The sequence below is a fragment of the Streptomyces sp. NPDC091282 genome, assembly GCF_044757385.1.
GTDB lineage: Bacteria > Actinomycetota > Actinomycetes > Streptomycetales > Streptomycetaceae > Streptomyces > Streptomyces gramineus.
This window is the reverse complement of record NZ_JBIVUX010000007.1, coordinates 1-57,671: the sequence shown is the minus strand read 5'-3', so window position 1 is coordinate 57,671 and position 57,671 is coordinate 1. Positions and strand designations below refer to the sequence as shown.

At 73.2% G+C, this 57,671-nt stretch carries 46 protein-coding genes, 1 rRNA gene and 1 pseudogene (1 of these 48 running past the window's edge); 26 read left to right on the top strand and 22 right to left on the bottom strand.

The window, feature by feature from the left end; genetic code table 11:
* A protein-coding gene (locus ACIQOE_RS29775; protein WP_365558303.1) for an acyl-CoA dehydrogenase family protein crosses the window boundary here: on the top strand, window positions 1–231 show its 3' end. 942 nt of this gene lie to the left of the window's left edge; the window shows 231 of its 1,173 coding nt (coding positions 943–1,173); the start codon falls outside the window, past its left edge; the stop codon is at window positions 229–231.
* Here the strand turns inward: ACIQOE_RS29775 and ACIQOE_RS29770 are convergent.
* Window positions 194–436, bottom strand: coding sequence for a hypothetical protein (locus ACIQOE_RS29770; RefSeq protein WP_351319999.1), 243 nt, complete (start codon window positions 434–436; stop codon window positions 194–196). The genes ACIQOE_RS29775 and ACIQOE_RS29770 overlap by 38 nt on opposite strands.
* 146 nt (window positions 437–582) lie before the next feature.
* Here ACIQOE_RS29770 and ACIQOE_RS29765 point away from each other — a divergent pair, with 146 nt between their 5' ends.
* Both ACIQOE_RS29765 and ACIQOE_RS29760 read left to right on the top strand, forming a co-directional pair.
* Window positions 583–1,680 (top strand): hypothetical protein, encoded by a 1,098-nt coding sequence (locus tag ACIQOE_RS29765; RefSeq protein WP_401414784.1) that lies wholly within the window; start codon window positions 583–585, stop codon window positions 1,678–1,680.
* Window positions 1,681–1,694: 14 nt separating this feature from the next.
* On the top strand, window positions 1,695–2,798 hold the full coding sequence (locus ACIQOE_RS29760; protein ID WP_401414782.1) for a phosphotransferase family protein: 1,104 nt from the start codon (window positions 1,695–1,697) through the stop codon (window positions 2,796–2,798).
* A gap of 1 nt (window position 2,799) precedes the next feature.
* Here the strand turns inward: ACIQOE_RS29760 and ACIQOE_RS29755 are convergent, their stop codons facing one another.
* Window positions 2,800–3,258 (bottom strand): hypothetical protein, encoded by a 459-nt coding sequence (locus tag ACIQOE_RS29755; protein WP_351319993.1) that lies wholly within the window; start codon window positions 3,256–3,258, stop codon window positions 2,800–2,802.
* A 267-nt stretch (window positions 3,259–3,525) separates the two neighbouring features.
* Here ACIQOE_RS29755 and ACIQOE_RS29750 point away from each other — a divergent pair, with 267 nt between their 5' ends.
* From ACIQOE_RS29750 to fxsA, 4 genes are all read left to right on the top strand, one after another.
* Entirely contained in the window at window positions 3,526–3,966 is a 441-nt protein-coding gene (locus ACIQOE_RS29750; RefSeq protein ID WP_053759891.1) for an Lrp/AsnC family transcriptional regulator, read from the top strand.
* Between the two features lie 80 nt (window positions 3,967–4,046).
* Window positions 4,047–5,654 (top strand): amidohydrolase, encoded by a 1,608-nt coding sequence (locus ACIQOE_RS29745; protein WP_351319991.1) that lies wholly within the window; start codon window positions 4,047–4,049, stop codon window positions 5,652–5,654.
* 586 nt (window positions 5,655–6,240) lie between these two features.
* Window positions 6,241–7,053: a polyprenol monophosphomannose synthase gene (locus tag ACIQOE_RS29740; protein ID WP_351319989.1), complete on the top strand. Its 813-nt coding sequence runs from the start codon at window positions 6,241–6,243 to the stop codon at window positions 7,051–7,053.
* 46 nt (window positions 7,054–7,099) lie between these two features.
* Entirely contained in the window at window positions 7,100–7,669 is a 570-nt protein-coding gene (fxsA, locus tag ACIQOE_RS29735; protein WP_390633034.1) for an FxsA family membrane protein, read from the top strand.
* Between the two features lie 84 nt (window positions 7,670–7,753).
* On the opposite strand, the gene ACIQOE_RS29730 is transcribed toward fxsA, so the two are convergent.
* The 4 genes from ACIQOE_RS29730 to ACIQOE_RS29715 all read right to left on the bottom strand — a co-directional run bounded on the left by ACIQOE_RS29730 (window position 7,754) and on the right by ACIQOE_RS29715 (window position 11,220).
* Window positions 7,754–8,128 (bottom strand): RNA polymerase-binding protein RbpA, encoded by a 375-nt coding sequence (locus tag ACIQOE_RS29730; protein WP_010046329.1) that lies wholly within the window; start codon window positions 8,126–8,128, stop codon window positions 7,754–7,756.
* A 287-nt stretch (window positions 8,129–8,415) separates the two neighbouring features.
* Window positions 8,416–9,762: an MFS transporter gene (locus ACIQOE_RS29725; protein WP_365558312.1), complete on the bottom strand. Its 1,347-nt coding sequence runs from the start codon at window positions 9,760–9,762 to the stop codon at window positions 8,416–8,418.
* A 40-nt stretch (window positions 9,763–9,802) separates the two neighbouring features.
* Window positions 9,803–10,570 carry a glycerophosphodiester phosphodiesterase gene (locus ACIQOE_RS29720; RefSeq protein ID WP_351319982.1) on the bottom strand — a complete coding sequence of 256 codons (768 nt, stop codon included), beginning with the start codon at window positions 10,568–10,570 and terminating at the stop codon, window positions 9,803–9,805.
* Window positions 10,567–11,220: a hypothetical protein gene (locus tag ACIQOE_RS29715; protein ID WP_365573741.1), complete on the bottom strand. Its 654-nt coding sequence runs from the start codon at window positions 11,218–11,220 to the stop codon at window positions 10,567–10,569. Before ACIQOE_RS29715 ends, ACIQOE_RS29720 begins: the two co-directional genes overlap by 4 nt.
* 100 nt (window positions 11,221–11,320) lie before the next feature.
* Between ACIQOE_RS29715 and ACIQOE_RS29710 the strand changes: the two genes are divergently transcribed.
* Window positions 11,321–12,820: a PLP-dependent aminotransferase family protein gene (locus ACIQOE_RS29710; RefSeq protein WP_351319978.1), complete on the top strand. Its 1,500-nt coding sequence runs from the start codon at window positions 11,321–11,323 to the stop codon at window positions 12,818–12,820.
* A 329-nt stretch (window positions 12,821–13,149) separates the two neighbouring features.
* Here the strand turns inward: ACIQOE_RS29710 and ACIQOE_RS29705 are convergent, their stop codons facing one another.
* The gene (locus tag ACIQOE_RS29705) at window positions 13,150–14,706 is read right to left on the bottom strand and encodes an ATP-binding protein (RefSeq protein WP_399012874.1); all 1,557 of its coding nucleotides are present in this window, start codon (window positions 14,704–14,706) and stop codon (window positions 13,150–13,152) included.
* A gap of 37 nt (window positions 14,707–14,743) precedes the next feature.
* The gene (locus ACIQOE_RS29700; RefSeq protein WP_189268091.1) at window positions 14,744–14,938 is read right to left on the bottom strand and encodes a hypothetical protein; all 195 of its coding nucleotides are present in this window, start codon (window positions 14,936–14,938) and stop codon (window positions 14,744–14,746) included.
* Window positions 14,939–15,280: 342 nt separating this feature from the next.
* On the opposite strand from ACIQOE_RS29700, the gene ACIQOE_RS29695 reads away from it, so the two are divergent.
* The 5 genes from ACIQOE_RS29695 to ACIQOE_RS29675 all read left to right on the top strand — a co-directional run bounded on the left by ACIQOE_RS29695 (window position 15,281) and on the right by ACIQOE_RS29675 (window position 20,793).
* Window positions 15,281–15,673: an ankyrin repeat domain-containing protein gene (locus tag ACIQOE_RS29695; protein ID WP_351937927.1), complete on the top strand. Its 393-nt coding sequence runs from the start codon at window positions 15,281–15,283 to the stop codon at window positions 15,671–15,673.
* A 301-nt stretch (window positions 15,674–15,974) separates the two neighbouring features.
* The gene (locus ACIQOE_RS29690) at window positions 15,975–17,393 is read left to right on the top strand and encodes a HEAT repeat domain-containing protein (protein WP_351319971.1); all 1,419 of its coding nucleotides are present in this window, start codon (window positions 15,975–15,977) and stop codon (window positions 17,391–17,393) included.
* Between the two features lie 228 nt (window positions 17,394–17,621).
* The gene (locus tag ACIQOE_RS29685) at window positions 17,622–18,752 is read left to right on the top strand and encodes a glycosyltransferase family 1 protein (RefSeq protein WP_351319969.1); all 1,131 of its coding nucleotides are present in this window, start codon (window positions 17,622–17,624) and stop codon (window positions 18,750–18,752) included.
* Window positions 18,749–19,945, top strand: coding sequence for a glycosyltransferase (locus tag ACIQOE_RS29680; protein WP_399012873.1), 1,197 nt, complete (start codon window positions 18,749–18,751; stop codon window positions 19,943–19,945). Before ACIQOE_RS29685 ends, ACIQOE_RS29680 begins: the two co-directional genes overlap by 4 nt.
* Window positions 19,942–20,793 (top strand): SGNH/GDSL hydrolase family protein, encoded by an 852-nt coding sequence (locus ACIQOE_RS29675; protein WP_351319965.1) that lies wholly within the window; start codon window positions 19,942–19,944, stop codon window positions 20,791–20,793. The genes ACIQOE_RS29680 and ACIQOE_RS29675 overlap by 4 nt, the downstream gene beginning before the upstream one ends.
* Before the next feature lie 7 nt (window positions 20,794–20,800).
* Here the strand turns inward: ACIQOE_RS29675 and ACIQOE_RS29670 are convergent, their stop codons facing one another.
* The 5 genes from ACIQOE_RS29670 to ACIQOE_RS29650 are packed head-to-tail and all read right to left on the bottom strand — an operon-like array spanning window position 20,801 to window position 25,247.
* Entirely contained in the window at window positions 20,801–21,670 is an 870-nt protein-coding gene (locus ACIQOE_RS29670) for a biotin-dependent carboxyltransferase family protein (RefSeq protein ID WP_401414776.1), read from the bottom strand.
* Window positions 21,667–22,284 (bottom strand): allophanate hydrolase subunit 1, encoded by a 618-nt coding sequence (locus ACIQOE_RS29665; protein ID WP_401414774.1) that lies wholly within the window; start codon window positions 22,282–22,284, stop codon window positions 21,667–21,669. The genes ACIQOE_RS29670 and ACIQOE_RS29665 overlap by 4 nt, the downstream gene beginning before the upstream one ends.
* 26 nt (window positions 22,285–22,310) lie before the next feature.
* The gene (locus tag ACIQOE_RS29660) at window positions 22,311–23,069 is read right to left on the bottom strand and encodes a LamB/YcsF family protein (RefSeq protein ID WP_401414772.1); all 759 of its coding nucleotides are present in this window, start codon (window positions 23,067–23,069) and stop codon (window positions 22,311–22,313) included.
* A 19-nt stretch (window positions 23,070–23,088) separates the two neighbouring features.
* Window positions 23,089–23,910 carry a putative hydro-lyase gene (locus ACIQOE_RS29655; protein ID WP_401414770.1) on the bottom strand — a complete coding sequence of 274 codons (822 nt, stop codon included), beginning with the start codon at window positions 23,908–23,910 and terminating at the stop codon, window positions 23,089–23,091.
* Window positions 23,907–25,247: an MFS transporter gene (locus ACIQOE_RS29650; protein WP_401414768.1), complete on the bottom strand. Its 1,341-nt coding sequence runs from the start codon at window positions 25,245–25,247 to the stop codon at window positions 23,907–23,909. The genes ACIQOE_RS29655 and ACIQOE_RS29650 overlap by 4 nt, the downstream gene beginning before the upstream one ends.
* A gap of 152 nt (window positions 25,248–25,399) precedes the next feature.
* Here ACIQOE_RS29650 and ACIQOE_RS29645 point away from each other — a divergent pair, with 152 nt between their 5' ends.
* The 4 genes from ACIQOE_RS29645 (at window position 25,400) to ACIQOE_RS29630 (ending at window position 33,337) form a co-directional block, all read left to right on the top strand.
* Window positions 25,400–26,101, top strand: coding sequence for a GntR family transcriptional regulator (locus ACIQOE_RS29645; protein ID WP_365558334.1), 702 nt, complete (start codon window positions 25,400–25,402; stop codon window positions 26,099–26,101).
* Between the two features lie 67 nt (window positions 26,102–26,168).
* On the top strand, window positions 26,169–27,698 hold the full coding sequence (locus tag ACIQOE_RS29640; protein WP_351319953.1) for a hypothetical protein: 1,530 nt from the start codon (window positions 26,169–26,171) through the stop codon (window positions 27,696–27,698).
* A 133-nt stretch (window positions 27,699–27,831) separates the two neighbouring features.
* Entirely contained in the window at window positions 27,832–28,695 is an 864-nt protein-coding gene (locus tag ACIQOE_RS29635; protein WP_351319951.1) for a hypothetical protein, read from the top strand.
* Window positions 28,696–28,741: 46 nt separating this feature from the next.
* On the top strand, window positions 28,742–33,337 hold the full coding sequence (locus ACIQOE_RS29630) for a hypothetical protein (protein WP_401414765.1): 4,596 nt from the start codon (window positions 28,742–28,744) through the stop codon (window positions 33,335–33,337).
* 30 nt (window positions 33,338–33,367) lie between these two features.
* On the opposite strand, the gene ACIQOE_RS29625 is transcribed toward ACIQOE_RS29630, so the two are convergent.
* Window positions 33,368–33,784 (bottom strand): hypothetical protein, encoded by a 417-nt coding sequence (locus tag ACIQOE_RS29625; protein WP_351319947.1) that lies wholly within the window; start codon window positions 33,782–33,784, stop codon window positions 33,368–33,370.
* A 436-nt stretch (window positions 33,785–34,220) separates the two neighbouring features.
* Here ACIQOE_RS29625 and ACIQOE_RS29620 point away from each other — a divergent pair, with 436 nt between their 5' ends.
* The 5 genes and pseudogenes from ACIQOE_RS29620 (at window position 34,221) to ACIQOE_RS29600 (ending at window position 42,150) form a co-directional block, all read left to right on the top strand.
* A complete protein-coding gene (locus ACIQOE_RS29620) occupies window positions 34,221–37,055 on the top strand; it encodes a nitrate- and nitrite sensing domain-containing protein (protein ID WP_401414763.1) in 2,835 nt (944 codons plus the stop codon).
* Entirely contained in the window at window positions 37,052–37,486 is a 435-nt protein-coding gene (locus tag ACIQOE_RS29615; RefSeq protein WP_351319943.1) for a roadblock/LC7 domain-containing protein, read from the top strand. The genes ACIQOE_RS29620 and ACIQOE_RS29615 overlap by 4 nt, the downstream gene beginning before the upstream one ends.
* A gap of 9 nt (window positions 37,487–37,495) precedes the next feature.
* On the top strand, window positions 37,496–37,891 hold the full coding sequence (locus ACIQOE_RS29610) for a DUF742 domain-containing protein (protein WP_351319941.1): 396 nt from the start codon (window positions 37,496–37,498) through the stop codon (window positions 37,889–37,891).
* A gap of 24 nt (window positions 37,892–37,915) precedes the next feature.
* Window positions 37,916–41,564, top strand: a pseudogene (locus ACIQOE_RS29605) (hydantoinase B/oxoprolinase family protein).
* On the top strand, window positions 41,545–42,150 hold the full coding sequence (locus ACIQOE_RS29600) for a GTP-binding protein (protein WP_401414760.1): 606 nt from the start codon (window positions 41,545–41,547) through the stop codon (window positions 42,148–42,150). Before ACIQOE_RS29605 ends, ACIQOE_RS29600 begins: the two are co-directional and overlap by 20 nt.
* Window positions 42,151–42,212: 62 nt before the next feature.
* Here ACIQOE_RS29600 and glpK read toward each other — a convergent pair whose 3' ends face one another.
* From glpK to ACIQOE_RS29575, 5 genes are all read right to left on the bottom strand, one after another.
* On the bottom strand, window positions 42,213–43,730 hold the full coding sequence (gene glpK / locus ACIQOE_RS29595) for a glycerol kinase GlpK (protein WP_399012868.1): 1,518 nt from the start codon (window positions 43,728–43,730) through the stop codon (window positions 42,213–42,215).
* Between the two features lie 114 nt (window positions 43,731–43,844).
* On the bottom strand, window positions 43,845–44,582 hold the full coding sequence (locus ACIQOE_RS29590; protein ID WP_351319935.1) for an MIP/aquaporin family protein: 738 nt from the start codon (window positions 44,580–44,582) through the stop codon (window positions 43,845–43,847).
* 305 nt (window positions 44,583–44,887) lie between these two features.
* Complete coding sequence (locus ACIQOE_RS29585) at window positions 44,888–46,531, bottom strand: GGDEF domain-containing protein (RefSeq protein WP_365573766.1); 1,644 nt, start codon at window positions 46,529–46,531, stop codon at window positions 44,888–44,890.
* Window positions 46,532–46,643: 112 nt separating this feature from the next.
* Entirely contained in the window at window positions 46,644–47,834 is a 1,191-nt protein-coding gene (locus tag ACIQOE_RS29580; RefSeq protein ID WP_401414757.1) for a lipid-transfer protein, read from the bottom strand.
* Complete coding sequence (locus tag ACIQOE_RS29575; protein WP_362178593.1) at window positions 47,831–48,277, bottom strand: zinc ribbon domain-containing protein; 447 nt, start codon at window positions 48,275–48,277, stop codon at window positions 47,831–47,833. The genes ACIQOE_RS29580 and ACIQOE_RS29575 overlap by 4 nt, the downstream gene beginning before the upstream one ends.
* 171 nt (window positions 48,278–48,448) lie before the next feature.
* On the opposite strand from ACIQOE_RS29575, the gene ACIQOE_RS29570 reads away from it, so the two are divergent.
* A complete protein-coding gene (locus ACIQOE_RS29570) occupies window positions 48,449–48,982 on the top strand; it encodes an NUDIX domain-containing protein (RefSeq protein ID WP_401414755.1) in 534 nt (177 codons plus the stop codon).
* Between the two features lie 10 nt (window positions 48,983–48,992).
* On the opposite strand, the gene ACIQOE_RS29565 is transcribed toward ACIQOE_RS29570, so the two are convergent.
* Window positions 48,993–51,353, bottom strand: coding sequence for a glycoside hydrolase family 31 protein (locus ACIQOE_RS29565; protein WP_365558355.1), 2,361 nt, complete (start codon window positions 51,351–51,353; stop codon window positions 48,993–48,995).
* 212 nt (window positions 51,354–51,565) lie between these two features.
* Between ACIQOE_RS29565 and ACIQOE_RS29560 the strand changes: the two genes are divergently transcribed.
* Together ACIQOE_RS29560 and ACIQOE_RS29555 are read left to right on the top strand one after the other, a co-directional pair.
* On the top strand, window positions 51,566–53,533 hold the full coding sequence (locus ACIQOE_RS29560) for an acetoacetate--CoA ligase (protein ID WP_401414753.1): 1,968 nt from the start codon (window positions 51,566–51,568) through the stop codon (window positions 53,531–53,533).
* Window positions 53,534–53,629: 96 nt separating this feature from the next.
* The gene (locus ACIQOE_RS29555) at window positions 53,630–54,523 is read left to right on the top strand and encodes a hypothetical protein (protein WP_351319921.1); all 894 of its coding nucleotides are present in this window, start codon (window positions 53,630–53,632) and stop codon (window positions 54,521–54,523) included.
* 69 nt (window positions 54,524–54,592) lie between these two features.
* Here the strand turns inward: ACIQOE_RS29555 and ptsP are convergent, their stop codons facing one another.
* Both ptsP and ACIQOE_RS29545 read right to left on the bottom strand, forming a co-directional pair.
* Window positions 54,593–56,263 (bottom strand): phosphoenolpyruvate--protein phosphotransferase, encoded by a 1,671-nt coding sequence (gene ptsP, locus ACIQOE_RS29550; protein ID WP_365573781.1) that lies wholly within the window; start codon window positions 56,261–56,263, stop codon window positions 54,593–54,595.
* 96 nt (window positions 56,264–56,359) lie between these two features.
* Window positions 56,360–56,809: a PTS glucose transporter subunit IIA gene (locus ACIQOE_RS29545; protein WP_351319917.1), complete on the bottom strand. Its 450-nt coding sequence runs from the start codon at window positions 56,807–56,809 to the stop codon at window positions 56,360–56,362.
* A 572-nt stretch (window positions 56,810–57,381) separates the two neighbouring features.
* On the opposite strand from ACIQOE_RS29545, the gene ACIQOE_RS29540 reads away from it, so the two are divergent.
* Window positions 57,382–57,671, top strand: a 16S ribosomal RNA gene (locus ACIQOE_RS29540); the annotation flags it as partial.

Below are 57,671 nucleotides of genomic sequence, written 5' to 3'. Positions count from 1 at the left end.
GCGGGCCGGCCGTTCGCCAAGCAGGCCGCCATGGCCAAGCTGCACTGCACCGACACCGCGATGAAGGTGACCACCGACGCCGTCCAGATCCTCGGCGGCTACGGCTACACCGCCGACTTCCCGGCCGAGCGCTACATGCGCGAGGCCAAGGTCCTGCAGATCGTCGAGGGCACCAACCAGATCCAGCGGATGGTCATCGCCCGTCATGTGGCGGGGCCGGAAAGCCGCTGAACTGCCCGCGTGCGACCGTCGGGGCCGCCAGCCTGACCCACTCCGGGTCGTGGCGGCCCGGCAGGGCGCGGCCCCGCTCGGCCCAGGTGCGCAGCAGATCGCGGTAGATCGGCGGATCCTGCGGCGCGGGCGGCGGGGCCGGTGCCGCGGGCTGGGGCACGAAGATACGGCGCTGACGGCCGAGAGCGGTGTAGGTGGTCGTCATGCCCGGCCAACGCGGGTGCGGCCGCCCTGGTCACCGATCCGGCGAATCGTGCGTGAGTTCGTGGACGTCCGGTCCCGGATCTGGCGACCCCCGGTTTTCTGACGTACCGTCAGCCGGACCGTCTCCAGCCTCCGGGGAGGCCCGCCATGGCCGACGACCGTCCCGTACCGCTCGACGAGTACCCGGTGCACCAGGTCCCGCTCTCCATGAAGCACGTGGCCACCGGAGACCGGAACGCCTACGACCGCTGCATCTTCCACGTCTTCGACCACGACGGCCGCGCCCTGCTCGTCCTCGGCCTCGGCGTCTACCCGAACGTCGGAGTGATCGACGCCTACGCCACCCTGCGCACCGGCGACACCCTGCACGCGGTACGCGCCTCGGACGCGCTCGGCGACGACCGGATGCGGCTCGCGGTCGGCCCGCTGCGCATCGAGGTCCAGGAGCCGCTCCGGCGCTTCCGGCTGACCTGCGACGACGCGATCTCCTACGACCTGACCTGGACCGCCGGCTTCCCGGCCCTGTGGGAGCCGCACCACGCGCAGCGCCGCGGCGGACGGCTGACGCTGGAGGGGCGCAGGTTCGTGCAGGCCGGGGGAGTGTCCGGGGTGATCCGGGCCGGCGGCGAGGAGTTCCGCGTCGAACCGGGCGGCTGGACCGGCACCCGGGACCGCAGCTGGGGCGTCCGGCCCCTGCCGGGGGAGGAGGGCGGCCGGCTCGCCGAGGAGAACCCGGCCGAGGGCTTCCACTGGATCTGGTGCCCCGTCCGCTTCGAGGACCGCTTCCTGATGGTCATCACCCAGGAGGACGCCGACGGCTACCGCACCCTGAACGACGCCACCCTGGTCCGCCCCGGCGGCCCGGACCGCCAACTCGGCTGGCCGCGCACCGAGATCACCTACCGCTCCGGCACCCGCCACCCGGAGCGTGCCGTCGTCCACCTCGGCGACGCGCAAAAGCCCCATGAGCTGGAGGCGGAGATCCTCATCTCCTCGCCGCTCGCGATCGGCGCCGGCTACCCGCCCGCCGACGACTGGCAGCACGGCACCTGGCGGGGCCGCTCCTGGACGGACCGCCGCACCTACGACATGACCGTCCCGCACCCGCGCGCGGCCTACGGCGTCACCGACCACTCCGCCCGCTTCCGGCTGGACGGCCGCACCGGCCACGGCATCTTCGAGCACGGCTCGTTCGGCAGACACGACCCGAGCGGCTTCACCGGCTTCGACTCGGTGGCGCCCTGAAGGAGGAGGCCCGGATGACGGCAGCACCGCGCCCGCGCACCACGACGCGCGACCCGCAGCACCTCGCCCGCCGGCTGACCGCCTGGCTCGACGCCCGGCTCCCCGGCGCGCGGGCCGTCGGCGTCACGGTGCCCGCCTCCAACGGCATGTCCAGCGAGACCCTGCTGTTCGACATCGAGCACCCCCATCCGCCGTTGCGCGCCTGCGCGTTGAGACTGGCGGCGGACCCCTCGGCGTACACGGTGTTCCCCTCCTACGACCTGGCCCGCCAGTACCGCACCATGCGGCTGGTCGCGGACCGCACGGACCTGCCGGTGCCCCGCGTGCTGTGGTCGGAGGAGGACCCCGGACCGCTCGGCGCGCCCTTCTTCGTGATGGAACGGGCCGAGGGCCGCGTCCCGCCCGACGTCATGCCCTATACGTACGAGGGGAATTGGCTGCACGCGGCGACCGATGCCGAACGCGAGCGGCTCGAAGCCGCCTCGGTGGGCCTGCTGGCCCGGCTCCACGACCAAGTCCCGCTCGCTGAGACGGACTTCCTCACGCTGCCCGGCAGCGGTGACGCCCTGCACCGGCACGTCGAGTCCCAACGGGCCTACTACGCATGGGTGGTGGACGGGCTGGCCCGCTCACCCCTGATCGAGGACGCGTTCGCCCGGCTCGCCGAGCTGTGGCCGGCCGCACCGGGCACGCCGGTCCTCAACTGGGGCGACGCGCGCATCGGGAACGTCGTCTACGACGGCTTCGACCCGGTGGCCGTGCTCGACTGGGAGATGGCGGCCCCGGCCCCGCGCGAGGTGGACCTCGGCTGGACCGTCTACCTGCACCGCTTCTTCCAGGACCTCACGGCCGCCACCGGGCAGCCGGGACTGCCGGGCTTCCTGCGCCGCGACCGCGTCGAGGCCCGCTACGCCACGCTCACCGGCCACACCCCGCGGGACATGGACTTCTACACCCTGTACGCCGCCCTGCGGCACGCGATCGTCATGCTGCGCATCGCCTACCGGCAGGTCCACTTCGGCGAGGCCGCCATCCCGGCGGATCCGGACACACTGATCCTGCACCACGGCAGTCTGCGCGCCATGGTGCAGGGCAGCTACTGGGATGCGGTGCGGTGACTCAGGCGGCCTGACGGCCGAGGGCACCGGCGCCGAGGCGCATCGCCGGTACGCGCATCGGGCGCGAGCCCGGGCCGCCGACGTGCGAGAAGGGCTGCGTGCGCCAGTCCAGACCCTGCGGGAGGGTGAGCAGGAGGGCGGTGTCCTGCTCCTGCGGCTCGACCGTCTCGTCGGCCGAGGGGGCCTCGGCCGCGGCGCGGCCGGTGCCGGCGCAGACCGTCAGGCCGAACGGGTTCCACGGGGAGGCGCACAGCGCGTGCTCCGGCAGGAACTCCTCGTCCGCCAGCAGCGCGATCGGCTGCGCGCAGTCCGGGCAGATCACCCGGTACATCTCGAAGGTGTCGTACGCGTCGGTGTCCTCGGCCTCGTAGAGGTCGGGTTCGACGCCCTCCGGCTCGGGCTCGACGACCAGCTGCGGGCGCTTGGACGCGGTACGACCAGGGCGCTTAAGACTCTGCATGGGTAACTCCCCCTCGGGCTGGGCCGTTACGGCGCTGCGGCCTCGACCACAGCAAGCACTTCCCGTCCGGTCTCGGCGGTAATCACGAGACCGTCACAGAGCCCCTCCAAGTGCTGTGGCGTTCGTCACATGCCGGTCGCAGGTGCCCGGTGCGGCGGATTTGTCCCCCGCAAGACCCCCGGCCCGGCCTCCCGGACATCACGAACCGGCCATGACCTGGGCCGCCGAGCTATCCCGGGAGATCGAGCGCACGGTAGTTTTTGCGCCATGGAGGAGCTGGACCGTCAAATCGTGCAGCTGCTCGTCAAGGACGGGCGGATGAGCTACACGGACCTGGGCAAGGCCACGGGCCTTTCCACGTCGGCCGTGCACCAGCGGGTGCGCAGGCTGGAGCAGCGCGGCGTCATCCGCGGCTACGCCGCGGTCGTCGACCCGGAGGCCGTCGGGCTGCCCATGACGGCGTTCATCTCGGTGAAACCGTTCGACCCCAGCGCCCCCGACGACATCGCGGACCGGCTGGCCGGCGTCCCCGAGATCGAGGCGTGCCACAGCGTGGCCGGGGACGAGAACTACATCCTCAAGGTGCGCGTGGCGACCCCGCACGAGCTGGAGGAGCTGCTGGCGCGGCTGCGCGGGCTCGCGGGCGTGTCCACCCGGACCACGGTGGTGCTGTCGACCCCGTACGAGGCACGGCCACCGCGGATCTGACGCCCGCCGGCGCGGACGGCCACGCCCGCAAGGGTGCCCCAGGTGCGGTTCCGGTCCCGCGGCACGACAGACTGTCGGCCATGAGTGAGCGCACCGACCAGACCAAGACCGTCCTCCTGCGCCGGGGCGAGGTGCACAGCCCCGCCGATCCGTTCGCGACCGCGATGGTCGTGGAGCGCGGACAGGTCGCCTGGGTCGGGTCGGAGGGGGCGGCCGACGCCTTCGCGGACGGGGTCGACGAGGTCGTGGACCTGGACGGCGCCCTGGTCACGCCCGCCTTCACCGACGCCCACGTCCACACCACCTCGACGGGGCTCGCGCTGACCGGACTCGACCTGTCCGGAGCCGGTTCCCTGGACGCCGCGCTCACCCTGGTCCGCGACTTCGCCGCCGCCCACCCGCAGGACCGGGTCCTGCTCGGGCACGGCTGGGACGCCTCCCGCTGGTCCGACGGCCGCCCTCCGAGCCGCGCCGAGCTGGACGCAGCCACCGGCGGACGCCCGCTCTACCTCTCCCGCATCGACGTCCACTCGGCGGTCGTCAGCACGGCCCTGCTCGACCTGCTGCCCGCGACCGCCTCCCGCGAGGACGGCCCGCTCGCCGGCGACGCCCACCACGCGGTGCGCGCCGCCGCGTTCGCGGCCGTGACGCCCGCACAGCGCGCCGAGGCCCAGCGCGCCGCGCTCGCGCACGCCGCCTCCCTCGGGATCGGCACCGTCCACGAGTGCGGCGGGCCGAAGATCTCCTCCGAGGACGACTTCACCGGCCTGCTGCGGCTGGCCGCGGAGGTGCCCGGCCCCCGGGTCGTCGGCTACTGGGCGGAGGAGGACGCCGACAAGGCCCGCGCCCTGGGCGCGCTCGGCGCCGCCGGCGACCTCTTCGTCGACGGGGCCCTCGGCTCCCACACCGCCTGCCTGCACGCGCCGTACGCCGACGCCGCCCACACCACCGGCGCCGCCTACCTGGACGCGGCCGCCGTCGCCGCCCACGTCGTCGCCTGCACGGAGGCCGGACTCCAGGCGGGCTTCCACGCCATCGGGGACGCCGCCGTCAGCGCCGTGGTGGAGGGCGTGCGCGCCGCCGCGGAGAAGCTCGGCCCGGCCCGCGTCCGCGCCGCCCGGCACCGCGTCGAGCACGCCGAGATGCTCACCGCCGAGCACATCGGCGCCTTCGCCGAGTTCGGACTGATCGCCTCCGTGCAGCCCGCCTTCGACGCGCTGTGGGGCGGCGCCGACGGGATGTACGCCCAGCGGCTCGGCGCCGAGCGGGCCCGCACCCTCAATCCCTACGCGGCCCTCCTGAAGGCCGGGGTCCCGCTCGCCTTCGGCTCCGACAGCCCGGTCACCCCGCTCGACCCCTGGGGGACCGTGCGCGCCGCCGCCTTCCACCGCACGCCCGAGCACCGGGTCTCGGTACGGGCCGCGTTCACCGCCCACACCAGGGGCGGCTGGCGGGCCACCGGCCGGGACGACGCGGGTGTCCTGGTGCCGGGCGCACCCGCCGACTACGCCGTGTGGCGCACCGAGGAACTGGTGGTGCAGGCCCCGGACGACCGGGTCGCCCGCTGGTCCACCGACCCGCGCTCCGGCACCCCCGGCCTGCCCGACCTGACCCCCGGCCGTGACCTGCCGGTCTGCCTGACCACGGTGGTGGGCGGCCGCACCGTGTTCGTACGACCGGGCGAGTGACCGGCCGCATTCGTACGGCCGGGCGAGTGATCTCCCGGGGTGGCGCGGTCGCGATCGACGGCCGCCGCTCCGTCGCGCGACCTGCGCATCCTCCGCGCTGACCAGCGGTTTGATGCCGTTTGCGCAGGTCAAACGGCTGTTGACAGTGAGCGGCAGCGGGCCGGTAGGTTCGGCCGAGTCCACCACCGGACGCCCGACCGGGGAGCAGTTCGCGACTCGTCGCAGCGCCGCTGGGTCAGGGACGGAGCCCCGCACCGGGGTGCCGCCACTGGGAGCCAGGCTCAGCGCCCGCGCCGACGAGGGAACGTTCAGGCCGGTCGGGAGGTGTGACCCGGGTGGGGCCCGGACGCTCAGTAGACAACGGCTTTCGGTCGACCCGCAGCCAGCGGGTCCCAGGTCGGCCCGAAGGGCGCCGGGCCCCCATCCGCAGTCGACCGGGCCGGCGAAATCACGGATGAACGGCACCCGAAACGGGCATCCTTACCCCGTTCTTTCGGAATCGACACCACCACACGCACGAGCTGTCACGTCAGTGCAGGCTGTGGCCACTATGGTGGTCCCCTGCGTACGACATGAAGGGGCAGCAGTGAACGACGGCGACGGGACCCTCGCGGCACAGGCCCAGGAGAGGCGGTTCGGCCCGCTCGGCACGGCCTTGGTGATCATTCCCACGTACAACGAGGCGGAGAACATCAAGTCCATCGTCGGCCGGGTGCGCCGGGCCGTCCCCGAGGCGCACGTGCTCGTGGCGGACGACAACAGCCCCGACGGCACCGGAAAGCTCGCCGACGAACTGGCCGCCGAGGACGACCACGTCCAGGTGCTGCACCGCAAGGGCAAGGAAGGCCTGGGGGCCGCCTACCTCGCGGGCTTCCGCTGGGGCATGGACCACGACTACGGCGTCCTCATCGAGATGGACGCCGACGGCTCCCACCAGCCGGAGGAACTGCCCCGGCTGCTGACCGCGCTGAAGGGCGCCGACCTGGTGCTCGGCTCCCGCTGGGTGCCCGGCGGCCGGGTGGTGAACTGGCCCAAGTCCCGCGAGTTCATCTCCCGCGGCGGTTCGCTCTACTCGCGCCTCGCGCTCGACCTGCCGCTGCGGGACATCACCGGCGGCTACCGCGCCTTCCGCCGCGAGACCCTGGAGGGCCTCGGGCTCGACGAGGTCGCCTCGCAGGGCTACTGCTTCCAGGTCGACCTGGCCCGCCGTGCGATCAAGGCCGGCTTCCACGTCGTGGAGGTGCCCATCACCTTCGTGGAGCGCGAGCTGGGCGACTCCAAGATGAGCCGCGACATCATGGTGGAGGCCCTGTGGCGGGTCACCTCGTGGGGTGTCACCGAGCGGATGGGCAGGATCGGCGGCAAGGGCAGGCCGTCCAAGCCGGACGGTTCCGCCTGATCAACCCCTTATCCCGCACTGAGCCGGGCCCAGGCACACTGGGAGCATGACGACTGGCGCGCAGATCCCTCCGCAGACCACCGGCCGGCCCCGGCGGTCCCGGCTCGGCAGATACCTTCCGCTGGGTCTGGCCGCGTGGCTGGTGCTGGAGATCTGGCTGCTGACGGTCGTCGCGGGCGCGGCGGGCGGCGTGACCGTGCTCCTGCTGCTGGTGGCGGGCTTCGTCGCGGGAGCGGTGGTCATCAAGCGGGCCGGCCGGCGCGCGTTCCGCAGCCTCAACGAGGCGATCCAGCGCGGCGGCTCGCCGGAGCGCGGCGGCGGCAACGGCCTGATGATGCTGGGCGGCCTGCTGCTCATGATCCCCGGCCTGGTCTCCGACGTCCTCGGCCTGCTGCTCCTGGTGCCGCCGGTCCAGAAGGCGGTCTCCCGCCTCACCGAGCGCACCATCGGCCGCAGACTCCGCACGGCCGCCCCGGGTTCCCTCGGCGACGCCTTCCAGCAGGCCCGTATGCGCCGTCCGGACGGGAAGGTGGTCCAGGGCGAGGTGATCGTCCGGGACGACCGGCCGGAGCCGGGCGGCGAGGCGGCGGGGGAGCGGCCGCCGCTGACGCGCTGAAACCACGGAAAACCGAGGGCGCCGTACGTTCGGTGAACGTACGGCGCCCTCGGTGTGTTGTTGCCGGCTTCCCGTTGGACGGGACTATGCGGACTTGCGGCTGTCCCTCGGATGAATCGCGATGTTCATCGCGCCGGAGCGCAGAACCGCCAGACGCTCCTCGAGGACCTCTTCGAGTTCCTCACGGGTGCGTCGCTCCATCAGCATGTCCCAGTGGGTACGCGCGGGCTTGGCCTTCTTCTCTTCAGGGCCGTCGCCGTCCACGAGGAGTGCCTGGGCCCCGCAGACCTTGCACTCCCACTCCGGCGGGATCTCCGCCTCGACCGAGAAGGGCATCTCGAACCGGTGCCCCTTCTCGCATGCGTACTCCACGGCCTGGCGCGGAGCCAGGTCGATACCGCGGTCCGTCTCGTAGCTGGTCACTACGAGGCGCGTACCGCGAAGAGCTCGCTCACTCATGAATCGTGCCTCCCGGGCTTGTCGCCCACAGGACAGGTGTCGCTGTCGTCGTCATCCGGTCAACGTCCGGTCGGCGGTAAAGATTCCCGTTCCGGGTCATGCGTCGCCGTCGTAGCCGCCCCTTGTTGTACCCACCAGCGCCCGGTTTGTCACATCTGCTAGCAGATGTCACCCAGCGTTTCTGCATCTTTGACGCGCAGTAACGGTCCGCCTGGCAGGCCAAACGCGTACACTACCGCTCTTCGGCGTTGAACGCTAAATCTTCCCGCCGGTTCCTCTCGCCTGACCTAGATCTTCCGCGGGACCGGGTTGCCGGCCTCGCCGATCGCCCTGCGCACCGGCACCCGCGCGAGCAGCGCGAACCCGATGACGAAGAAGACCACCAGCGAGATGATCGCCGAGCGGTAGCTGCCGCTCAGCTGGAAGGTGATCCCGAACAACAGAGGTCCCAGCCAGCTCATCCCCCGATCGCTCATCTCGTACGCCGCGAAGTACTCGGCTTCTTTGCCGGGCGGCACGAGATGCGAGAACAGGGAGCGGGACAGCGCCTGGCTGCCGCCGAGGACCAGGCCGATGCCGCCCGCGAGCACGAAGAACCACACCGGCGCCCCGGCCGGCAGGAAGTACCCGGCCGCCAGGGTCAGCGTCCACGCCACCAGCGACCCGAGGATCGTGCGCTTGGCCCCGTACGTCCTGGCCAGCCGCCCCATCGTCAGGGCGCCTGCCACCGCGAGCACCTGGACCAGCAGGACGGCGCCGATGAGCGTCGACTGGCCGAGCCCGAGCTCCTCGGAGCCGTACACGGACGCCTGCGAGATCACGGTCTGGATCCCGTCGTTGTAGACGAGGTACGCCAGCAGGAAGGAGAGCGTCAGCGGATGCCGGCGCATGTCCCGGACGGTCGCCGCGAGCTGGCGCAGCCCCGGTGCCGTCGCCCCGGCCTCCCGGCCGCCCCGGTCGCGCAGCCGGCGCAGCGGTACGAGGGTGAAGAGCCCCCACCACAGCCCCGCCGCGGCCAGGCAGATGCGGACCGCCTCCGTCTCCGACAGACCGAAGGAGTCGTGGGCGGAGTACAGGACCAGGTTGGCTATCAGCACCAGGGAACCGGACGCGTACCCGAACGCCCAGCCCCGGGAGGAGACCGCGTCGCGTTCCTCGGGCGGGGCGATCTGCGGCAGGTAGGAGTTGTAGAGCATCAGGGCCACCGACTGCGCCGCGTTCGCCACGATCAGCAGCAGCCCGCCCAGCAGGTAGCGGTCGCCGTCGAGGAAGAACATGCCCGTGGTCGCGGCGGCCCCGGTGTACGCGGCCGCGCCGAGCAGCCGCTTCTTGCGGCCCGTACGGTCGGCCACGCCGCCCACCAGCGGCATCACCACGACCGCCAGGATCACCGACAGCGAGACCGAGTAGGCGAAGAAGGAGCCCGAGCGGACCGGGACGCCCAGCGGGTGCACGTAGCCGTCCGCGTCGGCCGCATGGTCCGCGACCGAGGTGAGGTACGGACCGAGGAACACGGTGAGCACGCTCGTCGAGTAGACCGAGCACGCCCAGTCGTAGAAGTACCAGCCGCGCTGTTCGCGCCGCAGCCCGGCGACCTCGTCCGAGGCCCCCGTCCGCACGGTTTCGGTGCCCACCCGTGCCCTCGCCTTTCCCGCAGCGGTGCCGACGCGCCTCTCAGACCCAGACGCCGCGGTCCCGCATGACCTCACGCAACGTGTCGATGTGATCGGTCATGATGCCATCGACTCCCAGGTCCAGGAGCCGGTGCATCCGCGCGGGTTCGTTGACGGTCCACACGTGGACGTGCAGCCCGCGCGCGTGGGCCGCGCGGACGAAGCGGCGGTCGACGACCGGGACGCCCGACTGCGACTCGGGAACCTGCGCGGCCACCGCCGACCGGCGCACCGACGCGGGCAGCCCCCAGGAGCGCAGCCGCAGCCCGACCACACCGCGGGTGCCGAAGGAGGTGGCCAGCCGCGGCCCGGCGATCCGCTGCGCCCGCAGCACCCGCGCCTCCGAGAACGACCCGACGCACACCCGGTCGTAGGAGTCCGTCCGGTCTATCAGGTCCAGCAGCGGCCGCAGCGCGGGCTCCGCCTTGGCGTCCACGTTCCAGCGGACGTCCGGGAACTCCTCCAGGAGGTCCTCGAAGAGCGGGAGCGGCTCGCGGCCCGCCACGCGCGCCTGCCGTACGGTCTCCCACGGCAGGTCGCCGATCCGGCCCGCCCCGTCCGTGACCCGGTCCAGGGTGTCGTCGTGGAAGGCGACGAGCCTGCCGTCGGCCGTCGCGTGCACATCGGTCTCGATGTACCGGTAGCCGAGCTCCACCGCGCGCCGGAACTGCGCCACGGTGTTCTCCAGGCCGTCCGCCGCCCCGCCGCGGTGGGCGAAGGCGATGGGGCCGGGGTGGTCCAGGTACGGGTGGCGTATCAGCGTGCTCACGGGCGAAGTATGGCCTGCTCCGATGACCCCTTGGCAACGACCGTGCTGCCTGCGGATGCCGCCGGAACGGCGAACACCTTCAGGAACAGCTGGGCGAGGGGCCCGATGGACACCGCGTAGAGCAGCGTCCCCACGCCGACGGTCCCGCCGAGCGCGAAGCCGGTGGCGACCACCGCGACCTCGATCGCCGTCCGGATCAGCCGGATCGACCGTCCGGTGCGCCGGTGCAGCCCCGTCATCAGACCGTCCCTGGGGCCCGGCCCGAAGCTCGCCGCGATGTACAGCCCGGTCGCCGCGCCGTTCAGGACGATCCCCGCCGCCATCAGCGGTATCCGCACCGCGAGCGCCTGCGCGCCGGGCACCAGGGCGAGCGTGGCGTTCATGGCGAGGCCGATGACGAACACGTTGGAGACCGTGCCGAGGCCCGGCCGCTGGCGCAGCGGGATCCACAGGAGCAGCACGGCCGCACCCACGATGATCGACACCGTGCCGATGCTCAGCCCGACGTGCTCGGCGAGCCCTTGGTGCAGGACGCCCCAGGGCTCCAGGCCCAGGCCCGCCTCGACGAGAAGCCCGGAACTCACGCCGTACAGGGTGAGCCCCGCGTAGAGCTGGATCAGCCGGCGCCCGAGCCGGCCTCGCGTGGACAAGAGGTACCCCCTGCTGGTGCTGGTGGACTGGTCCGTGTCACTCTGTGGCTTGGGAAGAAACAGCATCCATGGCCAATTCGGGGAAGGTGGACTGATTTCCATGGCGCAGTGGACCTCGGCGGTGGGTGCCGCACAGCTCGCCCGGCTGCTCAACTCGCAGCAGGACCGTCCGGCCGGCCCCGGCACCCGGCGCCCGCCCGCCTACCGGGCCCTCGCCGACGGAGTCCGCCTGCTGGTCCTCGAAGGACGCGTCCCGGTCGCCGCCAGGCTGCCCGCCGAACGCGAACTGGCCCTCGCCCTGTCCGTCAGCCGTACGACCGTGGCGGCGGCGTACGAGGCGCTGCGCGCGGAGGGGTTCCTGGAGTCCCGCCGGGGCGCCGGCAGCTGGACCGCCGTCCCCGCGGGCAACCCGCTGCCGGCCCGCGGCCTCGAACCCCTGCCGCCGGAGGCGCTCGGCTCGGTGATCGACCTCGGCACCGCCGCCCTGCCCGCCCCCGAACCGTGGCTGACCCGCGCGGTCCAGGGCGCCCTGGAGGAACTCCCGCCCTACGCCCACACGCACGGCGACTACCCGGCCGGGCTCCCGGTCCTGCGCGCCATGATCGCCGACCGTTACACCGCGCGCGGGATCCCCACGATGCCCGAGCAGATCATGGTCACCACCGGTGCGATGGGCGCGATCGACGCCATCTGCCACCTCTTCGGCGGGCGCGGCGAGCGGATCGCCGTCGAGTCGCCGTCCTACGCCAACATCCTCCAGCTGATGCGGGAGGCGGGCGCGCGGCTGGTCCCGGTGGCGATGGCGGAGGGCCTGACGGGCTGGGACATGGACCGCTGGCGCCAGGTGCTGCGGGAGGCCGCGCCGCGGATCGCCTACGTCGTCGCCGACTTCCACAACCCCACCGGGGCGCTCGCCGACGAGGACCAGCGCCGCCGGCTGGTCGACGCGGCCCGCTCGGCGGGCACGGTGCTGGTCGCCGACGAGACGATGAGCGAGCTGTGGCTGGACGACGGGGTCGAGATGCCCCGCCCGGTCTGCGGCTTCGACCCGGCGGGCTCGACCGTGGTCACCGTCGGCTCCGCGAGCAAGGCGTTCTGGGCGGGCATGCGGATCGGGTGGGTGAGGGCGGCCCCGGACGTCATCCGCAGCCTGGTCGCCGCGCGCGCCTACGCCGACCTCGGGACGCCGGTGGTGGAGCAGCTCGCGGTGAACTGGCTGTTCGGCACGGGCGGCTGGGAGCAGGCGGTCGAGGTGCGCCGCGCCCAGGCCCGGCAGAACCGGGACGACCTGCTGGCCGCGGTGCGGCGCGAGCTGCCCGGCTGGGAGTTCGAGGTGCCGCGGGGCGGGCTGACGCTGTGGGTCCGCGCGGGCGGGCTGTCCGGCTCGCGGCTGGCGGAGGCGGGGGAGCGGGTCGGGGTGCGGGTGCCGTCGGGGCCGCGGTTCGGGGTGGACGGTGCGTTCGAGGGGTATGTGCGGCTGCCGTTCACCGTGGGGGGCGCGGTGGCGGAGGAGGCGGCGGCGCGGCTGGCCGCGGCGGCCCGTCTGGTGGAGGCGGGCGCGACCGGCGGCACCGAGTCCCCACGAACGTTCGTGGCGTAGCACCGGTTCCGGTCGCTCCCCGGCCGGGCCCCTGAGGGTGCGGCGGTCGTCCGGCCGCGGCCCGGTGGGGGTTGTTCGCGCAGTTCCCCGCGCCCCTTAAGAGGGCGGTTGTTCGGCCGCGGGTCGGTGGGGGGTGTTTGCGCAGTTCCCCGCGCCCCTTGAGGGGGTGGTTGTTCGGCTGCGGGTCGGTGGGGGGTGTTTGCGCAGTTCCCCGCGCCCCTTGGGGGTGTCGCTGCCGTTTGCACGTCGTGATGGGAGTGCCCCTTCAGGGGCGCGGGGAACTGCGCGACGAGCCCCCACTCGGCCGCGGCCGAACGGATACCCCCGGCTCAGCTTTCGGCGACCGCCGCCTCCACCGGTACCGCCCGCTCCACCGGCTCGCTCCGCGGCGGCAGCAGCTCCAGCACCGCCTGCCGGTCCGCGTCGCTCGTCGCGTCGTCGTACGGATCCGGCGTGGCCGGCACCTGGAGCCGCAGCACCGGGCCGTGGCCCATCCGCGCGTAGCCCCGGCCGGGCGGCATCTGGGTCAGCGGAGTCGTGTGCGGCGGCGCGCCCAGAGCCGCTTCCAGCTCGTCCGGCAGCGCGGGCCCGAGCACGACACGCGCGTGCGTGTGCTGCCGCAGCGCCTCGCTGACCGCGTCCGTGCTGTCGAGGTGCTCGGCCACCACCACGGTGACGTTCGCCGCGCGGCCGTGCCGGAGCGGGGTCTGGAGCAGCGCCTGCGGGTCCTGCTGGCCGTTGGCCGCGGCCAGGTGGACGAACGAGCCGGGACGGTCCAGCAGGATCCACAGCGGGCGACGGCAGTCCTCCGGCGGCGGATGGCCGGCCTGCCGCGCGCGGTTGAGGGCGATGAGCCGCCGCTCCGTCTCGTGCGCGGCCCATTCGAGGCTGGCGAGCGCCCCCGCCAGACCGCACTCGACGGCGAGCACCCCGTCCCGCCCGGACAGGCACGCGTACTCGCCGGTGCCGCCGCCCTCGACGATGAGCACGTCACCGTGCTGGAGCGCCTGCAGGGCGACCGAGCGCAGCAGGGTCGAGGTGCCGCTGCCGGGCCGGCCCATGACCAGCAGATGCGGTTCGGTGGAGCGGGCGCCGGTGCGCCAGACGACCGGCGGGACGTCCCGCTGCTCCTCGCCGTAGGTGAGCGGGAGCGTGCGCTGGACCTCGCCGGGATCGGTGAAGCCGAGGACCGTCTCGCCCGGCGCGGTGACGAACCGCTGGGCGGCGATGTCGGTGGGCAGCGGCGCGAGGGCGGTCACCGTGAGCCGGTTGCCCTCCTCGTCCCACGCGAAGTGGTACTCCCGGCCGCGCCCGGACTTCGCGGTGAGCAGGTACTCGATCCGGGCGCGGGCTCCGGGCTCGCCGTCCGGGAAGTACGCGGGGTAGCGGATCAGCAGCTGACCGATGCGGCCGGCGTCGTCGAACTCGTGGGAGAGGAACGCCTTCTCCCACTCCCCGCCGTGCGCGTACAGCGGCGCCGGGTCCTCGGCGGCCGAGAAGTACGGCACCAGGGCCTCGTACAGGGACTGGAGCCGCTGGGTCTGCGACTCGTCGGGGCCCTCCGGCGGGGGCGGGGTGCGGTCACGGCCGTGCCAGGCGCTCGCCGCCATCAGGGTGATGACGGCGAGCAGCGGCCCGTACGGCACCAGGGCCACGACCAGGACGACCGAGGCCACCAGGAACAGCAGCGGGCCGCGCTTGTCCTTGGGTGTCTCCGCCCACTTGTGCCGCCCGGCCGAGGCCAGCCGGCGCAGTCCGCGGGTGACGGTGATGAGCGGATGAAGGACGTCGGTGGCGTTGTCGGCAGCGGTCCGGGCCAGCTCCCTGCTCCGGGCGAGCTGCGCGGTGCCGTTGCTCAGAATGCGGGGGAGAGGGCGCCGGACCACTGCTGTCTCCTGAAGGTGCGTCGGGACGGGAGGGGCGTCAGAACTTGATGCCGCCGAGGAGGCTGGCCAGGCTCTCGCCGCCGGCCTTGATGCTCGGAGCGATGGCCGTGCTGGCGAGATAGAAGCCGAAGAGCGCCGAGACCGTGGCGTGCGACGGCTTCAGCCCGTCCTTGCGGAAGAAGAGGAAGACGACGATGCCGAGCACGATCACGCCTGAGATGGAGAGGATCATTTGCGATCTCCTGGTGTCGAGGGGGGACAGTCACCATGAGTTCTTCCAGCATCACAGAAGGTATCTATACGATTAAAGGTGCGAACGAGTGAATTTCGGAGTATTTCACTCGACCGGCGGAACGTTTCGGCCCGAACCGGCCAGGTCGGAGGCCATCCGGGTGGGCTCCCGGTGACCGTCCGGCGGAACTGGGGTGATCTTTACCTCGGGCGGTTCCGGTCATGTGCACCCCGAAGCCAGTACGCTGACGATTCACTCGTACGGCCGCGCGGCCCGCCCGTTGCCGTACGCTCCCCCCGTCCGCGGAAGTCCCCGCAGCACACAGGAGAGGCGGTCCGTTCGATGAGCGAAGCCCCCGACCCCGAGGTCGTGGAGCTGGCGACCAAGATCTTCGATCTGGCCCGGCAGGGACGGACCGAGGCGCTCGTGGCGTACCTCGACGCGGGCGTTCCGGCCAACCTCACCAACGACCGCGGTGACTCCCTGGTGATGCTCGCCGCCTACCACGGTCACGCCGACGCGGTGCGTGAACTGCTCGCCCGCGGTGCCGAGGCGGACCGGATCAACGACAGAGGCCAGACCCCGCTCGCCGGAGCGGTCTTCAAGGGCGAGACGGACGTCGTCAAGGCGCTCGTGGAGGCCGGCGCGGATCCCGCCGCCGGCACTCCGTCGGCCGTCGACACCGCCCGGATGTTCGGCAAGACGGAACTTGTCGAGTTGTTCGGTATCAGCTGAACCGTCCCATCCGACCAGCGAAAACACACAAAACGGGGGAGGCGGTACAGGGCCGCCGAAATTTCGGTCGCGGCAGGTCGAAGTGCCGGGTCATCATGACGTCGTGATTCACGGACGCGATGGCTGGGCAGGTGATGCCGCACCACGCGAGCCGTGACACGGCCCGCATGGGCCACTGACGAGAGGCAGAGAGAAATGGTCTACAGCAAGCAGAAGACGGCGGGCGCCCCGACGTTGTGTCACGCGGCCAGGTAGTGCGTGTTCTCCGGTTGCGTCGACGCTTGATGTGAGGCTGTTTCCCATGTTCGATCCGGTCATAGCGCCCAGCGGTACGCTGCTCGGCCTGCTCCAGCGGGGCCGCGGCGACGGCACGCTGCACGCGCTCACCGCCCCGCGCGCCGAAGCGCTCGCGGCACTGAACCACTGCGTGCTCCGCGATCCCCGCCACGACTGGCAGGTGGAGAACCGCTCCCTCTACTACGCCCGCCTGTATCTCGACCTGCACGGCGAGCTGGACGCCATCGAGGCGCATCTCTTCGATCCCGACGACGTCCTCGACACCGAGGAGTCCCGCACCGGCCTCGCGCTGGCCGTGCTCGGGCACCTCGCCTCCTACGGCAGGCGGGACGCCCTCGCGCTGCTGCGCAGGTACGCCGCCACCGGCGCCAACTGGGCCTGGGCCCTGGACGAGCTGGCGCTGCGCGACGACGACGCCGGCCTCAGCGCACTGGCCGCGCCGGTGCTCGCGCGCTTCACCACCGACGCCGAGGGCGAGGCCGAACTGGCCGCCGCCGTACGCGACGCCTTCGAACCGCGGCCCTGGCGGCTGTGGGCCGAGGACCCCCGCGAACCGATCGCCACGCGCGTGCGTGCCGCTCAGGAAGCCGGCTGCTTCGACCGCTGGCAACGCCAGATGCGGCCCACCGGACCCCGTCCGGGCTGGAGCGTGCGCGCGGTCTTCGAGTGGGCCCAGCAGGGCGTCGAGCGGGGCGCGGCCCTCCATGTGCCGGCCGCCCGCTGCCTGGTCGCCGTGGCCGGTCCCGAGGACCGGCCGGAGATCCTCCGGGCGGCCGCGGACGGCACCGACGGGGCCCGCTGCACCGCGTTGCGCTACCTCGCCGACAGCAACGACCCCGACGCCCTGGGCCTGATCGAGGCGGCCGTGGCCGACGGCACCGCCGCCGTCGTGGAGGCGGCCGTCGACGCCTTCGAGCGCATGCGCAGCATCGCCGCCGTCGACCGCGCCCGCGGCTGGGCCCGGCGGCCCGACGTCCTCGGCGCCGCCGCCGGACGGATGCTCGCCTGCCGGGGCGGTGCCCAGGACAGCGAACTGGTCCTCGCGGCCCTGCGCGAGGCCGTACGCGGCGAAGGCCCGGACGCGCCGACCCTGTGGACCCTCGTCGACGGCACCGGCCGCCTCGGCATCGCCTGCGCGGCGCCCGTCCTGCGCCACGTCTACCGCGAGACCGCCTCCTCCCACCTCCGCGGCCGCGCCGCCCGCGCGCTGGCCGCCACCGACCCCTCCTTCGCCACCGGCTTCGCCGTCGAATGCCTCTGGGACTGCGAGGAGACCACGCGCGAGATCGCCGCCCGGCACGCCGAGACCGGTGACGCCCGGGTCGTCGAACAACTCCGCCGGCTGGCCGCCGACCCCGCCGAGGAGGACGAGGTCCAGACCGCCGTCCGCAGCCGCATCGGACCGGACACGCCCGCCGTGTGAGGCATCGCCACGGGAGACCACGGCTTCGTCCCGGGAACCACGGGGGGTCCCGCGCACGTTCCTTTCGCGGAAGTCCGCCCGCCAGGTGAACCGGCGGTGACGGACGGACCAGCCGGGCATGGACACCGGCTGGACCGCTCCGGTGTGCGGGGCAACGCTCATGGGACGTTTAACATTCGGAAAGATCCACTTTGACGCGGCCACGTCCGGCGCGGCGACAACACCGGTATGCGTGTCGTCATCGTGACCGAATCCTTTCCCCCCGATGTGAACGGCGTGGCCCACTGCGCGCTCCAGACCGCCCGACACCTCGTCGACCGCGGTCACGCTCCCCTCGTCGTCGCTCCGGCTCCCGCCCCCGGAAACAGGCTCGCCGCGGCCGCCGCGCCGTGCCCTGTCGTCCACGTCCCCTCCCTCCCGCTCCCGGGCTATCCCCAGGTCCGCGTGGCTCTCCCCAGCCGCAAGCTCGCCGCCGCGCTGATCGAGCACCGCGCGGACGTCGTCCACCTGGCCAGCCCCTTCATCCTCGGTGTCCGCGGCATGGCCGCCGCGGCCCGGCTCGGCATCCCCGCCGTCGCCGTCTACCAGACGGATCTGGCCGGATATGCCCGTACCTACGTCGGTGCCGGAGAGGCGGCCGCCTGGCGGCGGATCCGGTCCGTCCACGGCGCCGCCGACCGCACCCTGGCTCCGTCCACCGCCTCGATCGGCGACCTGGAGACGCACGGCGTGCCCCGGGTCCAGCTGTGGCAGCGCGGCGTGGACACCGTCCGCTTCCGCCCCGAGTTCCGCGACGAGGCGCTGCGCCGCGAGATCGCCCCGAACGGCGAGGTCATCGTCGGCTACGTCGGCCGGCTCGCGCCCGAGAAGCAGATCGAACTCCTCGCCGGGGTCTGCGGCCTGGACGGCGTCAAGGTCGTCATCGTCGGCGACGGGCCCAGCCAGCCCCACCTCACCGAGGCGCTGCCCGGCGCGGTCTTCCTCGGCCGCCGCACCGGCCACGACCTCGCCCGGATCTTCGCCTCGTTCGACGTGTTCGCGCACACCGGACCCTTCGAGACGTTCTGCCAGACCGTCCAGGAGGCGATGGCCAGCGGCGTCCCGGTCGTCGCGCCCGCGGCCGGCGGCCCGATCGACCTGGTCGACCACGGCCGCACCGGATTCCTGGTCCCGCCGCGCGACGCGGGAGCCGTCCGCGAGGCCGTGGCCTCCCTGGTGGCCGACCCCGCCACGCGCGCCGGATTCGGCGCCGCCGCCCGCGCGACCGTCGAGGGCCGCACCTGGGCCGCGGTCGGCGACCAGCTGATCCAGCACTACGAGGACGTCCTCGCGGCACGCCGGCCGGTGGTGGCGGCATGAGCGGTGAATCCCTGCGGATCGTGCGGCTCGCCAACTTCGTCGCACCCTCCTCCGGCGGCCTGCGCACCGCCCTGCGCGAACTCGGCAAGGGTTTCGTGGCCGCAGGCCACGAGTCGGTCCTGATCGTGCCCGGCGAGCGCTACTCGGACCGGATCGAGGAGCAGGGCCGGGTCATCACCCTGCCCGGACCGGTGCTGCCCGGCACCGGCGGCTACCGCGTCCTCGTCGACAAGACCCGGGTGCAGACCCTCCTGGAGCACCTCGCCCCGGACCGCCTGGAGGTCTCGGACCGCACCACCCTGCGCTGGACCGGCCGATGGGCCCGGCGCGCCCGGATCCCGGCCGTGATGGTCTCCCACGAGACCGCCGACGGCGTCCTGCGCACCTGGGGCATGTCCGAGAACCTGTCCCGGCGCACCGCCGACGCCCTCAACATCCGCACCGCGCACACCTACGCGCGCGTGGTGTGCACCACCGAGTTCGCCGAGCGCGAGTTCGTCCGCATCGGCGCGCGCAACGTCGTACGCGCTCCGCTGGGCGTCGACCTCACCGGCCGCCACCCCTCGATGCGCGACCCCGACCTGCGGGCGCGGTACGCGAGCGAGGACGAGGCGCTGCTCGTCATGTGCTCGCGGCTGTCCGTGGAGAAGCGGCCAGGCACCGCCCTGGACGCGGTGGAGGCGCTGGTCAGGCGCGGCCGCCGGGTGGTCCTGGTGGTCGCGGGCGACGGCCCGCTGCGGGCCCGGCTGGAACAGCGCGCGCGAGAGCGCAGGCTGCCGGTGACCTTCCTCGGGCACGTCTCCGACCGGGACATGCTGGGCGCGTTGCAGGCCTCCGCGGACGTGGCCATGGCGCCCGGTCCCGCGGAGACCTTCGGGCTCGCCGCGCTGGAGGCCATGGCCTGCGGGACGCCCGTGGTCGCCAGCGCCTCCTCCGCGCTGCCCGAGGTGATCGGGTCCGCGGGCGCCACCGCGGCCGACCGCGGCGACGCCTTCGCCGACGCGGTGGAGATGCTCCTGGAGCGGCCGGGTCCCGAGCGCAGGAAGGTGGCACGCGCGCGTGCGGAGTGCTTCGGCTGGGGAACGGCCGTGGAGGCCTTCCTCGCCGCGCACGACGCCCCGGTGCTGTGCCGTCGCGACGAGAACGCGGCGACGGAACCGGTCCGCCGTGTCGTGCCGGAGGGCGTGGCATGAGAGCCGTCCGGTTCGTGGCGCTGGGTGATTCGCTGACCGAGGGCGTGGGCGACCCCGCCGGCGACGGGTGGCGCGGCTGGGCCGCGCTGCTCGCCGGCGGGCTCGCCGCGAAGGACGTGGATTTCACCAACCTCGCGGTCAGCGGGGCGCAGACCCGGGACGTGCTGGAACGCCAGACCCCGGCCGCACTCGACCTGCGCCCCGACATCGTCGCCGTCGTCATCGGCGTCAACGACACCCTGCGCTGCACCTTCGACATCCACGCGGTGGCCGAACGGCTCGACAAGGTCTACGCGGCCCTGACGGCGCAGGGCGCGACCCTGCTCACGGCGTGCCTGCCCGACCCCGGCGCGATGTGGGGTCTGCCGGGCGCGCTGGCCCGTCCGCTGGCCCGCCGCGGGCGTGCCGTCAACGCGGTGGTGCACGCCCTGTCCGAGCGGTACGGCGCCGTCCACCTGCACGCGTCGGAGGGCGCCTGGCTGACCGACCGTGACATGTGGAGCGCGGACCGGCTGCACCCGTGCGAGCGCGGGCACCGGCAGCTCGCCGTCCGCTTCCACGCCCTGCTGGCCCCGCTGGGCATGGCGACGGGGACGGCGCCGTCCGCCGAGCCGGAGTACCCGCCTCCGACGAAGAAGGCGAGTCTCCTGTGGCTGGCCACGGCCGGTACCGCCTGGGTGGTCAGGCGCTGCCGCGACCTGCTGCCCCAGCTGCTGCGGCTGGCGGTCGACGAGATGCGGCACCGGCGCCGGGGCACCAGCGCCCGTCTGGACCTGAGCGCCTCCGCCGCGGTGTCCGCCGCACTGGCCGCCCTCCAGCCGCCGGAGCGGCCCGCCGACGCCGCCTGAGGGCGGGTCAGCGGCGGCGTACGGGCACGAAGCGGACGGGGATGCCCGGCACCGCCTGGGCCGCGGCCGGGAGGTCGGCGGCGCGGACCACCGCGATCACCGGATAGCCGCCGGTGGTGGGGTGGTCGGCCAGGAACACCACCGGACGGCCGTCCGGCGGCACCTGGACGGCGCCCAGGACCATGCCCTCGCTGGCGAGTTCACCGGGACGGGCCCGCTCCAGGGCGGGCCCCTCCGTGCGCAGGCCGATGCGGTTGCTCGCCGACGACACGCGGTACGCGCGCGAGGTGAAGGTCCGTACGGCCGCCGGCGTGAACCAGCCGTCGCGCGGTCCGAGCGTCACCCGCAGCACCAGCTCCGCGGGCGGCGACGGCTGCGGTACGACGTCCACGCGCGCGTGCGCACCCGCCGCGGGGCCCAGCGGCAGCACCGCCCCGGCCGCGAGCGGGGCCGGTCCCAGCCCGGACAGCAGATCCGTGGACCGGCTGCCCAGCACCTGCTCCACGGCGATCCCGCCCGAGACGGCGACGTAGCTCCGTACGCCGGAGCGGGCCGCTCCCACCTCCAACAGCTCTCCGGCGGGCACGACCACCGGGGCGCCCCACGCGGCGGGCCGGCCGCCGACCGCGACCGGACCCGGCGCGCCGCCGACCGCGACCACCACCGTCGAACGCGGCCGCACGGCGCACCCGTCGAGGGTGGTCTCCAGGACGGCCGCGTCGCGGGAGTTGCCGACCAGCCGGTTGACGAGCGCCGCGGCGGGCGCGTCCAGCGCCCCCGACCGGGGCACCCCGAGATGCGCGTACCCGGGGCGGCCGCGGTCCTGCACCGTGGTCAGCGCCCCGGCCCGTACGACGACGAGCGCACGGTCCGTCACGCGTCCCCCACCGGCACGAACCGCACCCGCGTCCCCGGCGCCAGCAGCGCGGCCGGCATGCGCGTGTGGTCCCACAGCACCGCCTCGGTCGTTCCGATCAGCTGCCAGCCGCCCGGCGACGAGCGCGGGTACACGCCCGTGTACGGCCCCGCCAGCGCCACGGAGCCCGCGGGTACCGCCGTGCGCGGAGTGGCCCGGCGCGGTACGCCGAAGCGGTCCGGGAGCCCGGTGAGGTAGCCGAAGCCGGGCGCGAAACCGCAGAAGGCGACGGTGAACTCGGTCTCCGCGTGGATGCGGCCCACCTCGTGGACGGGCACGTTCCAGTGGGCGGCGACCTCGGCGAGGTCGGGGCCGTCGTAGCGGACGGGCAGTTCGACGGCCGTACGCGTGCCCGGGGGAGCGGAGGGGATCTCGGCGGCGGCCAGTTCGGCGGCCCGGCGGGCCGGGTCGTCGAGGCCGTCGAGCAGGACCGTGCGGGCGGCCGGCACGATCTCACGCACCCGCAGCGAACCCTCCGCGCGCCGGCGCACCAGCTCGGCGTGCAGCGCCCGGGCCGCCGCTCCGGAGCCGACCTCGATCAGGAGCGCGTCGTCGCCGACGAGACGGGTCGTCATGCGCGTGCCGGTCTCGGGGGCCGTGCTCACGCGAAGGCCGCCACGGTCACGCCGGCCTCCGCGAGCCGCGTGCGGACCCGGTGCGCCAGTTCCACGGCGCCGGGGGTGTCACCGTGCAGGCAGAGCGAGCGAGCGCGCACCACGATGCGCGCGCCGGAGTGGGCCGTGACCTCTCCGGAGCGTGCGAGCTCCACCGAGCGCCGCACGACCGCCTCGGGGTCGCTCACCACCGCGCCCTCGCGCTCTCGCGGGACGAGCGTCCCCTCGTCGGTGTAGGCGCGGTCCGCGAACGCCTCGGTGACGGTGGGCAGTCCCGCCTTCGCGGCCAGCGCCAGCAGCCGCGACCCGGGCAGTCCGAGGACCGGCAGCGAAGCGCTCGCGAGGAGCACGCCGTCGATCACCGCGGCGGCCTGCTCCTCGTCGTGCACGGCCCGGTTGTACAGCGCGCCGTGCGGCTTCACGTAGGCCACCCGCGCGCCGGCCGCGCGGGCGAAGACCTCCAGCGCCCCGATCTGGTAGGCCACCTCGGCCGCCAGTTCCCCGGACGGCACGTCCATCGCGCGCCGTCCGAACCCGGCCAGGTCCCGGTAGGACACCTGGGCGCCGATCGTCACCCCGCGCTCGGCCGCCAGGTCGCAGACCCGGCGCATGGTGGCCGCGTCGCCCGCGTGGAATCCGCAGGCCACGTTGGCGCTGGTGACGGCCGACAGCAACCGCTCGTCGTCGGTGAGGCGCCAGCGGCCGAAGCCCTCGCCGAGGTCGGCGTTCAGGTCGATCGAGGTCATGGATCAGCCGTCTCTCGTGTCAGGCGACGCGGTACTGCTCGTCGCGGTCGTCGCTGATGAACATCTGGCCCGGCGCGTGGGTGATGGCGAACGGCGGCCGGGAGGCCATGACCGCCGCCTGCGGGGTCACCCCGCACGCCCAGAACACCGGGATGTCGTCGGGTCCGGCGTCCACCGGGTCGCCGAAGTCGGGGCGGGCGAGGTCGTGGATGCCGAGCGCCGAGGGATCGCCGCAGTGCACGGGGCCGCCGTGCACCGCCGGGAGCCTACTGCTCTCGCGGATCGCGGCCGACAGGTGCTGCGGGGGGACCGGGCGCATCGACACCACCATCGGCCCGCTCAGCCGCCCCGCGGGACGGCACGGGCGGCTGGTCACGTACATCGGTACGTTACGGCCCTGTTCGACGTGGCGGATCGGCACTCCCGCCCCGGCCAGCGCCCACTCGAACGTGAAGCTGCAGCCGATCAGGAACGACACCAGGTCGTCCCGCCAGTGGGCCGTCGCGTCCGTCGGCTCCTCCACCAGCTCGCCGTCCCGCCAGATCCGGTAGCGCGGCAGATCGGTGCGCAGGTCCGCGCCGTCCGCGAGCACGGTGGTCGTGGCGCCGGCGTCGGTGACGTCGAGCACCGGGCAGGGCTTCGGGTTGCGCTGGCAGAACAGCAGCATCTCGTACGCCCAGTCGGCGGGCACCGCGATCAGGTTGGCCTGGGTGTGACCGGCCGCGACCCCGGCCGTGGCGCCCGTGAGGCCTGCCCGGAAGCGGGCCCGTGCCGTCTTTGGGCGCCACGCGTGCGCGTGCTCGTCGGTGAGGGTGACGGGGCGGTCCTCCGTACGGTTCACGACGTCTCCGTCCCGTGCGTCCCCGGCAGGTCCCGCCCGCGGGTCTCCGGCAGTCCGAACAGGGCCAGGGCGGCGAGGCCGTAGCCGGCCGCGCCGAAGACCAGCGCACCGCCCACGCCCCAGCTGTCGGCCAGGAAGCCCACCAGGGTCGGGAAGACGGCGCCCACCGCGCGGCCCGCGTTGTAGGTGAAGCCCTGTCCGGTGCCGCGCACCGCGGTCGGGTACAGCTCGCTGAGGTAGGAGCCGAACCCGCTGAAGATCGCCGACATGCAGAAGCCGAGCGGGAAACCGAGCACCAGGAGCGTGCCGTTGGCGCCGTCCGGGATGTTCGCGTAGACCAGCACGCAGACCGCCGACAGCAGCGCGAACAGCCAGATGGTGCGGCGCCGGCCCAGCCGGTCGGTGAGGTGACCGCCGGTCAGGTAGCCGAGGAAGGCGCCCGAGATCAGGAAGGCCAGGTAGCCGCCGGTGCCGACGACCGAGAGACCGCGCTCGGTCTTCAGATAGGCGGGGACCCAGGTCGCCAGCGTGTAGTAGCCGCCCTGGACACCCGTGGACAGCAGGCCCGCGAAGACCGTGGTGCGCAGCAGGCCCGGCGACTCGGCCGTGCCCGGACGGAAGATCGCGGCGAACGAGCCGCGCCGGGGGCTCTGTTCACGTGCCGCGACCGCTTGCGGGGCGTCGTGGACGCGGCGGCGCAGCCACACCACGAGCAGCGCGGGCAGCGCGCCGGTCCAGAACATCACCCGCCAGGCGAGGTCGTCGCCGGCGAACGAGAAGACCAGCGTGTAGACGATCACGGCGAGCGCCCAGCCGACGGCCCACGAACTCTGGACCGCGCCGAGCGTGCGGCCGCGGTGCCGGGCGCTCGCGTACTCGGCCACCAGGATGGCGCCGACCGCCCATTCGCCGCCGAAGCCGAGGCCCTGGAGGGCCCGGAACACCAGCAGCGTGCCGTAGTCGGGAGCGAAGCCGCAGGCCACCGTGAAGACGGCGTAGGTGATGACCGTGATCATCAGGGCCCGGACCCGGCCGACCCGGTCCGCGACGACGCCCGCCGCGGCGCCGCCGACCGCGGAGACGACGAGGGTGACGGTGGTGAACAGGCCGGTCTGGCCGCTGTCCAGACCGAAGTACGCCGCGATCGCGACCATGCTGAGCGGCAGGGTGAAGTAGTCGTACGAGTCCAGGGCGTATCCGCCGAACGCGCCGGCGAACGCGTGCCGGCCGCGCGGACCGAGGGCGCGCAGCCAGCCGAACGCGCCGTCCTCGGCGGTGCGTTTGCCCTGGCCGGAGCGGGTGTCGGACAGGGCCTGCGATGGAGGGGTCGTGCTCATGTGCACCTCGCTGAAGAGGGGGGACGAAGGGTGCGGGACTGAGCGGTGCGGTGCCGTGCCGGGGTGAGCGTGCTGAGCACCGTAGAGGATCGTTCAACGATCCTTCAATACCCACGTTGTTTCGTTCCGGTGTCTGCGGTTGAATTCCGGGCATGGCAGAGCAGCTGACGGGACTGGCCGACGACCGCGCGCTCCTCGGGCGCACCAGCACCGCCGAACGGGTCTCCGACATCCTCAGGGGCCGTATCGCCGACGGGTTCTTCCCACCGGGAACCCGCCTCTCGGAAGACGGCATCGGCGGCGCGCTGGGTGTCTCGCGCAACACCCTGCGCGAGGCGTTCCGGCTGCTCACCCACGAACGCCTGCTGGTCCACGAACTCAACCGGGGCGTCTTCGTCCGGGTCCTGACGGTCGAGGACGTCGAGGACATCTACCGCACCCGGTCCCTGGTCGAGTGCGCCGTCGTACGCGGCCTCGGCGAGCCCCCGTACGCGCTGGACCGACTCGCCGGAGCGGTCACGGAGGGCCGGCGCGCGGCGGCCGGAGATGACTGGAAAGCGGTGGGTACGGCCAATATCCACTTCCACCGGGAACTGGTCGCGCTGGCCGGCAGCGAACGCACCGGCGAACTCATGCGCAGCGTCTTCGCCGAACTCCGCCTCGCGTTCCACGTCGTCGACGACCCGCACGCCCTGCACGAGCCGTACCTGTCCCGCAACCAGGAGATCCTGGGCGCCCTGGAGAAGGGCGACAGGCGCCGGGCGGAACGGCTCCTGGAGACCTACCTCACCGACTCCCTGGAACGGGTGGTCGAGGTCTACCGCCGCAGGGTCGGCGAGGACCCCACACCGTAGGGGCGGCGCTCCCGGCGCAGCCGTCCCGTTTGGGTCGTTGTCAGACCAAGGACCTAGTCTGTGCACCGTGACTTCGCCTGCGACGACGGACAGCGTTCCGCCCCAGCTCAGCGCGGGGCCGCGCCCGGCGCCGGGCCCGGCCGCCGACGAGGGGCTGGCGCGGCGGCTGCGCGCGCTCGCCTGCACCGCGCCGCTGCACGACCTGGACACCCGCAAGGCGAACCTCGCGGGCGAGTACTCGGTGTACGGCATGGCGGAGGTGGCCCTCTCCGCCATCGACCTGGTCACGCTCAACATGGACTTCGACACCGGCGCCGACCACGAACAGATCGTCGCCCGGCTGATCCCCCGCATCTCCGCCCAGACCCCGCACCGTCCCGTGGCCGAGCACGAGCGCGTGGCCCGCTGGGTCCTGGAGAACCTGATCAACGTCGGCAGCGTCGACCGCGGCTTCCGCGCGGTGTACGGCACCTTCGCCCCCGACGGGTCCTACGTCCGCCGGGACTACGACTTCAAGCTGATCGAGGAGGTCCCGGGCCCCGGCGGCACGGTGTACCTGCGGACCACCGACGAAGCGGTCAACGTCCTGGTCGGCGCCCTCGACACGGACGTCACCAGCGCCCAGATCGCCGCCGAGGTCAAGCTGGAGGTGCTGATCAACCGCGGCCGCCTCGCCGACGCCCAGCTCGCCGCCGAGCAGGCCCGCTACCGGACCGTGCAGTACTCGGAGACACTGCGCCGCGCCCTGGACGCCACCCGCCGCAACGTCCGCGCGGTGGACTGGCTCAACGCCGTCCCCGACATGATCGCCGAGGCCCTGGACCACGTCGCGGACCGCTACCGCCACGAGAACGCGATCCTCACCAACATCCGCAAGGCCCGCGACGAGACCGAGGACCCGGAGAACAAGCGGCGCGCCGCCGAACTGGTCGACATCGTCAAGGACTGCATCCGACGCCACACCCAGCTCCAGTCCCGGCTGCTGGAGGCCGGCCCGCTGTTCCGCGCGGAACAGGACCGGCAGGCGTTCGCGACACCGATGACGACATCCGGGACGGACCTGTACGGGCACCTGCTCGCGCCGCTGCTCCCGTTGCCGCTGGAGCAGGCGAGCCGGGTCACCGGAGCCTTCTTCGACCGCGGCACCGGACTGCGGACACCGGTGTCGGTCCGGGTGGGCGACCTCGTCGACATACTGCTGACGCCTCCGGTGGAACGGGAGCACCTGGGCGCGGAGATGCCCGAGCCGGACCTCATCGCCACACCGGACGACAGCCGGTTCAGCGAGGAGCAGCTGGCCGACGCCATGCGGCTGCTGGACCTCCCGGCCGACGCCCCGCGCCGGCTGTCCGGACTGCTCGCGGAGGCGCGGCGGGCGGGCGGCGAGGATCTTGCCTACCTGGTCGCGCTGCTGGCCGTGCACGCCGCGAGCCCCGCCGTGGGCACGGCCTACCGGCAGGGCGAGCAGAAACTGCTGTTCGCCGTGGACGACGGCACCGAGCTGGACGACCCCGGCTTCGGCGGCGCCGACCTGATCGTCGGGACCGCCCTGCTGGACGCGGCGGGGATGGCCGCGGACCGGACCGAGGCCGCGTGATGCCCCGCACCGGGTGCCGGCCGCACGCGGCCGGCCGCGCCCGCGCGGCGGCGGCCGCGAAACCACCGCGGCCCCGCGCCGCCCACGGGCCGCTCGCGCCGGCCCCCGTCCTCAAGCTCAAGGAGTTGCCCTCGTGAACGAGTACGTCGAGGCCGACGCGCCCCCCGCGCCGGCCAACGCTGCCGTCACGCCCGCCGACGCCGCCGACGCGGCCCGGCTCGTCGCCTTCGGACTCCAGCCCAAGCTGCAGCCCGCGCGGGACCAGGAGTACACGGAGCTGCTGCGCCGCTACCGCGAGGACCCGCCCTTCGCGCGGCTCGCGGACGCCGTGGCCGCCGGACTCGGCCTGGTCGTGCTGGAGGTGTCGCCCCGCGCCGGCATGGCCGTGACCGCCGCCGAGGACTCGGTGTTCGCCGTCCGCATGGGCGACTACGCGCGGCGCACCTCCGCCGACGGCGGCGACCGGTTCCTGCACGGCCTCGCCCACCTCGCCGTCGCCGCGCTGGCCTTCCCGCGCCCCGAGGACCTGGCCGACGACGGCTACATCGGGCGCATCACCGTCAACGGCGTCGACACCTTCGTCCGGCAGGCCTGCCGCCGCCTGGAGGAGCGCGCCGACGCACTCGGCGAGAACACCGACCCGGCCAGCGACGCCCCCGGCCTGGAGGCCGCCTGGCGGATCTGGGCCAGACGCAGCGCGACCGGCGCCACCAAGGACGCCCGCCGGCTGGCCGGATCCACCACCGGCATCATCGGCAAGGCCGTCGTCTTCCTCACCGACTCGGGCTTCCTCCAGCGCACCGGCGACGACCAGGGCGGCACCTACCGCACGACGGCCCGCTACCAGCTCCAGGTACGGGACATGGCCGGCAGCGCCGCCATGGCCGAACTGCTGGAACTGGGCGTCGTCCCGGTCACCGACGGCACGGCCAGCCTGCTGCCCGCCGACGACAGCGACGACCTGGCCGCCGACGCCGGGCTGCCGTTCCACTCCTGACCGTCCCGAACCACCGCACCCTTCCCCAGACTTACGAGAGTCCGCCATGTACGAGCTGTCCCGGGTCCGCCTCTACTCCATCGGGCCGGCCGGTGCGCGCTACGCCGACACCGTGCTGGACCTGCGGGGCGTCGGCCGGCCGGTGCCCGACCCGGCCCCCACCCAGGCGGAGTTCTTCGAGGAGGAGCCGACCGGCCCGCCGCGCAGACCCGCGCCCGCCGGCGTGCTCTTCCTGGAGAACGGCGGCGGCAAGTCGGTCCTGCTCAAACTGATCTTCTCGGTGATGCTGCCGGGCCACCGCAACACCCTCGGCGGCGCCAGCTCCGGCGTGCTGCGCAAGTTTCTGCTCGCCGACGACTGCGGGCACGTCGCCCTGGAATGGCAGCACACGCTCACCGGCGAATCCGTGGTCGTCGGCAAGGTGAGCGAGTGGCGCGGACGGCAGGTCTCCAACGACCCGCGGAAGTTCGCCGAGGCCTGGTACTCGTTCCGGCCCGGCCCCGGGCTCGCCCTGGACAACCTGCCGGTCGCCGAGTCCACCGCCGTACGGCCGCCCGTGGAAGGCGCCTCCGGCGCGCAGGGACGGCGGCGCACCATGAAGGGCTTCCGCGACGCCCTCACCGAGGCGGGCAAGGCGTACCCGCATCTGGAGGTGCACTGGGAGGAGATCCACGACCGCTGGATCGAGCACCTCGGCGACCTCGGCCTGGACCCCGAACTCTTCCGCTACCAGAGGGAGATGAACGCGGACGAGGGCGAGGCCGCCGGCCTCTTCGCGGTCAAGAAGGACTCCGACTTCACCGACCTGCTGCTGCGCGCGGTGACCGACACCCGGGACACCGACGGGCTCGCCGACCTGGTCGGCGGCTTCGGCAACAAACTCGGCCGCCGGGCCGAGCTGATCGCCGAACGCGACTTCACCGCCGGATCGGTGGACCTGCTCGGCCGGATCGTGGACGCCGCGGAAGCCCGTTCGCGCGCACGGGACATCCACACGGGTGCCGAGCGCCGTACCCGCACGCTCGCGCGCCGGCTGTCCGCGCGCGGCGCGCGGGAACGGGTGCGCGCCGCCGACCTCGCCCAGCGCGTCACGGCCGCCGCCTACGCCGTCACGCACTCCGAGGGCGCCCGCGAGCGCAGCGCCCGGATCGCCGCCGAACTCGCCTACCGGCACGCCTCGCTGGCCCTGGCCGCCGGCGAGAAGTCCGCCGCCGCGCAGAAACGCGAGCTGGCCGAGGCCCGCACCCTGCACGCGGCCTGGCAGGCCGCCGAGGCCGTGCTCCGCCACCGCGCCGCCGCCGACCGCGTCGCCCGGGTCTCCGCGGCCATCCAGGAGGCCGAACGCGACGCCGCACCCGCGCTCGCCGCCCGTGCCAAGGCCGCCGTCGATCTCGTACGGGCCCTGCACGCCGCCGCCCAGAGCGCGGAGCACCTCGCCAACGAGGAGGAGGAGCGGTCCGCCGCCCTCCAGGAGGTCAGCGACTCGGCCCACCGGGACTCCACCTCGGCCGCGACCGAGGCACAGCGCGCCCGCAGCGAGGCCGGGCACCTGCGCCAGCGCCTCGGCGAGGTCGAGCAGGAGACCGCCGAGGCGGTCCGCGCCGGCTGGCTCGACGACAGCGCCCCGGACGCCGACCCGGCCCGCGCCGCCCTCGCGGCCAGCGACGCCGAGAAGACCGCCGTGGCCGCCTGGGACACCGCACGCGAGGCCTCCCGGAAGGCCGCCGAGCACGCGCGCGAGGCGGCCTCCGCCGAGTCCCGCGCCGAACTCACCGCCGCCCGCGCCTCCGACGCCGCGACCGCCGCCGAGCGGACCCACGACGCCGAGAGGCGTCTGGCCCAGGCCCTGGCCGCGGAGGAACGGCTCACCGAACTGCTGGGCCTCACCGGTTCCCGTACGACCATTCCGCGCCCCCGCGGCGAGGAAAACGACGAGTCGTTCGGCGCCGAGGAACTCGACCGGTTCGCCGACGAGCTGCGCGAACTGCTCGACGACGCCGTCGGCTCCGCCGAACGGCACCTGTTCGAACTGCGCACCGCGGCCGCCGACGACTCCCGGATCCTCGGCGCCCTCGGCGACGGCGGCCTGCTCCCGCCCGGTCCCGACGTGCTGGCCACCGTCGAGTACCTCGGCGAGCACGGCATCCCGGCGCTGCCCGGCTGGCGCTATCTCGCCCAGGCGGTCGACCCGGCCGACCACGCGCGCGTGCTCGCCGCCCGCCCCGAACTCGTCGACGGCGTCATCATCACGGACCCGGACACTCACGCGCGCGCCCGCGAGACGCTCGGCGAGGCCGCCCTGCTCCCGCGCTCCGCCGTCGCCGTCGGCACGGCCGCCGCCCTGCTCGCGCCGACCCCGGCCGCCGACGCCGCACCGGGCGACGTGTTCCTCGTCCCGCCGAACCCGGCCATGCACGACGAGCACGCCGCCGACGAGGAACGGCAGGCACTGCGTGCCCGGGCCACCGAACGGGACGACGAGATCCGCGGCCTCGCCGCCCGGCTCGGCAAGGACCGTGAGCTGGCCGCACGGCTCGCCTCCTGGCGCACCGGCTGCCCGGCCGGACGGCTCGTGGAGCTGGCCCGCGCCGCCGGTGAGGCCCGCGCCTTCGCCGAGGAGTCCGAGGCCGAGCTGGCCGAGGCACGGACCCTGCGCGCCGAGACCGAGGAGGCGGCCGCCGAGACCGCCCAGGTGCGCGACGAACGGCAGGAGGCGGCGCAGAGGACCCGCCGTGCCGCCGACGCCCTCGCCGGCCTCGCGTTCCGGCTGCGGGAGCGGGCCGGCTGGCAGGTCAGACTGCGCGAACTCGCCGACGAGGCCACCGAGTCGGAGGCCCGCGCCCAGTCCTGCCTGGAGCGCGCCCGGGCCGCCGACGAGGACCGGCGCGGCGCCCAGCGCGCCGCCGACGACGCCCGCCGCACCGCCCGCGCCCTGCGCGCCGAGCGCGCCGAGATCGCCGGCGCCCCCGACGACGTGCCCGAGGCCGACGAGGACACCGCCAGGTCCTCGCTGCCCGCCCTGCGGGAGGCCTACCGGGCCGCCTCGCAGGTGTACGAGAAGGTCGGCGTCGGCGCCGACCTCCGTGCCGAACAGGCCCGTTCGGAGAGCGACGAGAGCGCCGCGCTCGCCGAACTGGAACGGCTGACCAACAAGGTCCGCACCCGCGCGGAGCAGCTGCTCGGCTCGCCCGACGGCTCCGACGGGCCGTCCCGGCAGGCCGCCGCGGCCCGCGCTGAGGAGCTGGTGCAGCTCCTGGAGACCCGGATGTCCACCGCCAGCGAGCAGCTCGGCCGGCTGCGCGGCGAGGCCGAACGGCACGCCCCCGAGGACGGCGAGGCGCACACCGAACTGCCCGAGGAACTCCAGCCCCGCGACGCCGAGCACGCCCAGGCCCTGCTGCGCACCGCGACCGCCGAACTCGCCACCCGCACCGAGTCCCTGGCCCGGGCCAGGGAGGCGCACGCCGAACTGCTCGACGGCCACCGCGCGGCCGAGGACGCGGCCGGCGGCTTCGACGAGATCGCCGCCATGCTCCGCGACCTGCTGCGCGAACACGTCGCCGAGGAGGAGCAGGAGGAGACCGAGCCCTACCCCGGCGCCCTGGAGGAGGCCCGGCAGTCCGCCGCCGAGGCCCGCCGGTCGCTGCGCGGCTGCGCCGGTGACCTCTCCGCCGCCGAGTCCGCCGTGCGCGAGGCCGGCGACGTCCTCGTACGGCACGCCAACTCCACACGCTACGAGGCGGTCCGGACGCCCGCGCGGCAGCAGATCCGGGAACTGCCCGCCGCCGCGCTGCCCGAGCACGCGCAGAAGTGGGCGGACGCCTTCGCACCCCGGCTGCGGGTGCTGACCGACGAGTTGGCCCAGCTGGAGCGCAACCGCGATTCGATCGTGGACCGGCTGCGCGGGCTCGTCGAGTCGGCCCTCGCCACCCTGCGGTCCGCCCAGCGGCTGTCCCGGCTGCCCGAAGGGCTCGGCGAGTGGTCCGGGCAGGAGTTCCTGCGGATCCGCTTCGAGGAGCCCGACCAGGCCACCCTCGCCGAACGGCTCGGCGAGGTCATCGACGAGGCGACCAGGGCCGCCGTCAAGAAGAACTCCGACCTGCGACGGGACGGCATGTCCCTGCTGCTGAGGGGAGTCGGGGCGGCCCTGCAGCCGAAGGGCGTCGCCGTCGAGATCCTCAAGCCGGACGCCGTGCTGCGCGCCGAGCGGGTGCCGGTGGGACAGATGGGGGACGTGTTCTCCGGCGGTCAGCTGCTCACCGCGGCCATCGCCCTGTACTGCACGATGGCCGCGCTCAGGTCCAACGACCGCGGCCGCGACAAGCACCGGCACGCGGGCACGCTGTTCCTCGACAACCCCATCGGCCGGGCCAACGCGACCTATCTGCTGGAGCTCCAGCGGGCCGTGTCCGACGCGCTGGGCGTGCAGCTCCTCTACACGACCGGGCTCTTCGACACCACCGCGCTGGCCGAGTTCCCGCTGGTCATCCGGTTGCGGAACGACGCCGACCTCAGGGCCGGGCTGAAGTACATCAGCGTCGAGGAGCACCTGCGCCCCGGGTTGCCGCAGCAGCCGCAGGGCGGAGAGGCCGGGCACAGCGAGATCACGGCGACCCGCATGTTCAGGAAGCCGTCGGCCTGAGGCCCCGGTCTCCCGGGGCGCCCACCGGCCTCAGGAGTGGGACAGCTGCCCGGCGCCGCCGCGCCGCCGGGCAGCGCGCCGCTCCCGGCGGAGCGAGCGCGCCGTGCTGCTCGGCTCCGAGACCACGCCGTAACGCTGGTTCCACACCTGACGGGTCACCAGCACGTCCACCACGCCCCAGGTGGCCAGCACCGTGCTCGCCACACTGCTGATCACCATCGGGAACGCCAGCCAGGACTCCGCCATCGTGCAGAAGAACGCCACCATGGCCTGGATCAGCGTGACGGCGACTATGATCAGCGCCCGCACCGCCGACCTGCGCACCGGATCGGGCATCCGGTACCGCTTGGCGGGCTCCTCGACCCACAACGGCCGGTACTGCGCCTGTTCCTGTGCCTGCGTCGCCGTGCCGTCCTCGGACGCCGAGCGTCGCTGAGCCGTCCCCATCAAGGTGTCACTCCCCACCGCCGACAGACCCCGTCGCACCGGAGTCCCACGACCCCGGCTCCCCTGTGGCTGCCCGGCTTGCGCTGTTTTACGCTGCCCGGACGCGAGATACGGCTCCTGTGGCCGATTTCGCATCCATCACCCACCAACAAGGACGAACGAACTCGCCCGAAGATTCCCCACCTGTGAAAATTTCCGGCCAATTGATCCTTCGGGCCCTTCCCGCCCTGACGCACGCGAAGTCGGCGCCATCGCGGTGGCAATCTCCCGCAATGCCCGGACATCTCTCCCCGCGCCCTCCCCATGTCCCGGCCCGGCGGCGGAGGTTCACCGTCCCGACGCGTCTTCGAGTTATCCACGCCGCGGTAGTAGGCTCGCGCCGTTTGTTGACGTACACGTGTACCCCCGGCCGGCGGGGGTCGAGCTGGGGGAGGCCATGCGCTTTCGCGGGAAGTCGATCCGCCGGAAGATCGTGGCGCTGCTTCTCGTGCCGCTGGTGTCTCTGACCGCCGTCTGGGGTTTCGCGGCCGTGCTCACGGGCCGCGAGGTCACCCGGATGTTCCACGTGTCGCACACCGTGGAGGACCTCGGCTATCCCGCCGAGGACACCGCCCGGGTCCTCCAGCAGGAACGCCGGCAGACCCTCGTCTATCTCGCCGACCCGCGCGGCGCCGACGCCGGCGCCGCCCTGAACCGCACCCGCGCCGCCACCGACACCGCCGTCGCCGAACTGCGCGCGAACGCCGGGAAGCAGAGCTCCCGCGACGGCATGAGCGCCGACGACACCGAACGGCTCACCGCCGTCCTCGACGCGTTCGAGGGCATCGGCGCCCTGCGCCACAGCGTCGAACAGGGCACCGTCAGCCGCGCCCAGGCCCTCGACCTCTACAACCGCGTGGTCGACCCCTGCTACACGCTGCTCGCCTCCCTCGGCGGGCTCGACGACGTCGAGATGGACAAGCAGGCCCGCGCGCTCGTCAACGTCACCCGCGCCCGCGAACTCCTCTCCCGCGAGGACGCCCTGCTGGGCTCCGCCCTCGTGGTCGGCAGGATCTCCCGCGCCGAGACCCGCGAGATATCCGATCTCGTCGCCCAGCGCACCCTCCTGTACGACATCAGCCTGCCGCTGCTGCCCGCGTCGGAACGCGACCGCTTCGACCGCTTCTGGAAGAACGCCACGACCGCCCCGCTGCGCACCGCGGAGAAGTCCGTCACCGACGCCGGGTCCGGGGTGCCGAACGACGTCACCGCCCAGAGCTGGGACACCTCCGCCGGCATCGTCCTCGACGAACTGCGCACCCTCGACGACCAGGTCGGCGACCGCTACCAGGACCGCATCCGGCCCGTCGCGGTCGGCGTGATCGTGCAGGCGGCCGTCGTCGGCGTGCTCGGCCTGGTCGCCGTGCTCTTCTCGCTGGTCGTGTCGGTCCGGGTCGGCCGGAGTCTCATCCGCGACCTGCGGCTGCTGCGGCAGGAGGCGCACGAGGCCTCCGGGATCCGGCTGCCCAGCGTGATGCGCCGGCTGTCCGCGGGCGAAGAGGTCGACGTGGAGACCGAGGTCCCGCGCCTCGAATACGACAGGAACGAGATCGGCGAGGTCGGCCAGGCCCTCAACACCCTGCAGCGCGCCGCCGTGGAGGCCGCCGTCAAGCAGGCCGAACTGCGCTCCGGCGTCTCCGAGGTCTTCGTCAACCTCGCCCGCCGCAGCCAGGTACTGCTGCACAAGCAGCTCACCCTGCTGGACACCATGGAGCGCAGGACCGAGGACACCGACGAACTCGCCGACCTGTTCCGCCTCGACCACCTCACCACCCGCATGCGCCGGCACGCCGAGGGCCTGGTGATCCTCTCCGGCGCAGCCCCCTCCAGGCAGTGGCGGCGCCCCGTCCAGCTGATGGACGTGGTGCGTGCCGCCGTGGCCGAGGTCGAGGACTACGAGCGCATCGAGGTCCGCCGGCTGCCCCGGGTCGCCGTCACCGGTCCCGCCGTCGCCGACCTCACCCACCTGGTGGCCGAACTCCTGGAGAACTCCACGGTGTTCTCGCCGCCGCACACCGCCGTCCAGGTGCTCGGCGAACGGGTCGCCAACGGCTTCACCCTGGAGATCCACGACCGGGGACTCGGCATGGCGGCCGAGGCGCTCCTCGACGCCAACCTGCGGCTCGCCGAGACCCCCGAGTTCGAGCTGTCCGACACCGACCGGCTCGGCCTGTTCGTGGTCAGCCGCCTCGCACAGCGCCAGAACGTCCGCGTCTCGCTCCAGCCGTCGCCCTACGGAGGCACCACCGCCGTCGTCTTCATCCCCGACCTGCTGCTGACCGAGGACGTCCCCGACACCAACGGAGTCGGCTTCCGCCTCGACCGCACCCGGGCCGCCGCGGAGACCGGGGCCGAGGAGAGCCGCGCCGGCACCCTCGCCCAGGTGCCCGCGCAGCGCCCGGGGCTGCCGACCGCGCTGCTGGGCGGGCCGGTCGAGCTGGAGGCCCCCGTCGACCTGGACGCCCTCGGCGGCTTCCCCGGCGCCCTCGGCGAGGAGGACAGCGAGCGCGGCGGCCTGTTCCGCCCCCGCCGCTCCCTCGCGCACCCCGAGGACGACACCGGGCCGGTCGTGAGCGAGCTGCGTCAGCCCGCGCCGGACGCCGCCGACGGCTTCCGCGACGAGCGCCCCGGACCTCCGGTGCCGCTGCCCCGGCGGAGCGCCCCCAAGCTGGTCAGCTCGCACGGCAAGCCCGTCACCGAGCCGCGCTCCCGCCGCGCCGGACCGGACGAGCGTGATCCGGCGGACCCGGGCCGTCCCGAACCCGGCGGACCGGCCCCGCTGCCCTCCCGCCGCCGCACCGATCCGTCCGGGCAGGGCGCCGGCGACCCCGGTGGCCGCGACGGGCGACGCACGGCGGCCGACCCGGACAGCGGCACCGCAGCCGCCGGACCGCCGGCCCTGCCCCGCCGCACCCGCCGCCCCGCGATCGCCTCCGGCAGCGGCACCGACGACTCCGTCCCGCCCCTCGGCAGCACACCCGCCGAGGCCGCACCCGGCAGCCGGCCGCTGCCCCGGCGGGTACGGCAGGCCAACCTGGCCCCACAGCTGCGGCAGGACCCGGCCCGACCCGCCGGGCACGAGCAGGAACCCGCCGAGCGCGACGCCGACGAGGTCCGCAGCCGTATGGCCTCGCTCCAGCGAGGCTGGCAGCGCGGCCGGGCGGAGAACACCGCGGACGACGCGTCCGGCAACGACACGGCACAAGGAACGACTAAGGGGGACGGTCGATGACCGATCCGAAGGCGACCGGCCACACGGCGACGAACAAGGGCGAGCTGAACTGGCTCCTGGACGACCTGGTCGACCGGGTCGCGAGCATCCGCAAGGCCGTCGTGCTCTCCGGCGACGGCCTGGCCACCGGTGTCTCCAAGGACCTCACCAGAGAGGACGGCGAGCACCTGGCGGCCGTGGCCTCCGGCTTCCACAGCCTCGCCAAGGGCGTCGGCCGCCACTTCGAGGCGGGCAGCGTCCGGCAGACCGTCGTCGAGCTCGACGACGCCTTCCTCTTCGTCACGGCGGCCGGTGACGGCAGCTGCCTGGCCGTCCTCTCCGACGCCGACTCCGACGTCGGCCAGGTCGCGTACGAGATGACGCTCCTGGTCAAGCGGGTCGGCGTACATCTGGTGTCCGCTCCGCGCACCGATCTGCCCGCAGGCGGGTAGTGGGATGACATGAGCGGAGACGGTCAGGGAAGAAGTCACTGGTTCGACGACGAGGCCGGTCCGGTCGTCCGTCCGTACGCCATGACGCGGGGCCGCACCACCAGCGCGGCCCAGCACCGCCTCGATCTGATCGCGGTGGTCGTCACGGAGCCGCACGCGGACGACCCCGAGGACGACCGGATGCTGTCCCCTGAGCACGTCGACATCGTCGAGCTCTGCCGTGACACCCCGCAGTCCGTCGCCGAGCTGGCTTCCGGACTCGACCTGCCCGTCGGAGTCGTCCGGGTCCTCGTCGGCGACCTCGTCGACGGTGAACTCGTGCACGTCAACCGCCCGGTCCCACCGGCCGAGCTGGTCGACGAGAGTATTCTGCGCGACGTGATCAACGGCCTCCGGGCGCTGTGACCGGCGCGGATACGGAGTAGTGACGTGACAGGCTGGCAGTTCTGGGTCGACCGGGGCGGAACGTTCACCGACGTCGTCGCGCGGCGCCCGGACGGCCGGCTGCTCACCCGCAAACTGCTCTCCGAGGACCCCGAGCGGTACGCGGACGCCGCCGTGGCCGGCGTCCGCGCACTGCTCGCCGACTCCGGCGACCAGGTCGACGCCGTCCGGATGGGCACCACCGTCGCCACCAACGCACTGCTGGAACGCACGGGCGAACGCACCCTGCTCGTCATCACCCGCGGGTTCCGCGACGCCCTGCGCATCGCCTACCAGAACCGCCCCCGCATCTTCGCCCGCCGCATCGACCTTCCCGAGCTGCTCTACGAGCGGGTCGTCGAGGCCGACGAGCGGATCGCCGCCGACGGCACCGTCCTGCGCGCCCCCGACCTGGACGCCCTGGCGGGTCCGCTGCAGGAGGCCTACGACGACGGGATCCGCGCCGTCGCCGTCGTCTGCATGCACAGCCATCTCCACCCCGCGCACGAGCAGGCGATCGGCGAGCTGGCCGCCCGCACCGGCTTCCCGCAGATCTCGCTGTCCAGCGAGGTCAGCCCGCTGATGAAGCTCGTGCCGCGCGGCGACACCGCCGTCGTCGACGCCTACCTCTCGCCCGTCCTGCGCCGCTACGTCCGCCGCGTCGCCGACGACCTGGACGGCGTCCGGCTGATGTTCATGCAGTCCAACGGCGGGCTCGCCGAGGCCGGACAGTTCCGCGGCAAGGACGCCGTCCTGTCCGGGCCGGCCGGAGGGATCGTCGGCATGGCCCGGATGTCGCAGCTCGCGGGCTTCGACCGGGTCATCGGCTTCGACATGGGCGGCACCTCCACCGACGTCTCCCACTACGCCGGCGGCTACGAACGCGTCTTCACCACCCAGCTCGCGGGCGTCCGGCTGCGCGCCCCCATGCTGGACATCCACACCGTCGCCGCGGGCGGCGGTTCGGTGCTGCACTTCGACGGCTCCCGCTACCGCGTCGGCCCCGACTCCGCGGGTGCCGACCCCGGCCCCGCCTGCTACCGCAACGGCGGCCCGCTCACGGTCACCGACGCCAACGTCATGCTCGGCCGGATCCAGCCCGCCCACTTCCCCCGCGTGTTCGGCCCCGACGGCGACCAGCCGCTCGACGACGGCCTGGTCGGCGACCGCTTCACCGCCCTGGCACGGGAGATCAGCGAACGGACCGGCGACGACCGGACCCCGGAACAGGTCGCCGAGGGCTACCTGAGCATCGCCGTGGCCAACATCGCCAACGCCGTGAAACGGATCTCCGTCCAGAAGGGCCACGACGTCACCCGGTACGCCCTCACCACCTTCGGCGGGGCGGGCGGCCAGCACGCCTGCATGGTCGCCGACGCGCTCGGCATCCGCAGCGTCCTGGTGCCGCCCATGGCGGGACTCCTGTCCGCGCTCGGCATCGGGCTGGCCGACACCACCGCCATGCGCGAACAGTCCGTCGAGGCGACCCTGGAGCCCGCCGCCATGCCCGGCGTCCGCGGGACCGCCGACGACCTGGAGGCCGCGGCCCGCGCCGAACTCCTCGCCGAGGACGTCCCCGAGGACCGCATCGAGGTCACCCGCCGCGCCCAGCTCCGCTACGACGGCACCGACACCACCCTCACCGTCGAGCTCACCGAGCCCGACGCGATGAGACACGCCTTCGAAGAACGTCATCGCGCCACGTACTCCTTCACGCTCGACCGCCCGGTCGTCGTCGAAGCCCTCTCCGTGGAAGCCACCGGCATCACCCCACCCCCCGATCTCTCCGCCCTCGCCCCGTACGAAGGCCGCCCCGCCGCACCGGAGAGCGTCCGCCTGCACACCGGCGGCGCCTGGCGCGACGTCCCCCTGCACCGCCGCGAGTGCCTTCCTCCCGGCGAGCCCGTCACCGGTCCGGCGATCATCGCCGAGGCCGGGGCCACGACTGTCGTCGACGACGGCTGGCGGGCCGTGGCGACCGACGACGGGCATCTGGTCATGGAACGGGCGACGGTCACGGAGAGTTCCGATCTCGACACGGAAGCCGACCCGGTCCTGCTGGAGGTCTTCAACAACCTCTTCATGTCGATCGCCGAGCAGATGGGCGCCCGGCTGGAGTCCACCGCCCAGTCCGTCAACATCAAGGAACGCCTGGACTTCTCCTGCGCCCTGTTCGACCCGGACGGGAACCTGGTGGCCAACGCCCCGCACATCCCCGTCCACCTGGGCTCCATGGGCACCAGCGTGAAAGAGGTCGTCCGCCGCCGCGGCACCTCGATGCGCCCCGGCGACACCTACGCCGTCAACGACCCCTACCACGGCGGCACCCACCTCCCCGACGTCACCGTGATCACCCCGGTCTTCGGCACGCAGGGTGACCGGATCCTCTTCCACGTCGCCTCCCGCGGCCACCACGCCGAGATCGGCGGCATCGCCCCCGGCTCGATGCCCGCCGACAGCCGCACCATCGAGGAGGAGGGCGTCCTCTTCGACAACTGGCTGCTCGCCGAGGACGGCCGGTTCCGCGAGACCGAGACCCGGCGGCTGCTCGCCGATGCCCGTCACCCCTCCCGCAACATCCGTACCAACCTCGCCGACCTGCGCGCGCAGATCGCCGCCAACCGCAAGGGCGTCGACGAGGTCGGCCGCATGATCGAGGAGTACGGCCTCGACGTCGTCCAGGCCTACATGCGGCACGTCCAGGACAACGCCGAGGAGGCGGTCCGCCGGGTCGTGGACGCCCTGGACGACGGTGCCTGCGCCTACGAGACCGACTCGGGGGCCGTCATCCGGGTACGCGTGCGCGTGGACCGCGAGAACCGGCGCGCGACCGTGGACTTCACGGGCACCTCCGCGCAGTTGGACACCAACTTCAACGCCCCGTCCGCCGTCGTCCACGCGGCCGTCCTGTACGTCTTCCGCACCCTGGTCGCCGACGACATCCCGCTCAACGACGGCTGCCTGCGCCCCCTGGACATCGTCGTACCGCCCGGGTCGATGCTCGCCCCCGAGCCGCCGGCCGCCGTCGTCGCGGGCAACGTGGAGACCTCCCAGGCCCTCACCGGCGCCCTCTACGCGGCGCTCGGCGTGCAGGCCGAAGGCTCCGGCACGATGAACAACGTCACCTTCGGCAACGACCACCACCAGTACTACGAGACCGTCGCCTCCGGATCCGGAGCGGGCGACGGCTTCGCCGGCGCGAGCGTCGTACAGACCCACATGACCAACTCCCGGCTCACCGACCCGGAAGTCCTGGAGTGGCGGCTGCCCGTGCGTCTCGACGAGTTCGCCGTACGGCACGGCAGCGGCGGCACCGGCCGCTGGCACGGCGGCGACGGCGCGGTCCGCCGGATCCGCTTCCTCGAACCCATGACCGTCTCCACCCTGTCCCAGCACCGCCGGGTCCCGCCGTACGGCATGGCAGGCGGCGCACCCGGCACGCTCGGCGCGAACCGCGTGGAGCGCGCCGACGGGACGGTCACCGAACTCGGCGGCAGCGACAGCACGGACGTCGGCGCCGACGACGTACTGGTCGTCGAGACCCCGGGCGGCGGCGGATACGGACGGCCGTCGTCCGACCCCGTCGAGAACGATCCCCACCAGCAACGACCCTTACCAAGCAGGAGAAGAGATCGATGATCTTCGGGCGATCTGAGCGCGGCAAGCCCCCGGTCGAGCCCGTCACGCTCAAGATCCTCGTGGCCGGCGGATTCGGCGTGGGCAAGACCACGCTGGTCGGCGCGGTGAGCGAGATCAGACCGCTGCGCACCGAGGAGGTGCTCACCGAGGCCGGGCGGCCGGTCGACGACACCGACGGTGTCGAGGGCAAGCACACCACCACCGTGGCCATGGACTTCGGCCGCATCACCCTGCGCGAGGACCTCGTGCTGTACCTGTTCGGCACGCCCGGACAGGAGCGGTTCTGGTTCATGTGGGACGAGCTGTCCGAGGGCGCCCTGGGTGCCGTCGTGCTCGCCGACACGCGCCGCCTTGAGGACTGTTTCGCCGCCGTCGACTACTTCGAGCGGCGCTCCATACCGTTCGTGGTCGGCGTCAACTGCTTCGAGGACGCGGACCGTTACCCGGCCGAGGACGTCGGCAAGGCCCTCGACCTCGACCCGGACGTACCGGTCCTGCTGTGCGACGCCCGGGACCGCGAGTCGGTCAAGGAGGTGCTGATCGGCATGGTCCAGCATGCGATGGCGTACGCGGCCGACCGGCGCCGGGCCGTCACCACCTGACGCTCCGGCACGGCCCGTACCCCCGCCGACCGGGGTACGGGCCGTGGTCCCGGTGCGGGCGGCTAGGCGCCGTCCTCCAGCCAGCCGAAGCTCTTCTCCACGGCCCTGCGCCAGTTCGCGTACTCCCGTTCGCGCACCGACGCCTCCATGGCGGGCGTCCACTCCGCGTCCTTCTGCCAGTGCGAGGTGAGTTCGTCGAGGTCGTTCCACACGCCGGTCGCGAGGCCGGCCGCGTAGGCGGCGCCCAGGCAGGTCGTCTCGGCGACCCGGGGCCGGACCACCGGCACCCCGAGGACGTCGGCCTGGTGCTGCATCAGGAGGTTGTTCACGGTCATGCCGCCGTCCACCTTCAGGGACGTGATCTGCACCCCGGAGTCCTGGTACATGGCGTCCACGACCTCCCGCGTCTGCCAGCTGGTCGCCTCCAGGACCGCGCGCGCGAGATGTGCCTTCGTGACGTACCGGGTGAGGCCGGTGACGACCCCGCGCGCGTCCGCGCGCCAGTAGGGCGCGTACAGGCCGGAGAAGGCGGGCACGATGTAGGCGCCGCCGTTGTCGTCGACGCCGGCCGCGAGGGGCTCGATCTCGTCGGCGGAGCGGATGATGCCGAGCTGGTCGCGGAACCACTGGACGAGCGCGCCCGTGATGGCGATCGACCCTTCGAGGCAGTACACCGGCGCCGCGTCGCCGATCTTGTAGCCCATGGTGGTCAGCAGACCGTTCTTGGACGGCACCGGCCGGTCGCCGGTGTTGAGGAGCAGGAAACTGCCCGTCCCGTAGGTGTTCTTCGCCGTGCCGACCTCGTAGCAGGCCTGGCCGAAGACCGCCGCCTGCTGATCGCCCAGCGCGGACGCCACCGGGACTCCGGCGAGTCGGCCGACGGCGGTGCCGTACACCTCGGCGGAGGACCTGATCTCGGGCAGGACCGCCTCGGGGATGTCCATGGCGGACAGGATGGAGCGGTCCCACTGGAGGGTCTCCAGGTTCATCAGCATGGTCCGCCCGGCGTTGGTGACGTCGGTGACGTGCCGGCCGCCGTCGGTGCCGCCGGTGAGGTTCCAGATCAGCCACGAGTCGATGGTCCCGAAGGCGATCTCGCCGCGCTCGGCGCGGTCCCTGAGCCCCGGCACGTTGTCCAGCAACCAGGCGGCCTTGGGCCCGGAGAAGTAGCTGGCCAGGGGCAGTCCGGTCTGGTCGCGGAACCGGTCCTGGCCGTCGCTGCCGCCGAGTCGGGCGCACAGGGCCGCGGTGCGGGTGTCCTGCCAGACGATCGCGTTGTGCACGGGCTTGCCGGTGGCGCGGTCCCACAGGACCGTCGTCTCGCGCTGGTTGGTGATGCCGAGCGCGCTCAGCTGGTCGGGACGCAGGCCGGCGGTGGCGAGCGCGCCGTCGACCACGGCCTGGACCTTGGACCAGATCTCGGTGGCGTCGTGCTCCACCCAGCCCGGCTTCGGGAAGATCTGGCGGTGCTCGCGCTGGTCGACGGCGACGATCGCGCCGCCGTGGTCGAAGATGATGCAGCGGCTCGACGTGGTGCCCTGGTCGATCGCGGCGACGTACCGCTCGGCGGTGTCCGTCATGGCTACCCCTTGGTGGCTGGGTCGGAAGGCTGCGTGGGACCGGAGGGCCGCGTCCGGGACGATCGGTTCTCCGGACGACCGCGGGCCGGTGGACCGCGGTGGGCGGACCGCGGGTCAGAAGGCCACGTGGTAGACGAGGCCCGCGAGGGCCCCGCCGATCAGGGGGCCGACGACCGGTATCCAGGCGTAACCCCAGTCGGAGGTGCCCTTGTTGGGGATCGGCAGGAAGCTGTGCACGATCCGGGGGCCGAGGTCGCGCGCCGGGTTGATGGCGTAGCCCGTGGGCCCGCCGAGGGACAGCCCGATCCCGACGACGAGCAGGCAGACGATCAGCACGGTGGTGCCGGACTCGCCGAGTCCCTTGGTCAGCCCGAAGGCGAGGACGGGCAGGACCAGCGCGATCGTCGCGATGATCTCGGTGACGAGATTGGCCACCGGGTTCCGGATCTCCGGGATGGTGGAGAAGATGCCGAGCGTGGGCGTCGGCTCCTCCGCGGTGTCCGCGTCGGGCACGTTGGCCCGGAACTGGGCCAGGTAGACCAGGTACGTGAGGACGGCGCCGAGGACCGCGCCGGTGAACTGGCCGAGCAGGTAGACCCAGACCTTGCCCCACGCACCGGTGTCGACGGCGATGCCGATGGTGACCGCGGGGTTGAGCTGGCCGCCGGAGAGGGGAGCGGCGGTGTAGGCGCCGGCCAGGACGCCGAATCCCCAGCCGAAGGCGATCACCACCCAGCCCGCGGCTCTCGCCTTGGAGTGTCTGAGGGTGACGGCGGCGCAGACGCCGGCACCGAACAGGATCAGGATGGCCGTGCCGATGACTTCGCCGGTGAAGATGTCTCCGTCGCTCATGGCGGCTCCTAGGGCGCTGGCCGGAGGATCTGCCCCGGCGCATCGAGCAGGAACGGTTCCCTTGACGACGTCAGCCGAAGGCAGGGAGATCCCGCGCCCCGCCCGGCGTCCGTGACGAGCGTGCCGTGGCAGCCGAATCGCCCATGGGGGAACGGGGCTCAGGACAGGAGCGGCCCATGGCGCAGTGCCTGATTACGCCGAGAATGTACGGCGATGTCGACCGACACCGGAAGTTTTCACCGGCACTCAGGGAGCGTCAAGGTCGCGGACGGCAATGATGACGGGCGACTCGCCGAAGACGTCTCTCACGGCTCCGCCGTCGCACAGCCGGCCTGGGCCGGATACGCGCCCGAGCCGCGCCGGATCTCGTGTCCGGGCAGCCCCGCCCGCCCCAGCACCCAACTCGCGCCCTGCAACGCCTTCGCCGCCTTCTTCAGGGGCGCGAGGGACGCGGCCGCCTCCCGGTGGTCGGCCACACCGCCGGGACCGCACACGACGGTGGCCAGGGACAGCGTGACGGGACGGCCGCCCGCCGACCAGGGCGCGTCCAGCACGTCGGTCACCAGCCGGCCCAGCCCCTCCTCGTCGGCGAGCACCAGGAAGTCGTCCCCGCCGATGTGCCCCACGCGCGCGTGCCCGGCCGCGGCCCGCTGCAGCGCCTGGCCCACCGCACGGATCAGCTCGTCGCCCGCGGCGAACCCGGCGCCGTCGTTCACCTGCTTGAAGTGGTCGATGTCCAGCCAGCTCAGGGCGAAGACCCGGCCCTCGGCGATCCACCGGTCCGTCTCACCGGTGATCGCGTCCGAACCGGGCAGCCGGGTCAGCGGATTGAGCCCGGCCGCCTCCTCGACCCGGGTCTCCGCGAGGGCGCGCACCAGGTCGGCGAGGCGTACGACGCCCACGCAGCGCCCGCTGCGGTCGACCACCGCCACGTCGTCCGAGGTGCGGTCCCGGCCGCCGACGGCCACCACGTCCAGGACCTCCCACGCGGTCGCGTCGACGCCGACCGTGCGCGGAGCGTCGCCCAGCTTGAGGGCCGGGCGGTCGGCGTACAGGGCGTGCCCGTACCGGCCGGACATCGACAGCAGGAAGCGGGACCGGTGCACCGAGCGGACCGGCGCGCCCGTCCGGTCCACCAGGAGGACGCCGGAGACCTCGGGGGAGCCGGTCAGCAGCGCCCGCACCTGCAGGGCGGACGCGGTGACGGGCAGCAGGGCGGCCGGCCGGACGAACTCCCGCACGGACGGCCCGGAGCGCGGCGGGGGAGCGGCGGCGGCCGAACGCGGCGGCACGTACACGTCCGCCACCGGGATCCGGGCCGGCGGCGCGAACAGCTCGCCCTGGCCCAGCTGGGCCCCGGCCGACAGCGCCGCGCCGTACTGGCCCTCGGTCTCCACGCCCTCGACGGCCAGCAGGGCGCCCAGTTCCTCGCACAGGGTCCGCATCGCCCGCACCGCGGCCGTCCGGCCGAGCAGCGAGGCGTCCAGCTTGACCAGGTCGGGGGAGAGGTCGGTGAGCAGCCGCAGCGGCACGTCCCCGTCGCCGATGCCGTCGGCGCTGATCCGGAAGCCCTGGCCGCGCAGTGTCGCCACGGCCTCCAGCAGGGCCCGGTGCGGCACGTGCGTGTACGGCGGCACGATGTCCAGGGTCACCTCCCAGGGCATCCGGCCGGCCTCCTGGACGGCTCGGGGCAGCGGGCCGATGCCGCCCAGGTCGGCGAGGGTGGCGGCGAACACGTTGATGTGCAGCGGCAGCAGGGCTTCCTGGCGGGCCGCGGCGCGCAGGGCCAGCACGGCGAGCCTGCCGTCGAGTTCGGGGTCGCGGCGGGCTTCGGCGAGGACGTCACCGGTCTCGGGGCGGGCCAGGATCTCCAGTGCGGCGATCCCGCCGGTGGTCAGATTGACCACCGGCTGGAAGGCGAAACGGAGAGCATCCGTCCATGAGCGCACGGGAGCATGATGACGCCATCGGCGTACGCCCAGGGCCAGTTCATAAGACGTTCACGCATCATTCCGGGGTGATCACGCAGGGTGCGCGGACCCCGCTGTCACACCCGTCCCGTCAGCGCACCGCTATCACGGACGAGCCATGGCCGAACAGCCCCTGATTGGCCGTGATCCCCACGCGCGCGCCGACCACCTGGCGGTCGCCCGCCGCGTCCCTCAGCTGCCAGGTCAGCTCGCAGACCTGGGCGATCGCCTGGGCCGGCACCGCCTCCCCGAAGGAGGCGAGCCCGCCGCTGGAGTTGACGGGTGTCCGGCCGCCCGGGGCCGTGGCGCCCTCGCGCAGCAGCTTGGCGGCCTCGCCCTCCGGGCACAGGCCCAGGTCCTCGTACCACTGCAGCTCCAGCGCGGTGGACAGGTCGTACACCTCCGCCAGGGAGAGGTCCTCGGGGCCGATGCCCGCCTCCTCGTAGGCGGCCCGCGCGATCGACGCGCGGAAGGACTGAGCCGGGGGCTCGACGGCGGCCGCGGAGTCCGTGGCGATGTCGGGGAGGTCCAGGACCGTGTTCGGGTAGCGCGGGGTGACCGTGGACACCGCGCGGATCCGCACCGAATCGGCGGCGCCGTGCCGACGCGCATACTCCAGGCTGGACAGCACCAGCGCGGCCCCGCCGTCGGAGGTCGCGCAGATGTCCAGCAGCCGCAGCGGGTCGGCGACCACCTGCGAGGCCGCCACCTGCTCGGCGGTGACCCGCTCGCGGTAGCGGGCGTACGGATTCAGGGCGCCGAGGGCTGCGTTCTTCACCTTGACCAGCGCGAAGTCCTCCAGGGTGTCACCGAAGAGCGCCATCCGCCGGCGCGCGTACAGCCCGAAGTAGGTGGGGTTGGTCGCCCCGAGCAGCCGGAAGCGCAGCCAGTCGGGATCCTCCGGGCGGTCCCCGCCGGCCGGCCGGAAGAAGCCCTTGGGCGCCGCGTCCGCGCCCACCACGAGCACCACGTCGGCGAGGCCCGCCAGGATCTGCGCCCGCGCCGCGGCGATCGCCTGCGCCCCGGACGCGCACGCCGCGTACACGCTCGCGACGCGCGCGCCCTGCCAGCCCAGCGCCTTGGCGAAGGTCGCGCCCGCGACATAGCCGGGATACCCGCCGCGCACCGTGTCCGCGCCCACGACGGAGCCGATGTCCCGCCACTGGAGACCCGCGTCCGCCAGGGCGGCGCGGGCCGCCGCCGTCCCGTACTCGACGAAACCTCGCCCCCACTTGCCCCAGGGGTGCAGGCCCGCGCCGAGCACCGCCACGTCCGCCGTCACGCCGCCACCCCCGTCGGCCGCCAGTGCCAGGTCGTCCAGAGCGTCCCGGAGTCCTCGCCGAGCACTCCGGGGACGACCTCGACCTCCATGCCCACCGCCAGATCGGCGACGGTGATCCCGGGAACCGCCTGTCCGAGCACCACGATCCGCTCGGACTCCAGCTCCACCGCGATCAACGCGTACGGCTCCCACGGAAGTTCCGGGTCGCTCACATAGGGTGACGGCGGGCGGTAGCGGCTGTCGGTGTACGACCAGATCCGCCCGCGCCGGGAGAGCGGGACCTCCAGCAGGTCGCCGCCGCCGCATCCGGGATTGCGGCAGTGGGCGTCCTCGCGCGGGAAGAAGACCGAGGCGCAGGCCGCGCACCGGGTGCCCAGGAGCCGGAACCCGTCCCCCTCGCCCGTGAACCAGCCCTCGACCGCAGGCGTGCGTGTACGCGACAAAGCTCCTCCAGGACACCAGATCTGACGGAACGTCAGAAGTGTGCCACGGGCCGCCGCACGCGGACAGGCCGCGCCCCCGGTCCGTGCCCGCCACAGACGTCGGTTCACTTCCGGAACGAGGCGTTCCCGTGACCGTGAGACGTCACCCCCGTGATCGGATAAAGTCCGCGCGTGTCCGAAAATCAGCACCCAACCGCCAACTCCGCTCCGGACTCGCATTGTTCGAGCTGCGGAGCGCCCTACGGAGCAGGAGTCTCCGGCTGGCCGCGCACCTGCCCGGCCTGCGGCCACGTCGCCTACCGCAACCCGCTGCCGGTGGCGATCGCCCTCCAGCCCGTGTACGACACGAAGGGCACCGCCCTGGTCGTCATCATCCGGACCGTCGCCCCCGCACGCGGAGGCACGGCCCTGCCCGGCGGGTACGTCGACGACCGCGAGGACTGGCGGCACGCCGTCGTACGCGAACTCAAGGAGGAGACCGGCATCGACGCGGCCGTACGCGACGTACGGCTCGTCGACGCCATGAGCTCACCCGACGGGCACCTGCTGCTCTTCGGCCTCCTCCCGGAACGTCCCGCCGAAGGCCTCCCGCCGTCCGACGCGACGGACGAGACCGAGGGCTGGCACCTGCTGCGCAGGCCCGAGGAACTCGCCTTCCCGCTGCACAGCGTGGCCGTACGCGCGTGGTTCGAGGGCCGCTACTGAGCCCTCCGGCTCACCCCAGCCCCCGGACGCGCACCGGGTACGGCGGCGCGCTCACCCCGTCGTCCCCCTCACGTCTCACCACCACCCGCCGGCCCTCCCAGCGGGCGACGAAACGCTCGACCTCCGGCTCGTCCCAGCCGTCGCCCGCGTCCGGCACGAACAGCCCGCCCCCGGTCCTGCCCCGGGCGGGCGCCCACACCTCCAGTCCCACACCGCCGTCCTCCTCCCGCACCGGAAGGACGGCACCCGCGCGCGCGAGCACCGGGATCCGCGACAGCGGGGCGTCCACCAGGACCTGCCCCGGCCCCTCGTAGACCCGTTCCGTCAGCGTGTCGTACCAGCGCCCGCGCGGCAGCTGCACCGCACGCCGGTCGGCGCCCGGATCCAGCACCGGAGCCACCAGCAGCCCGTCGCCCAGCAGGAACGCGTCCTCGCAGTCCCGCAGCGCCCGGTCCTCGGGCGCACCCCACCACAGCGGACGCACATAGGGCGCGCCGGTCCGCCGGGCCAGGTGCGCCAGCGTCACGAAGTACGGCAGCAGACGCCGCCGCTCCACAAGCGCCACGCGCGCGTGCTCCAGCACCTCGGCCCCGAACTCCCACGGCTCCCTGCGCCCCGCCCGGATGCTCGCGTGCGTACGGAACAGCGGCAGGTACGCGCCCAGCTGGAACCAGCGCAGGAACAGCTCGGGCGACGGACTCCCGTCGAAACCGCCCACGTCCGGCCCCGAGTACGGCACCCCGCACAACCCGAGCCCCAGCACCAGCGACAGGGACGCCCGCAGCCCGGGCCAGCCGGTGGCCACATCACCGGACCAGGTGCCCCCGTACCGCTGCACACCGGCCCAGCCGGACCGGGAGAACAGGAACGGCCGCTCAGCGGGCGCCAGTTCCCGCAGCCCCTCGTAGGCCGCGCGCGCCATGCACAGCGCGTACACGTTGTGCGCCTCGCGATGGTCGCCGCCGCGCCCCTCCAGAGCGTGCCGTGACGCACGGGGCAGCGTGGACTCGCCGAAGGCGGTGAACGACGTCGGCTCGTTCATGTCGTGCCAGAACCCGGCGAAGCCCTGCGCGAGCCGCTCCTCGTACAACCCGCCCCACCACTTGCGCACGCGCGCGTGCGTGAAATCGGGATACACCGCCTCGCCCGGCCACACCACGCCCTCCACCAGCCGCCCCGACGGATCCCGCACGAAGGCGTCGACCCCCGTCCCGCTGTCGTACACGGCGTTTCCCGGCGCGGCCTTCACCGCCGGATCGACGATCGACACCAGCCGGATCCCGTCCCGCCGCAACTCCTCCGCCAGCGTCGGCAGCTTCGGGAAGTTCTCCTGGTCGACGGTGAACACCTGATGGGCGTCGAAGTGGTCGATGTCCAGATGGACGGCGTCCAGCGGCAGACCGCGCTCCTGGTAGCCGCCGACGATCCGCCGGACCTCCTGCTCGCCCCCGAACCCCCAGCGCGCGTGGTGATGGCCCAGCGCCCACGCCGGCGGCAGCGCGGGCGCCCCGGTCAGCGAGGCCCAGGTGTGCAGCACGCGCGCGGGCGTGCCCGCCATCACCCAGCAGCGCAGCGGACCGCCCTCCATCCGCACCTCGCACCGCCCATTCCGGTCATGACCGGAGCCGGCACCCTCCTCGCCCTCCCTGAGCGTCACCGAGCCGTCCCACGAGGTGTCGTGGAACACCAGGTGCGCCGCCGCGTCCGCCACCACCAGCTGCACCGGCATCGTCACGTACAGCGGATCGTCACCGGGCCCGAAGGCACGCCCGGGATCGGTGTTCCACAGCCGGTACGTGCCATCCCGCAGCCGCGGCCCGGAAGCCCGCCCGCCGAGACCGAAGAACCGGGCGTCCGCGGCCACCTCCGACCGCTGCACCCACCGCGCGGGTCCGCCGTCCACCGGCTCCCACCAGCGGGGCGGCAGATCCCGCCGGAGCATCACACCACCTGGCGTGCACACCTCCACCGCGCCGTACCGCGAGACGCTGATCTTGACCCGCTCCGCCACCACCCGCCAGCCGCCGTCCGTGTCCGGTTCCAGGACCGCCCGCGGATCCGGCTCGGGACAGCGGCCCGCGAGCGCGTACGACGGCTCGGGACCGGCCCCGTCCCAGCCCCAGAAGACCGCGCCGTTCACGGCCACCGTGATCCGCAGCTCGGACCGGCTGAAGCGGATCACACCGCCACCGGGACCCGGCACCGCCTCCCGCACCGGACCCGGCACCCGTGCACGCTCGACCCCCCGCGCGGGCAGCCCCGCGGCGTCGATGCGCCTCCTGCGCCATGCCGCCCGTACGGTACGCAACCCCTGAGCTGCCTTCCTCGAACCGACCACACTCACCGAACGCACCAGGTCACGACCGTCCATGCTGCTCACCCTGCCACTCAGCGCTCCCCACGTGCGTGCCGTTCAACTGCCGTTCACCCGTGCCGGGGCCACATCTTCACGACACGGACCATGTGGAGCGCACCCTGGTGCAGAAGTCGATCACATGGCATCGTCCCTGTCAGCCGCGTACGCGCACACCCCAGCCCGTGCGCGCCCGACGCACACCAGCGCAGAAGCCCGGGAGCCGCCCCATGTCGACCGCGAACCCCCAGCCGCTCTGGCAGCCCGATCCGCAACGGATCGCCCAGGCGCACGTCACCAGGTTCCAGGCCTGGGCGGCGGAACGCCACGGAGCCCCCGCCGACGGCGGGTACCCGGCCCTGCACCGCTGGTCCGTCGACCATCTGGACACGTTCTGGAAGGCCGTGACGGAATGGTTCGACGTCCGGTTCGCCACGCCCTACGCGCGCGTGCTCGGCGACCGCGCGATGCCCGGCGCCCAGTGGTTCCCCGGCGCGGCACTGAACTACGCCGAGCACGCCCTGCGCGCCGCCGCCACCCGCGCGGACGAACCCGCGCTGCTGTACGTCGACGAGACCCACGAACCGCTCCCGGTCACCTGGTCCGAACTGCGCCGCCAGGTGGGCTCCCTGGCCGCCGAACTCCGCGCCCTTGGTGTCGGCCCCGGCGACCGCGTCAGCGGCTACCTCCCGAACATCCCGCAGGCCGTGACCGCCCTCCTCGCCACCGCCGCCGTGGGCGCCGTCTGGACCTCCTGCGCACCCGACTTCGGCGCCCGCAGCGTCCTGGACCGCTTCCAGCAGGTCGAACCGGTCGTCCTGTTCACCGTCGACGGCTACCGCTACGGCGGCAAGGAACACGACCGCCGAGAGATCGTCGCCGAACTCCGGCGCGAACTGCCCACGCTGCGCGCCGTCGTCCACATCCCGCTGCTCGGCACCGCCGCACCCGAGGGCGCCCTGGAGTGGTCGGCCCTGACCTCCGCCGACACCGAGCCGGAGTTCGCACAGGTCCCCTTCGACCACCCGCTGTGGGTGCTGTACTCCTCCGGCACCACCGGCCTGCCCAAGGCCATCGTCCAGTCCCAGGGCGGCATCCTGGTCGAACACCTCAAACAGCTCGGCCTGCACTGCGACCTGGGCCCCGGGGACCGCTTCTTCTGGTACACCTCGACCGGCTGGATGATGTGGAACTTCCTCGTCTCCGGCCTCCTCACCGGCACCACGATCGTCCTGTACGACGGCAGCCCCGGATACCCCGACACCGGCGCCCAGTGGCGGGTCGCCGAACGCACCGGAGCCACCCTGTACGGCACCTCCGCCGCCTACGTCATGGCCTGCCGCAAGGCCGGCGTGCACCCCGCCCGCGACTTCGACCTGTCCCGCGTGCGGTGCGTCGCCACCACCGGCTCGCCGCTGCCCCCGGACGGCTTCCGCTGGCTCCACGACGAGGTGGGCGAGGACCTGTGGATCGCCTCCGTCAGCGGCGGCACCGACGTGTGCTCCTGCTTCGCCGGCGCCGTCCCCACCCTCCCGGTCCACACCGGCGAACTCCAGGCACCCGGCCTCGGGACCGACCTCCAGGCCTGGGACCCGAACGGCGACCCCGTCATCGACGAGGTCGGCGAACTGGTCGTCACCAACCCCATGCCCTCGATGCCGATCCGCTTCTGGAACGACCCCGACGGCAGCCGCTACCACGACAGCTACTTCGACATGTATCCCGGCGTGTGGCGGCACGGCGACTGGATCACCGTCACCTCCCGCGGCTCGGTGATCATCCACGGCCGCTCCGACTCCACGCTCAACCGCCAGGGCGTCCGGATGGGATCGGCCGACATCTACGAGGTCGTCGAGCGCCTGCCCGAGATCAAGGAATCCCTCGTCATCGGCGTCGAACAGCCCGACGGCGGCTACTGGATGCCCCTGTTCGTCCACCTGGCACCGGGCGCCGCACTCGACGAGGCCCTGCTCAACCGCGTCAAGCAGGCCATCCGCGAACAGCTCTCACCACGCCACGTCCCCGACGAGATCATCGAGGTCCCCGGCGTCCCGCACACCCTCACCGGCAAACGCATCGAGGTCCCGGTCAAACGCCTCCTCCAGGGCGCCCCGCTGGAGAAGGCCGTCAACCCCGGCTCCATCGACAACCTCGACCTGCTGAGCTTCTACGAGGACCTGGCCCGCAAACGGGCCTGACCCGCCCGGCGGCCCGCACGACCGGCGTGCGGGCCGCACTGTCAGTGGCGACGGTTACGGTGAGTGAGCATTGATCGACCGCTCACAGGGGGAATCATGGCACGCACCGACCACCGGGCCGTGCGACGCGTCCTGCGCCGCGAGATCGCCGGCACCATCGGCCTGCTGACCGACGAACACGACTTCCGCGCCATGCGGCGCTACCGCACCTTCACCTTCGACGACCACCCCACCTACCTGGGACAGATCGAAGCCCTCCTCAGGACCCGCGCCGCGGAAGGCACCCACACCACCCTCGCCCTCTTCGACCCCGAGGAATTCGCCGCGTTCTGCACGGACACCGGACTCGACCCGGACAACCCCGCGGCCCGCACCCGCTTCACCGCCGAACTCGCGGCCACCGGCGCCACCGTCCCCTACGACGGCCGCCCCCTCACCGACCTCGTCCCCGTCCTCGTCGACGAAGCGGTACGCCAGGCCACCTGGGAGTACGCCAGCACCCTGCTGGCCCGCCTCGGCCCCTGCCCCACCTGCGGCGAGGACATCGGACGCGCCTCGTTCACCCGCGCCTCCCACCTCCTGACCCGCATCCTCGACGCGGCCCCACCGGGCGACCGGCACCTCGTGTGCAGCGTCTCCGGAGAACCCGAAACCCTGATCACCGTCCTGCACGCCGACCGTGACACCGAGGGCACCACCCGGCTCGACGAAGCCGAGGTCCTCGAATTCACCAGCGTCCTCGCGCTCGGCCTGGCCACCCGCAGCCCCGGCGGCCTCGTCATGCGCACCAGCGCCCCCGGCACCGCCGACCGCGTCTGCGGCTGGCGCCTGCGCGGCGACCGCCTCACCCCGCTCACCGCGGCCGAGGTCTTCGACGCCTACTGCACCGACATCGAATCCGGCGACCTCATCTCCCCGGAATCCGGCGTCGACTACTGCACCCCGCCCGACCTCGGCGACCAGGACGCGGCACCGGGCCACCACCACTGACACGCAACGGGGGCGCCCCACCCGCAGGTGGAGCGCCCCCGGGGGACAGCCGGCCAGGGCCGCGCCCGGCTACTCGCCGGACAGCACCGCCTGAGCCGCCGCGCGCGCCTCGTCCGCGCTGTCGGCGGCCCGCGCGGCCGAAGCGGCCCGCTCGCACTGGGCGAGCGTGTACTTGGCCAGCGTCGAGCGCACGTAGGGGATCGACGCCGCACCCATGGACAAGGAGGTGACACCCAGACCCGTCAGCACACACGCCAGCAGCGGATCGGCCGCGGCCTCACCGCAGACACCACAGCTCCTGGCCTCGGCCTTCGCCGCCTCGGCGGACAGCGCGACCAGGTCGAGCAGCGCGGGCTGCCACGGGTCCTGCAGCCGGGACACCGCACCGACCTGGCGGTCCGCGGCGAACGTGTACTGCGCCAGGTCGTTCGTGCCCAGCGACAGGAACTCGACCTCCTGGAGGATCGAGCGCGCCCGCAGCGCGGCCGACGGAATCTCCACCATCGCGCCGAACTTGGCCCGCAGCCCCGCCGCACGGCAGGCGTCCGCGAACGCCTTGGCGTCGGTGCGGTCCGCCACCATGGGCGCCATGACCTCGAGGTGGACGGGCAGCCCCTCGGCCGCCTTCGCCAGCGCGGTCAGCTGCGTGCGCAGCACGTCGGGGTGGTCAAGGAGCGTCCGCAGACCGCGCACGCCCAGCGCCGGGTTGGGCTCGTCGGCCGGCGTCAGGAAGTCCAGGGGCTTGTCCGCACCCGCGTCCAGCACCCGCACGACGACCCGGCCCTCCGGGAACGCCTCCAGCACCTGGCGGTAGGCCTCGACCTGCTTCTCCTCGGACGGCGCGTTCTTGCTGTCGTCCAGGAACAGGAACTCGGTACGGAACAGGCCCACACCCTCGGCACCGGCCGCCACGGCCGCCGGCACATCCGCCGGTCCGCCCACGTTGGCCAGCAACGGCACCTTGTGCCCGTCCGCGGTGACACCCGGACCGGTCGAGGCGGTCAGCGCCGCCTTGCGCTCGGCGGCCGCGGCCTCCAGCTCCGCCTTCTTCTCCGCACTCGGGTTCACGAAGATGTCGCCGGTGCTGCCGTCCACGGCGACGACGGTGCCCTCGACGAGCTCACCGGCACCGGGCAGCGCCACCACGGCCGGCACACCGAGCGCCCGCGCGAGGATCGCGCTGTGGCTGGTCGGCCCGCCCTCCTCGGTCACGAAGCCGAGCACCAGGGTCGGGTCGAGCAGAGCGGTGTCGGCCGGCGCCAGGTCCCGCGCGACCAGCACGTAGGGCTCGTCGCTGTCCGGGACGCCCGGCATCGGAACCCCGAGGAGCCGGGCGACGATACGATTCCGCACGTCGTCCAGGTCGGCCACGCGGCCGGCCAGGTACTCACCGGCTCCGGCCAGCAGTTCGCGGTACGCGGCGAACGCGTCGTACACCGCGCGCTCGGCGGTGCTGCCGACGGCGATCCGGCGCTCCACGTCGGCCATCAGCTCCGGGTCCTGGGCCATCATGGCCTGCGCCTCGAGCACCGCCTGGGCCTCACCGCCCGCCAGGTTGCCGCGCGCCATGAGATCGGCGGCCACCGCCTCCACGGCCTGCCGGGCCCGCGCGGGCTCCCGCGCCGCCTCCTCCGCCGGGATCTGCTTGGCAGGCGGCTCCAGCACCGCCGTTCCCATGTGCCGAACCTCGCCGATCGCCACACCGTGGCTCACGCCGACGCCTCGCAGCGTTGTCTCCATCTCACCCGTCTCCGATAAGTGCGGCGGGTCCCGCCGCCGCGGTGGTTTTCGTGGTCGCCGCCGTCCTCGGCGGACGACGGGACGGCGTCGGGGCCGTCAGCTCCAGACGAAGAGGCTGTCGCCGGACTTCACGTCCCCGTCCTCACGGACGTGGGAGAGGGAGTCGGCCGTGGCCTCCAGCGCGACGACGGGGCACACCGGGGACTTGCCGGCGGCCTCGACCTCGGCCGGGTTCCACCGGATGACGCCCTGGCCGCGGGTCACGGTGTCGCCCTTGTTGACGAGAAGCTCGAAGCCCTGGCCGTTGAGCTGCACCGTGTCGATGCCGAGGTGGGTGAGGACTCCGTGACCGCTCTCGTCGACGACGACGAAGGCGTGCGGGTGCAGGGAGACGATGACACCGTCGACGGGCGCCACGACCTCCGAGGGTTCGCGCGCGGGGTCGATCGCTGTGCCGGGGCCGACCATGGCCCCGGAGAAGACCGGGTCCGGCACGGCGGCCAGTCCGATGGCGCGTCCAGCCAGAGGGGACGTCACGGTGGTCATGGGAAGCCTCCCGGAGATGGCGCTGCTCAGGGGCCGTCACCGCTTGTTCCGGACGGCACTGAGCAGCAGCGTATGTCAGATGAAGTGGCGGTTCCGCATGGAAGCTACCACCTAGTGGTCTAGACCACCAGCCTAATGGATTTGCATGGGCTCCGAGGCCCCGTGTACAGTCGTACCCCTGCTTGAGACCGAGCGGCGCGCAGTCAAAGCGTCCTCACTCGGCAGAAACCAAATTCGTCAGATCCCAACTCGGGGTCATCTTCCGCATGTCTTCGGGAAGGTGGTCAGAGGGCCGGAAAAACACTGATAGAGTTTGGAACACCGAAGGGAAGCCCGGAGGAAAGCCCGAGAGGGTGAGTACAAAGGAAGCGACCGTTCCTTGAGAACTCAACAGCGTGCCAAAAGTCAACGCCAGATATGTTGATTACCCCGTCTCCGGCCGAATCTTCGGTTGGGACGAGGTTCCTTTGAAAAAACACAGCGAGGACGCTGTGAACCATCGGACTATTCCTCCGGTGGTTCCGCTCTCGTGATGTGTCACCGGCGGTATTAATTTACTGGCCGAGTAAACATTCACGGAGAGTTTGATCCTGGCTCAGGACGAACGCTGGCGGCGTGCTTAACACATGCAAGTCGAACGATGAACCACTTCGGTGGGGATTAGTGGCGAACGGGTGAGTAACACGTGGGCAATCTGCCCTTCACTCTGGGACAAGCCCTGGAAACGGGGTCTAATACCGGATAACACTGCGGATCGCATGGTCTGCGGTTAAAAGCTCCGGCGGTGAAGGATGAGCCCGCGGCCTATCAGCTTGTTGGTGAGGTAGTGGCTCACCAAGGCGACGACGGGTAGCCGGCCTGA

Coding starts and splice junctions, on each gene's coding strand:
- ACIQOE_RS29765 (WP_401414784.1), top strand. CDS start 583: ATGGCCGACGACCGTCCCGTACCGCTCGACGAGTACCCGGTGCACCAG.
- ACIQOE_RS29750 (WP_053759891.1), top strand. CDS start 3,526: ATGGAGGAGCTGGACCGTCAAATCGTGCAGCTGCTCGTCAAGGACGGG.
- ACIQOE_RS29770 (WP_351319999.1), bottom strand. CDS start 436: ATGACGACCACCTACACCGCTCTCGGCCGTCAGCGCCGTATCTTCGTG.
- ACIQOE_RS29650 (WP_401414768.1), bottom strand. CDS start 25,247: ATGAGCACGACCCCTCCATCGCAGGCCCTGTCCGACACCCGCTCCGGC.
- fxsA (WP_390633034.1), top strand. CDS start 7,100: ATGACGACTGGCGCGCAGATCCCTCCGCAGACCACCGGCCGGCCCCGG.
- ACIQOE_RS29615 (WP_351319943.1), top strand. CDS start 37,052: ATGACCGATCCGAAGGCGACCGGCCACACGGCGACGAACAAGGGCGAG.
- ACIQOE_RS29620 (WP_401414763.1), top strand. CDS start 34,221: ATGCGCTTTCGCGGGAAGTCGATCCGCCGGAAGATCGTGGCGCTGCTT.
- ACIQOE_RS29645 (WP_365558334.1), top strand. CDS start 25,400: ATGGCAGAGCAGCTGACGGGACTGGCCGACGACCGCGCGCTCCTCGGG.
- ACIQOE_RS29610 (WP_351319941.1), top strand. CDS start 37,496: ATGAGCGGAGACGGTCAGGGAAGAAGTCACTGGTTCGACGACGAGGCC.
- ACIQOE_RS29685 (WP_351319969.1), top strand. CDS start 17,622: ATGCGTGTCGTCATCGTGACCGAATCCTTTCCCCCCGATGTGAACGGC.
- glpK (WP_399012868.1), bottom strand. CDS start 43,730: ATGACGGACACCGCCGAGCGGTACGTCGCCGCGATCGACCAGGGCACC.
- ACIQOE_RS29760 (WP_401414782.1), top strand. CDS start 1,695: ATGACGGCAGCACCGCGCCCGCGCACCACGACGCGCGACCCGCAGCAC.
- ACIQOE_RS29545 (WP_351319917.1), bottom strand. CDS start 56,809: ATGACCACCGTGACGTCCCCTCTGGCTGGACGCGCCATCGGACTGGCC.
- ACIQOE_RS29590 (WP_351319935.1), bottom strand. CDS start 44,582: ATGAGCGACGGAGACATCTTCACCGGCGAAGTCATCGGCACGGCCATC.
- ACIQOE_RS29630 (WP_401414765.1), top strand. CDS start 28,742: ATGTACGAGCTGTCCCGGGTCCGCCTCTACTCCATCGGGCCGGCCGGT.
- ACIQOE_RS29690 (WP_351319971.1), top strand. CDS start 15,975: ATGTTCGATCCGGTCATAGCGCCCAGCGGTACGCTGCTCGGCCTGCTC.
- ACIQOE_RS29700 (WP_189268091.1), bottom strand. CDS start 14,938: ATGATCCTCTCCATCTCAGGCGTGATCGTGCTCGGCATCGTCGTCTTC.
- ACIQOE_RS29600 (WP_401414760.1), top strand. CDS start 41,545: ATGATCTTCGGGCGATCTGAGCGCGGCAAGCCCCCGGTCGAGCCCGTC.
- ACIQOE_RS29680 (WP_399012873.1), top strand. CDS start 18,749: ATGAGCGGTGAATCCCTGCGGATCGTGCGGCTCGCCAACTTCGTCGCA.
- ACIQOE_RS29755 (WP_351319993.1), bottom strand. CDS start 3,258: ATGCAGAGTCTTAAGCGCCCTGGTCGTACCGCGTCCAAGCGCCCGCAG.
- ACIQOE_RS29730 (WP_010046329.1), bottom strand. CDS start 8,128: ATGAGTGAGCGAGCTCTTCGCGGTACGCGCCTCGTAGTGACCAGCTAC.
- ACIQOE_RS29555 (WP_351319921.1), top strand. CDS start 53,630: ATGGCACGCACCGACCACCGGGCCGTGCGACGCGTCCTGCGCCGCGAG.
- ptsP (WP_365573781.1), bottom strand. CDS start 56,263: ATGGAGACAACGCTGCGAGGCGTCGGCGTGAGCCACGGTGTGGCGATC.
- ACIQOE_RS29660 (WP_401414772.1), bottom strand. CDS start 23,069: ATGACCTCGATCGACCTGAACGCCGACCTCGGCGAGGGCTTCGGCCGC.
- ACIQOE_RS29565 (WP_365558355.1), bottom strand. CDS start 51,353: ATGGACGGTCGTGACCTGGTGCGTTCGGTGAGTGTGGTCGGTTCGAGG.
- ACIQOE_RS29675 (WP_351319965.1), top strand. CDS start 19,942: ATGAGAGCCGTCCGGTTCGTGGCGCTGGGTGATTCGCTGACCGAGGGC.
- ACIQOE_RS29625 (WP_351319947.1), bottom strand. CDS start 33,784: ATGGGGACGGCTCAGCGACGCTCGGCGTCCGAGGACGGCACGGCGACG.
- ACIQOE_RS29560 (WP_401414753.1), top strand. CDS start 51,566: ATGTCGACCGCGAACCCCCAGCCGCTCTGGCAGCCCGATCCGCAACGG.
- ACIQOE_RS29710 (WP_351319978.1), top strand. CDS start 11,321: ATGGCGCAGTGGACCTCGGCGGTGGGTGCCGCACAGCTCGCCCGGCTG.
- ACIQOE_RS29665 (WP_401414774.1), bottom strand. CDS start 22,284: ATGACGACCCGTCTCGTCGGCGACGACGCGCTCCTGATCGAGGTCGGC.
- ACIQOE_RS29745 (WP_351319991.1), top strand. CDS start 4,047: ATGAGTGAGCGCACCGACCAGACCAAGACCGTCCTCCTGCGCCGGGGC.
- ACIQOE_RS29695 (WP_351937927.1), top strand. CDS start 15,281: ATGAGCGAAGCCCCCGACCCCGAGGTCGTGGAGCTGGCGACCAAGATC.